Here is a 57,671-nt window from a genome sequence, read left to right on the forward strand (position 1 = left end):
CTATGGCCCTCTGAGAGAGCCCTTGTTTAAGAGAAAGCCTTCTGACTTTAAGTATAGTTTCCATGCACAGCATCCAAGGAAATCTCCGTAAAAACGGAGAGTTTATCAATAATCAGGGTGGTGCACTTTTACACCATAATTCCCCGATCCCTTGGTCTACTTTTGCACAATATTTAACAGCGCGCAAATATGCTCGAACGGCCAGTGTCGTCTGCGCCCTGAAGGCAATGATTTCAGACCTTCCAGACCCTAAAGTGTGTACCAATTAATCCAGCGTCCCAGAGATGAACGCGCGCAGCAAAGCGTCTTGCAACGTCACTTATCTTGTCTCCGGGATGAAGCATCAGCATCGCGGTGAGTCTGCGGACATGGTTTTTATCACATGTTTTATGGATGGTTTTTTGCATCAGACGCCTTTCGGCGTCGGGTATCGGTGATATGATCGGCATGGCACAGTCCGGTTAGTGATTTGGGATATTCAGCGATTGATCAGATCGCTTAAATCGGACTGAGTTCCCTTCTAGTGATCTACTATTTGGAACAGCTATTTAGCTAATGTGGCTGACATAAAAATATCTGAAACATTGAGGCCGGATATATATTCATCAGCAGAAACACTTGGCTGTTGGAATCCTGAAACTCAGTCTGTGGTAATAGCTAGAAAATGTCTTTCTTCTCTCGATATCTTTGCCGGTGTACTGATACATGAGCTTATTCATGCTAAAACAGGTTTCAGCGATGTAAGCAGGGATTTTGAAAATTCACTAACAGATTCAATCGGGGCGTTATGTGCAATAATACTTGAGAATGAAAAAAATCATTCTCAGCCCCTTATTCATCAGATGCCGAATGAAGCCGTGAAGAAAACTAAGCTAAGGTATAGGCCGTGGTATAAGTTCTGGTGAGGATATAATATCTGAGAGTAAAATCTTACCTCTGTACTAACAAATCGTGGTAATCATCCCATGCCCCGATCAAACTAGATCGGTACATGGGAATAGTCGGATTTCAAAAAGAAAGACTAATTCAATAAAACTACGCCATAGAAAGCAGCCACGGCAGCGCCACCCAGCAGATAGACCGGCAGCATCACCACATCTGCAGCTACCGCTACCGGATAAAGGGCCCTCTTAGCAGAAGAGGCATTTTTGCTATAAAAATTCACCCGTAAAGGATGCTCAAAACGGAAAATATCGGACGGTGTAGCACCTTTTCTATGAATAGTGCCAACCAGATTATCCAGGCTAATGTTGCAAACACCTGTTGTTTCAGTATTGCTTGAGCAATTCCAGTCAGTACTCTTTATCAACAACTTTATTTTATCTCTCTCTACCGCAGTCTGATAAATATACTTCAGTTCAATATTACCTATGAACCTATCTTTTTTATCATTAAGTCTAAAGCTACCATCCCTGACGACCTGAATTCTTTTTTTATCAATCTGTCCGGTAACTAATAGTGTTGAGAATTCGTCGACTCCCGATGACAACACATAATCGAAATGCGTACCAACAAACGCCCAGTTTTTATTACTACCTTGCTGAGCCAAAGACATTCCGATAATGACATCATCATTATAATGAGTATAGCCTGTTTCATGCCCCTTGATATCAGCCGAAAGCTGCTTAGTTGCGCAGGCCGAAAGAAAAAATGGTAACATAAATATTGCCACCAATTTACACGTTAATTTAAAAATATTAATCACACTGACTCCTTATTGTATTCTTATTTTTCCAGACCAATTTTTTTCCTATAAGACATATTTTATAGGTTTACTATTCCAGTATTAGAGACGTTTCTGATAAGCATTAGAGAAAAGTCTCCAATAATGATTCGGGAAGTATTCATTGAATGTGTAGGATAGATAGGACGTCAGAAATATATTTCACAGTATTTCATAAACCCTCCCTTTCCAGGCACGATAATAAATACTTACCCATTACAATAAGCTATCTGGCTCTTCATTAGATTGAATCGGTACGAATCTATAATGGATTCGTCAGTTAGATAACGTAGTTATATCCAGGCCCAACCAAGAGTACATAAAGGAAATTCTAACTGAGAGTATTCTTGCTTTTACCTGGCATATTGTGCCGTATTCTTAATCTTTCTTTCGCTTTTTCAATCGCTAATTTTGTACGATTTGGAAACAATACCGTCATCTCGGAGGGGAACAAATGAAGGTTCTTCTCCAACAAGTGCCACTCGTCATCAGTCCAGCGCTGCACAGGTGTCTCACGCACTTTGAGTTTCGTATATTTCAAACCCAGTTGGCTTGCCTTGATTTTGATCGACTCAACACTTCTGCGGTGCAGTTTTTGAACCACTTTGGTGCCCATCTTAGGGTAAAACTGCGTCAAAATAAGGACTTCATCAGGGTGCCAGTTACGCGCACTGGTTATTCCCATATCCCGCGCCTTTTCCGTAATCGAGTGTTTGGCCCGACCAGGCAGTTGCGTTTGTACATAAGCAATACCTGCCCCATCAGCATAATGAGTGCGCAGAACTGCTTTTTCCTCTTCAGTCCAAGGACCCGCCTGCACCTTACAAAGCCCTAACTCTTTGGCTGCCAATCTTATTGCTGTCACTGTACGGCCCAAGTGAGCCGCTATCTCAGCGACAGGTATCTTCCCATAGTGTGCTTCCACAAACGTCAATTCGCCCACAGTCCACGCGGTACGGTGGTTTCTGTATTCTTCATTCATCGCAGTTTCCTTACACATTGCCCTATTCAGCCTTTCCCGGCACAGGCAATAAATCCTTTTTTGACTGCATGGTATGGTCAGTCCCACATCACATCTATGGCGATGCCGTTTCGGGCAACGTGAATAACGCATACCGGTTCAGCAGTTGGGTAAACCGACTGTCTATCTGTTGGCGCAGTGCCGATGACGGAGTCTGCCCTGACGCGGACTGCTCCTGATACTGGCGCAACAACTCTTCCAGCGGTAAGGTTTTTGCCAGCGGCTGCTGTATCGCAAACACCACCGTTTTCAGCTCCGAAACCGTCATATAGCGTCCCTTCTTTTCATCCAATCCATTCAGTCGCTCTGCCAGTTGCCGCAAACGCTCTTGTGCCAATGCGTAGTGTTTCAACTCCACCAATGGCGCAGCACCGGCTTCTCGCTGTTGTTGCCATAATGCACTCAGTCGGTTGACCTCTTGACTGGCGGGCCACAGTTGCTGCGCTTGTGATAACACCCCATCCCCCCGCATTTGTGCCCATAACGGCGGTAAATGTGCCAGTTGATCCAACTGTGCCGCACTGGCTTGCAGCACCGGTTCGGCCAAGTGCGCCCACTCGGCATCTGAGGCCTGATTCTTCAGTTCATCCATTGATGTAGTGGTTAACGGCACAGGTAAAGGCGCAGCGCGAGCTAACAATACCTCTTCCAGTTGAGGGGATGACAATGACTGCCAGATAACAAAACCACCCGCCATCAACAGCGCCATCAGTGATAACCCGGCAACAAAACCGTGCCACGCTTTCAAACGTGGTGGGGGCGGCGAAGGCGGCGACAACTCTACCTCAACACGCGCCGGGGCCGGTTCGTTGACAAGATAAACCAGTGGTTCGCTGACCGCTGCCGACGAGAATGTCGGTTGTGGCTGTCGTTGTGGTTCAGAGACACCGGCATGCCGTACCGGAATACTTAATCGGTCTGGCGTATCGGTAGCCGCCTCGGCACTTTCCAGCCGCAATGCGGCGTTATGCAACATCAGGCGCACCCCATCCAATTTACTCAGATGTTTGAGCTCCAGCGTTTGCAACTGCGTGCACAACTGTTCCAACGCACGTTCTGCCCGGTACACCTGAGCCAGGTCACCATAGCATAACGTCATGGTGCGCCAAACTTGCTGCAACCGGTCACTCAACCAGGCCAATAACGCCACTCGGGCATGAGTTTGCGGTGGCCACAAGGCGCTCCATTGATGAGAGATTAATCCCGCCAACAGTTCTAGCCCCTCACACAATCCAGCCAGTCCTGCGATGTGAGTCCGCGCCAGGGTAAAATCTACCGTGGTCTGTAACTCAACCCCATTTTGACGAAACAGCGCTAAACAAAGCTGCTCAACCCGCACCCAATCAACATCCGGGCGAGCAGGATGATGTAATTTGCCGATTTCGTCACGTAACGCACTAAATTCAGCAAAATGGCGGGGGTCACCGCCGGTTTTAACCGTCCGCTCAGTATTCGATATCATGTGTTTGTCCTCCCTGAATAGGCGTTAAGATGACTCACCCGGATTGAGATAATGTTGTTGTTTAAGATGACGTATCAGCACCCGGCCTTCCGGCATAAATGCCGTGCCGTAACGCACCAGTCCCAGCCCTTTCAGCTCCGCCTCAATGGCGTACTCCAGATGGCCGGGAGCGGATTGCGGTAGCAGCACCACGTTGATACTTTTCAGCCGTGGCTCATATTTTAGCAACGTGGCTGAGAGCGTAGTCAGCAGTGAATGTGCGGTGCCGGGCATCCCTTGCAAGATTTTGCTCATGTCTGGCAGGCCGTAATCCGGCAGATGGCTGAGCGTACCGGCGCGGCAGTTAAGAATGCGCTGCATATTGTCGAGCACCGACAGGACGACCTGATTGGTTTCGCTCACCTGATGAAGGTCAAGCTCACCCGCTACGTTGCCGAACAGCATTTCATAGAGAGAAGGCTGGGGCATATTACTTATCCTTCAAGGGTAAAAGAATCATGCCATGATTATTCAGTTCAATCTGACGAGCCTTATCGGGGTCGAGGTCGTCACGGCTCAGCACCACCCGCCAAGTGTTGTTGGTGATATCGGGTGCCAGAAACATACCCGCGACTGCCACATACTGCGCTTTTTCGTCCAGCGGCATATCGATGGACACGGCACCTCCCGGACGAATACGGATATCTTTTTCAGCCAGCAGATCGGCTTTGATGGCCTGGCTGTCCTCGGCAAATAATGAGGGATAATCGGTACCGTCAAACGTTTTGCGGTCTTGTAGCTGATAGATGCGCACCACCGTGGCCAGTGGGGCACCGGTTGCGTTGTTGTTTACCGCATCCCGCGCCTGTATATCCAGATGCAGGGTTTTCACCTGCTTATAAAAAATGGATTTTGTCACCGCGACGGTGCCGTCACTCACTTTCTGAGTCAGTCCACATCCGCTCAGAGTGGATATCATGACCAGCATCAGTAATGCAAAACGTGTTTTACCAGCGGTAATCGCCATATTCATCGGTGTCCCTTCGGTGAAGATTTTCCTGAACACGCTGATAGCGGCCCAGATTAATTGTGATCATTTCAGTGTCGGTGGGTGTGGTTGACGCGACGCGCTGTGTCCGCATTACGGCGGTTCTGCCTAACAGAATACCGGTGCTTTTCGGCTGGCAGGAGAGCTGTGCGTCAGGCAGTAGCGCGCGTAACACCGTCAGTTGTAAACGCACATGCAGCCGCGACCCCAGATACACATGCAACAACGCCATCAAATCCGTGTGTAACTGCCCGCCGGGCAACCACTCGCGGGCTTCATCGGGGTTATCGGTTTTCAATTGCAGTAATACCTGACTGTTAACATCCACCGCGTGACTGCCCATCACCGGGCTGTTACTCATGCTGACGGGGTGACGTGCGCTCAGGGTCAGTGGAGTACGCAAGGGAATACGGCAGCGGTCATGGGCACTCACGCGGGCATCGGTTTCCGGTGCCAGCAACTGAACCAGCGCAATAATACCTTCACTGGTGCGCGTGGGCAGGCGCATCATGCCAGTCAGTGCCAGAAAACGAGACACCGGCGTGGCGATATTCTGTGCACATCCCTCAATACCCAGACCACAGAGACTCAGCAGATACCGAGAGGTTTTATCGGTGCCGCCGGGCGAAAAGCTGGCCGGATAAGAGTATTTACGCCAGATGCGGTAGTACTGCGTGATCAATCGGTGATTAAAGATATCCAGAAAGTCACTGACTGCCTCATGCCCTTCCCGGCGCTGAGTAATATCATCGATATACGCAGTGGGCAGCGGCGATTCCACCCCATATAGCCCCATAAAGGTGGTGCGGATGGTCGGCGGCAGGTGTGAATGCTCGGGTATTTCCACCCGCTTAAATTCACTGGCCGGAAACCCCATCCCCGGATGGGGACGAAAACGCACCGGGTCATGCCTTACCTGCCAGTGGCTGCCCAATGGGGGGGCACTCGGCTGGCTTTGCTCCAGTAACTGGCAGAAGCGATAAAACTGGGTATACGGCAGTTTATCCCACAGCTGTTCGATTAACCGGGCAGACGCTGATTGTGATTCTCTTTCCATCGGATACATTTCCCGGCAGGCTGAACGATAAGGGTGAGTTGATTGAACAGATGGATGTCAGCGTAAAGAGCAAAGAAGCGGTTGAGCATCTCGCCAAACAGATGAATGTCGCCTTCACCGGTAAAACCGTTGCCATCCAGTGTCACTTCAATGTCGATACCCCGCAGCAGAAAGCCCTTTTCAAACCGCTGAGTCTGGTGGTGCTGCACCTGTTGAATGGCATCAAGACGGCGATTATTCAGTTCATCCCCCTGCCAGTTGTAGAGTTCCAGCGTCCCACGCAGCACTTGTGCGCTGCTCATCAGGTTGAGGTAGCTTGAACCCAGATGGCTCAATACCCGCCACTGGAAGTGATCTTCCGCCGGGGGATAAGACGGCAGCGTCGGCTTGCAGAGATTGCGCACTTTCAGCGGCGTCTGTAACACTGCTTCGCAGCGGTCCAACAGCGTGCTCTGTAATGCTTTGCGCGGTAGCTGGCCATTGGTGCCGGTAATTTTCAGCGACACCGCCTCACGAGTGAATAGTCTGTCCGCTTCCCACTGCTGGCCGCCGAGGATAAGCCAGGTATCGTGCAGCCCGGTCACCCCCCGTTTCACCCGGGTATGGAAGTAGCGTTCCGGCGCATGACGTCGCTGCATCCCGCCGCGATGGCGAAAACTGGTAAAAGGAACATAGGTGGCATCGGATGTCCGTTGCGAACCGGTCACAGCGTCCACGGAGTAAATTTCGGTGTGCCCATCCTGCAAGCGGCGCGGGCGCAGCATATACTCACTTTCCAGCCCATTGATGGTTAACGGGTCAGCTTCCAGCGAGAACAGGTTAATCACCGGTACACAATGCAGGTTAAGCGCGTCATCCCTGACCGGCAGATCACTTTGCCACTGACAATCAAACACCACTTCGATATCAAACCAGGCAATACCCGCCGGCAGCGTCACGGTTTCCAGCCCGTTCAGATGCACGAACATAAACTTCTCGCGGAAAGTGAAATATTCCAGTAATAGCTGATAACCGCTGAAGGCGCTGTCGCCTTTGGGCCACAGCAAATCTTGGTCTGCAAAGCCACCGGGCGAAAACCAGCCATCCAGTTTTATCCGATCAACCTGATTGGGCAGCCGCAAATAGAGCGCGGCCTGCCGCCGGGTCAGGGCCAGATGTAACGCACTGCTGACCGCCGCCTCTCCCGCCAGATAAAAACACAAGCGACGTAAGTCCACCTGCGACCAGTCAGCTTGTGGGCTGCAGGCCAGTCGCAGGCGCAGCACCGAACGGCCGTCTGGTTCGGTCGCCATCACCACGGTTGAGACGGCGAGCGGGTTGAGTACCATATCGCGGGTAGTTCGGTACTGGCAGACGGTATTCTTCGGCCCAATCGGGCGGGAATAGATTTCCATGCCTTCGGGCACGATTTCAGCCATTTTCATCGCCGGAACATCCGGGGTCAGCGCCACCACCGACAGCGAGGGAATGGTGCGTAGATAGTGCGGCCACAACATGCTCACCAGCCCTTCGGTGAACTCCGGCAGGTCGTCATCAATTTTTTCGCGCAGCCGCCCCATGGAAAAGGCAAAACCTTCAAACAGACGTTCGACGTAAGGGTCAGGCGTACCGGGTTTATCCAGATCTAACATCGCTGCCCGGTCAGGGTGAGTTTGGGCAAACTCTTTAGCTGCATCGCGCAGATAGCGCATTTCGGCGTCGTAATAACGCAGGGTAAGGTCTTTCATGGTTTTCTTTTTATCAGGATAGGGTTATCGATTAACCACACAGCACCGCAGCCCGGGCCGGGTCGAGGGCCACTAATCCGGCGAGCAGGTTTTCCATCTCGCCATGCAAGCGTGATTTGTCCGACTCGGTTCGGCTGGCTTTCATGCGCAGCAATTTCAGGCGACGGGCTTTCACTTCAAACAGCAATTCAGGCTCCCATTGGGTCAGCGTCATCTGGGTCGCGTTCCCCTCCAGCTCACCCAGCAAATGCAATGCCATGTCGTTTTTTCCGTACTGCTCGGCGACCCGCGCCATCAGCAGGCGGATTAGCCACTGATGGCGTGGCGTGCGGGCACCCGGGCGGTTTTGCAGCCAGTTCAGTGCCGCTTCCACGCCTTCGCTGTCGGCTTGCGCCAGCGCTTCCGGTTCCAGTTGCAAAATATCGTCATCCCCGGCCGTACTGGCGGAGGCTGCCGGTTCACTGCCCCAACTTTCTGCTGCCATCACCTGCTGGGTTATCCAGTTTTGCGTCACTGCGTCGGCGAACGGGGTGCCGTCATTAAACGCCAGTGCTTCAAGCCCCGGCAGGCGGGTCAGCAGACCATTTAAATCTTGCTGAATGATGTCAGCCCAGCGCTCATGCAGCCCGCCTGTTTTGGTCAATGCCTGATGGGTATACCACTGGAGATCCAGCCACAGGTGATTAACGCCCTGTGCAAATAGGATGTCGGCTTGTTCCAACAATTCCAGCCAGCTTTGTTGCAGATAAAGACGTTTCAGCAGGGCGCGGTTCTCCGGTTTGGGTGGGGCCAGACGGGTACATCCGTCAGTTGCCAGCGGCGGCAGTTCATGCAGGGTGTCCAGACGAATGCTTTTCATCAGATGATGCCCCGACAGCCAGCCGTTCGGCTGGTCGCGCAAAAAAACCGCCAGCAGTTTTGCCTGATCGAGCAAATCACGCCCGGAGCTGACTGCTTTCAACGCAGGAGCATCAGGCGCAGAGTGACGAGGGAGACTGCTGTTTTGTGGGATAACGGCATCAGGGCCGCCGGACTGCATTAGCCGGTTTTCTAATGCCACATACAGGCTAGCGAACTGAGGGCGGATGGACGCATCCCAGCCGCCAACACTTTCCTCGGTTAACACCAACGCGCCCACAATGCGTTCAAAGTCAGCTTTTGTGACTTCCGGGTACAGTGACAGGCTATCCAGCACCCGGCTACCTGCCAACCATTCCAGTGCCAGTTTGCGGCTGTTGCCACGTTGTGGATGCAGTGCATCACCAAAACGTTGGACCAACCCGGCCAGCAGAGCCAGGCCATCCGCCAGCCCACTTTCGCCATCGATGTGCAGTCGCGCCCAGATATAATAGGTCGCGACGCGCACATCTTTGCACGCACCGGTCAGCAGCTTCTCCGCCAGTGCACAGACCAAACCAGTATCTGCGCCGGACAGTTTGTTGACCTCTTCACGCATCTGCTGGAAATCATCGTCATAACCGGGGTCATCACCCACCGGTGAATCCGGGGCAATGGGGACCAGCCATTTTTCCCAGAGCGAAATCTGCTGCTGGACCTGCTGCGAAAGTGCCTGCTGTTCGGCATGGCAGGCGCTGAGTAAGCTGTGCAACGTAGCCATCAGTATCCCTCTTCTGTTGCGGTATCCGTTTTCTGAGCGCCACCGGTGGCATCCACACTGAATATTTGCGTCGGTAAGACGAAGTTACGCAGTTTCAGTAACGCCAGTGGGCCTTCTCCAGCTTCAGTGCGTAAGGTGTAGTTCAGCGGCCTGCCATCAGGCGCTTTCCAGCTAAGATTAAAGCTGCTGTTCACTCCCTGATACGGGGTAACCTGCGCCTTATCCAGTAATCGGATCCACCCCCAGGCACCGGGGAGATCGGCAAATTGTCGAGTACCGGCTTGGGTGCTTATCCAGCTCAGACTGGCCCCCGGCGCTTCGGTGTCATGGGGCCAAGTAAAACGCTTCCAGACCGGCAACTGGTTGTAATAGCTCAGTTTCTGGCTGTCGATCACCAGATCGGTTTGCATCACGTCTTTGGCGGTACCGGGGCGCAGTTCAAAGCGTATTCCCGCTTCACCGTTGGCAAACACCACATCAGACAGATAGCTCAGTTGATCCACGGCTTTTAGGAACGCCGGATTAAACGTCAGCCCCTGAGCATTGATGCTGTCTGGCACCCAATGGCTGCCCTCTTTGTGCAGCACGCCGTTCAGCCGGGTTTGCAGGAAGCGGGCGATACGGCCGCTGTCGCTGTTGAGGTAACGCGCCAGCAGCGGGAGTGACACTTCACTGCTGGTATCTTTTAGCGGATAACGTCCACCGAAAGTACTGTTCCAGTCATCGACAATCGACGCCTGCCACTGGGCATTCAGGCTTTGGGCGGCGGGGGTTAAGACCTGCTGCCACGCCTGTTCCATCGGCTGGACAAACACCGTCTGGCCAAATCCACTCCACTCCTGACCGAGGCTGGCGGCCACCAGACTGCCATAATCACGGGTTTCGGTCAGATCGACCGCTTTGCCCTGAAATACCGTCTGAGCAAGGGTCTGGGTCATGGCCTGAGGATCGGCAGCATTCACCACCTGCTGAAGTTTAAGGCGTACTTGGGTAACACGGGTCAGGAAGGTTTGCAGACTGAGGTGGGTATTGCCCTGTCCGCCGGCCTTGCCGTCCATCAGCGCCAGTACCGGACCAAAAGTGGCATCCAGCGGCCCCTGTGCACCCGCTTGCTGATCAATAGCGGGCTGCTCATCGCGGTTTAACAGATTTTTGGCCGATTTGACCAGCGAATCAGACAACGCCTCACCGGTTTGCCCGGTTTTCCCCTGTACGCTCAGGGTGTTCATTAGCGCCACCAGCGGGGACTGACGCACGTCTGCCATCAGGGTGAGTTGGTCGATGGAGTCCGATAACGTCTGTGCTTGCTGCCAGTGCAGGCTATTGAGAAAGTCCAACCAACTGGTAGAGAAATCAGCGAAATAGCGCGCCTTCAGACGTGCCTGCAGGGCTTCGGGAGAATCCTGCTGCAATGCGGTATTTTTACTGTCACTCAGTACCCAGTCCATCTCTTCCCGACGCTCACTGGCCACTTTTTCAATCGCCGGTTTTACTGCGTCATCCCAGGCTTTACGGGTGAACATGCCCGGCACCACGGCATCGGTGGTAAAAATCCGTTCAGCATCGGTATCACCGGTCATATCAGACAGGCGCAGATCAGCATACTGATGCGCCACCTGAGCCAGCATCTTCTGATAGAGCGAAGATTCACTGTTACGGGCACCCATCTGACTGATCAACCGGGTACGTACCTGACTGACCAGATTTTCATCCAGTTTCAGACGCCAGGCCGAGTGCAGGGCAAGATTACGGGCATAAAAATCCAGTAGAGCGGGACCGCTGCCCTGCCAGAGGCTGTCCGGCACACCACTGCGCTGTGGCCAGTCATGAAGCAGCGTGGTGCTAAACCATGGCGCATCCATTTTCTCCGGACGCGCCAGCATCAGATAGAGTTTTAACTGCTCATAAGCGGGTTTTACCAGCGTGTCGCGCAACGGAGAGTCAGGGGGGAGCTGCGCCATGGTGCTGAGTTGTTCTTCAAGGTGACGGGCGGCGGCATCACGCAGCAGAGGGGTGGCGCTGGCCCAATAATGTGGCCAGAGTGCGGCCAGCAAAGCATCGTTCTGGCTCAGACCAAATCGGCTGTACCAGGGTGCGCCCTGTTGCTGGCGATACTGCAATCTGCCTAACGTGTGTTGCAGATCCAGTTGCGCTTGCAGACGCGCCGGCAGCGGTTGCTGCACGTTAGCCGCCCATTTGGCCTGAGATTCACTGGCATTAATCGTGTCTCGGTTGACCAGGAATGACATCACCATGCCCACGCCCCACAACACCATGATGCCCGCCAGCACCATCGCCAGCGTTTTACGCCAGGCAAACCCCAGCTTTTTCGCGGCTAAGCCTGCGGGCAATAATGGCAGTGAATCAATCAACACATCCCAGCGGTTATCCTTGCCCCAGTGGTGCTTCACGCTGCGTTTTGCATCGACGGACGCCGGGCTGAAGATAACCCCCGCCAACGGTGAAGGGCGATAGGGGTTCAGCAGCGTAGTCAGCGGGCCGGCGACAGAATCTGGCTGGCGCGCTAACTGATCGGCCAGTTGCAACAAAAACGGGTGCTGGGTGTTGCTACTAATCTGCTGCGTACCCTGCTCAATCAGCGACGGCAGCAACCCGGCAAGCTGTGTACTCAGTTCGCCAGCGTTACACCCCGCTGGCAGTAAACAGCCGACGGATTGGGTGATGCGATCGGCCCCGTCATCGGCATGCAGTGACCAGACATACAGCGGCAGCCGCCAGCCGAGCAGCTCAAAACGTGCCGCGAACGCCTGCGCCACGCTGTCCATCATACCAGCGGTGAGGGTTGTTTTAGACTCTTGCTGACCAAGCGTAGTACGTTGAGCCAAGGCTGAGGTCACCCAGACCACCCCATCTAGCGGGCGGCGGCGCAATTTACGTAAAGCACTCAGCCATGCGCTATCAGCCTGCGCGCCCAGATCGCCGCCCCACAACAGCACAGTGCCACTGTCTTCCTGCCAATATTGCGACGTCAGGCCAGGGGTGAGCTGTTCAACCTCCGCCGCACTGCCGGTGAGTAACAGAATGCGCACTTTGCGGGGCCAGAAGCGGCCGTAGGTATGGTGCAGGGCTTGTTGTAATTCAGTGACCGTGACATGACGGGGCGGTGTTTGGAGCAGCCGGTCTTCGCTGCCTGGCAATGCACGACTCTGCTGCGCCTTCCTACGGTGGAATTTTTCCTGAACGCTGCGAGCCATCACTGGAGAATAGCGTAGGAGAACCAGCACTATGCAAATGATAGTCAACGCCAGTATCTGCTTTCCTGGAGTATCAATCCCAGCCAGTCGGCCATAGCGTATAATCAACCACCCAATGGCGGTGATCACGGCTAGCACGATACCCACTCGTCCCAGACGACCGAACAGACTACCTGATGTGTTCATCTTCATTTCCTGATGTGACAGTACTGATAAAATGCTCTTCTCCTGAGGAGAACAGTGTTAACAATGACTCTTTCCGGAGACTGACAAGTTCTACAGCCAGCGCGGCCAAAATCCAGGGTGCCAACGGTCCCGGAACACCACACCATTTTTCCAGCATCCCTCTGTCGGCGGGTTGCCAGACGGCACCGTGCGCAGCGCCGACGGTCATCAATGGTGCGGAAAATGTTTCCCAGAACAAAGAATCGCCGAGCACACGGGCGGTGCCGCTGGCCGCAGTCTGAGTTGCCAAAAACAAGCTGATATCCTGCTCGAACGCGGCCATATCCAGAGGCATAGGTCGCAGCAGACGAGCCAAATGCGGCAGATGATATTTCTGCGCCACGTCATCACTGGTCAACAGCAATGCCCCCAGCCCATCGGAATATGTCTCACCGCCACACAACTGCATCACCAGGATCAGATCGACGGTCAATACTGACTGTTTCAACCGTTCTTCCACATGATTCAGGGACAAGGTATCCGTGACGGTGATGTCATTCGGAACCCTTCGCTCAGGAAATAACGTTGACCAGACCGTAGAAAAGGTTTCGACAAGGCAACCCGTGGGTAAATCAGTCACAATAGTGACACTTAGGGGGAGATCTTGCGGCAGATCCTGTAGCGCTTTCTGTACGCCACTCAAACAGTATTTAACTGGCGTGCTAGTGTCTGATATCCGCCGGGTCAGCGTGCCTCGGGAAGGAAGACTGTCACCCGTAGCCCCCAGAATAGCGTCTGCGGTTACGCCGTCCGGTAACAGAATGCCGCTTCCCAGAATAGCGAGATGACGCTCCGCCCAAACTTCCCATTGTTTCTGACCAAGATCGGCCTCTTTTTGCAGGAACGCATGTTCATCCACTTCTCGTCCCCACAGCCAGCCTCGCAGGCAGAACAGAAACAACCAGATACCCAGTGGGGTCAGTGAAATCCACCAGATATTGAATTCAGAAAGTGTCTTTACCGTTCCTGAGGCATGAAGGATAAACAACAGTACGCCCACGATCATCATCATGGCCCCTGCCAGCAGCCACCGTATCAGTGAAGGTGGCGGTGACAGTTCCGAGGTTAATGCTTTAGTTCGTTCCCAGCCCATTGATTATCCTATCGTGCTGTTTGACGCACTGGAGATCACCTGACAACCGCACTGGCATTTGCAGCCATCACTAACGACGGCACGGCCTCCAAAGGTTCGTTGTGGCATACCTTCAACGATCGGGTTTGTACCGTGCCCTTCAACAGGGCAGCTCACCATATCGCCTACTAATGCGGCCTTCTTGCCATACACCGTAATTGTGGAAGAGGCGGAAATAACTGAACCGCCATGTGTTGTTTTATCACCGAGTAAAACGAGTCCTCTGGACATAGTTAATTTCCAGGTAAATTAAATTTTTTAAATAGAATGGCGTTTAACTTTTATTTCATTCAGCCAGTTAAAACAAAAAAGGAATGATATTTTGTGGATACAATATTTTTAATGAAACATACCTCATAGATGATTTCAACTTTTCCCTCCGTGATATATAAGAAGCAGGCAGTCCTATGTGTGGATTTTTTAATAACTATTTCATTGAGAGCATTTTTTTCATAATCAGGTACTCTCGTGCGTTCATGTCAAATTGTTCCATCAGGATAGATTATTGTCATATTTGCAGGTTCATCTTTTTTTTGAATTTTCAAGCTTTACAACCTGTTGAATATGTAATGTAGGTTCAATAATTATATTTTTAGTATTGTAAACTCTGTAATGTCTGCTCCACTTTTCGTTTTTTACATTCCCTCCAAACATCTCAATAGAGGTTTCGTTAAATGTATGGTTGATATATATCATGGGGAAAAAATCGGTATTTATATTAAGATTACCGCGTACATCTTTCTTTAGTCCTGGCAATCCTCCTCCGCTATAAAATTCATCATCAAAAGCAAATACATAGCTTGTAGACGTTATATCTTTCCCTTTTGTCAGGGAGGTATTATTAATAAGTTGTAGATCAACTCTGACAGTACTCAGTTTCCATTCGCACTTTCCACCGCCATCTAAAGCAATACGAGCCTCCCAGATATCACCTCTTCCTTGCTGCGTCATCCTTTCGACTCGAGGGTTAAACCCCCGTTCTTTACGGATATGTGATTCAGTGGTGCTGTCATAATCCTCTCGCTGGCATTTGTCCGAGCGGTACAGAACATCCATGGGTGTGACTTCCGTTTGCGGTGGCAACTTAACGGTCACGGTCACCCACTCGGAACTGGCAGGAGGGTTAAGGGTATAATCCGGCCGACTGGTGCAACCGCTCAGAGGAAGTATTAGTGCTAACAGACTAAGGCAATTAGATAATTTCAATTTCATCCTCCGTGATATATAAGAAGCGGGCAGCCCTATGTGTATATTTTTTAATAACTATTTCATTGAGAGCAATTTTTCATAATCAGGGATAATCGTACGTTCATGTGCAATTTTTCCATTTGGATAAGTTATCGTCATTCCTGCAGGTTCGCTTTTGCTTTTGGGACTTTCAAGTACAACAACTTTATTCATATACACAACAGGTTCTATAAATATATTTTTAGTACCATAACTCCTGTAATGCCTACTCCATTTTTTATATTCCACATCGCCGCCGAATAACTTCAATGTTTGCTTATTAAGTAGGTTATTAATAAATATCATAGGAAATAATTCTGTCTTTAAGTGTAAGTCACCATGGACTTCTTTTTTTCTGCCTGAGCCTTCTCCTCCGCCATACGCCTCATCATCGAAACCAAATACATAACTCGCTGGAATAATATTTTTCCCTGATGTCAGCGGTATATTTTTTACAGGTTGAATATCAACTCTGATGGCACTGAGTTTCCATTCACACATACCACCACCATCAAGAGCAATACGGTTTTGCCAGATATCGCTTCCTCCCTGCCTTATCATGCTTATGACCTGGGGATTCTTACCTCTATCCATACTGACATGAGATTCTATTTTTTCATCGTAGACCTCTCGCTGGCATTTGTCCGAGCGGTACAGGACATACATGGGCGTGACTTCCGTTTGCGATGGCAACTTAACGGTCACGGTCACCCACTCAGAACTGGCAGGAGGGTTGAGGGTATAATCCGGCCGATTGGCACAACCGCTCAGAGGAAGTATTAGTGCGAATAGACTAAGGAAATTAGATAATTTCAATTTCATCCTCCGTGATATATAAGAAGCGGGCAGCCCTATGTGTATATTTTTTAATAACTACTTCATTGAGAGCAATTTTTCATAATCTGGATTGACATGAGGAATCTCCTCTTTACTGCCGTCAGGGTAGGTCGCAGTAATATTTCCCGGTGGAGATACGGGACTTTCAAGCACAACAATCTTATTTATATGCAGATTAGGCTCTATAAATATCTTTTTCCCATTGTAAATTCTGTAATGCCGGCTCAATTGCTCATACCTCACATCTCCTCCGAATAATTTCAAAGTGGTTTTATTGAAAGCATGATTAATAAATACCAGAGGGAATAAATCTGTTTTAAAAAGTAGATCACCATTAGTGTTTTTTACCTTTCCGGCATCGAACCCACTGCCATAACCATCGTTATCAAAATCGAAAACATAATTTGTTTCGATAATACTTTTACCCTGAGCCAAAGAATTGCTACTTGCTAACTTAATTCCAACTCTGATTGCACTGAGTTTCCATTCACACCTACCACCGCCGTCTAGAGCAATACGAGCCTCCCAGATATCACCTCTTCCTTGCTGCGTCATCCTTTCGACTCGAGGGTTAAACCCCCGTTCTTTACGGATATGTGATTCAGTGGTGCTGTCATAATCCTCTCGCTGGCATTTGTCCGAGCGGTACAGGACATCCATGGGCGTGACTTCCGTTTGCGGTGGAAGCTTAACGGTTACGGTCACCCACTCAGAACTGGCAGGAGGGTTGAGGGTATAATCCGGCCGACTGGCACAACCGCTCAGAGGAAGTATTAGTGCTAACAGACTAAGGCAATTAGATAATTTCAACTTCTTCTCCCACAACGGATTTAAAACGAATAAGTGCATTCTCACCACCAGGTGTCTTCTTAGTGATATCCAGTGCGCTACCTAACATTTTCTGTAGAGCCAGAAACATCCGGTTACGTGTCAACTCTTCCACAGGCGTACTGTCGACATACTGATTCATTTGTAGTTGAAACGCATCTCGCCTGGTCTTACGCTGCATTGCCAACTCTGGCCAAGCAGACTCCAGTAGCTGGTTATTAAGAAATGGCAGATATTCACTTGCCATCGAATGACGCATGGGGTTCGTCATATGGTCAAACTTAGGGTTAGTATTCCGCGGGAAAATTCGCTGCATATCCTCTCCGGGGTATTCACGAACAAACGCTTCCTGCGCTTCTTTGGCCTCTACATTCTCCGTTTCTGACAGAGAAGGTACCAGGAATAACTTGGCCTTACGTGGCAGACTGTAGCTAAGGCGGCGGCAGGTATTTGGGTTCATCATCACCTGGCATTCTTCAGATGAGTGGGTCTGAGTTGTGCGGAAGAACACCACCGGCTTTCCGTGGTGCCAGTAATGTTCCCCAACGTAAGCACCGACCATCTGAGTGGGCAGTTCCGCAAGCAGCGTCCAGAAAAAACCCAACGTGCTACCGAGAGGGCCAAATTTCCCATACAGCCAGTTATCCATATCCGCATCAAACGGCACGCTAGTAATGGTGTCGGTATCATTAACATGCCGGTAGTGCGTTATTTGATACAAACTCCCCACCGCATCAGCGGTAAAGGTCCGCGGCATACCGTAGGTATAAAGAAGAGGCTCTATAGCCTTCATTTCGGCAGCATAAGTCAATCCCAGCGCACCACCAAGGCTGTGACCACAGATAAATAATTTCTTTCCTTTGGCTAAAGACTCTTCAATCGCATTGAATTTAGTGTCGAATGTCTGTTTTGCCAGCTTGTAGGCCTCAAGGAAACCACCATGAATGCATCCTGCTTTTGCCAGTTCAGTAGGGCAGGATTGAGGTGAAAATGCCCCATCAGTTAACCAGTCGGGAACCTCTTGTGTACCGCGCCAGGCAACGACCAAATGTTCTGCGCACTCCACGTAAAAAAATTGAGTACTGTCAAGCAGAGGCTTGGATGACCCTGGAGTATTCACACTTTTAGAGTCCAAAAATTCGGCAGTGATATAGCGTTGGCTGAATGGCACATCTATAGCAAGTGCGTACGGATATGCAGGTGACTCTTCATGTCTTGGCGTAGTGGACAAGTCCAGACATTTTTCAAGGAAAAAAGATTCTACGATACGTTTTTCCGCATAAGCCATATTAGCCATTAAGCCAAGGTTATAGCCGTTAGCCAGGGAATAATCTTTTGTATTATGCAGTGCCAGCACCCACGCCCTAAACGGACAAATTTCAATAACGTACCGCTTCTCAAGATGTTCTCGGCCAATCTCCAGGCCTTTCAGCGACTTGTCCGGCGGAAAATGAAACCGGGGTAGTGTTTTTCCTGTCCACTCTTTAATTTCCGGCGCACGGTCACAAAGCTCTCCAATCGTGGCGTAATGGTACACATATCCTTGCTGCTCTGAGCTTATCTGCACATTTGAGCGCCAATCGGAATTGTCTTTCTTATTGACTGTTTGCCTACTACGGGGATTGCGGGTAATACCCAGCGGGCGCGTCTCCATTTCGTCCGCCAGCTTCTGGGCATCTATTGTCAGGGTCAGGTCAAGCCAGTGAAGTTGATCTATTCTGATGAGCCCATTACTGTCGCTTTGGCCTTCATTACTGCTCGAATGTTTACACCGGGTTGCATCGTTTTCAACTTTGTAAGGCATGCCAGCAACGGGTTTACCAAGCTCGTCAACGAGCTGAATTTCCACCCAATATTTTTTTTGCTTGCCGGTAAACGCATCCGGGCTCTTAGGGCATATTGAAGTAAATGCCGTTGAATTAGTCATTATAAATTCCCTTTATTGAGCATTCTCAGCCGTTCTCGTCAAAGCAAAAGAACCAAATTTCAGTAATTCAGAGATAATAAGGACAGCGATTAAAAGTAAGATGCCGTTGGCATGCAGTTGTTTTAACAGCCAGGGGGCGAATGAAAGTGAGGGAACAACTAATAATAAACGGAGTGGGATCTGTGCGAAAACCAATAAGCGAACCCTTCCCCAGCCGACAAGAAGTAATACAGCAGAAAATATGATGGAAATAGTTAATAAGAGCGATAGCGTAAACATCACAAGCGCTGACATTCCCTGTTGAGGAAGTAATTGGCTGAAACTGGCAATATCATCAATGAGTGGAATGCGGCCCTGCTCAACATTAAGCCAGATAAATCTAACAATATAAAAAACATCCAGCACACCCCAAAATAAACATACTTTCCTGAAATTCAATTTCATGTTCAGTCCTTTTTCTCATACACGTCATCAGCAACTACAGGCATCCAGTGCCACGATTTTCCACCAACAGCCCAACCATCATCTCCCTCCAGGAATGTTTGCGTAATCTTTCTTTGCGCACCATAGCGATGAATAGCCGAAGTATTCGTTATCTCTTCTGTCGCATTAGAAGGCAAAGATCGCCATTCCTGGATTTTATCCCTCTTCGTGTTCATGTAGTCTTTTCCATCAGAGCCAAACACTCGCCCTTCATCGCCCATTGATGTCAGTCGATTGATGGCCATAATTGCCGTATTTTTTAACCCATGGTAATCATGATCTAACGTGATCCAGAATCCGGGACCTTCTGCGGGCAATTCATCGGGGAAATCTATCTGAACACTAGTTGGCATTGCAGTATTGATTGGCGGGGTTTTACCTGCAGCATCAGAGACACCTTCAAACACATCACCCTCCCCTGTGATGACCTTGTATCGAGTAAAAGGTTTTATCTCGCCTGACTCTGGATCTTTCAGAGTAAAGTTCTCTTTATAACCTTTTGGGAAAATGACTGGCGGAGTTTCCAGTGTCGCGGGCCCTGTCTGGTCAACGTTTGCTGCTTTAAGCAATATATTCCCTGGGCAGCCCAGTTCGATGCTTCCGCCACTGAGTTTTATATACGCCCCACCACAACTGAGGATCAGCTCCTTACTGGCATTAACCTGCACGCTGCCTTCTGAACTACTGATAGTGACATCTTGCAACGCAGATGCATTAAGCACATCGCCCTGAGCTTGAATATCAACCTTTCCATTTCCGGCGAATAGTTGCATTCCAGCCTCCTGAGCAAACAGACTGACGGTATCACTGGCAGCCACGGTAAATGACCTGCCAGCACTGATATCCGTATTTTTGCCTGACATAAAACCAATACTTTCACCACCGGACGCTAGACGAATCGCTTTCGCGCTGACAATACCAATGCCTTCCGGTGCATGCGCCAATATTCCGGCCTCACTCAGTCCCTCTAGTGCGTTGTTCAGTTGTAACTGACTGTCTGTTTCCCCCGGAGTAGCTTGTGCCGCCTGAGCTGCTTTGTTCAGGCTTTTTGCCAGTGACAACGCCTGCTCCAACTGCCGGATAGCCTCCTGCATATCGAGCATCTGCCCCTGCGTATGAGGCTGTTTATCCGCACTGATAAATACCCCTTTGCCCCCCCGTACCGCTACCCAATCATCCGTTCGCAACTCGGCACCCTCACCACGAAGGACTCGCTGAGCATCCACGTTGTGCCCGAGGTTCAACTGGGTCTTGCCGCCGTACTCGGTACTCAGCTTGATGTGCTCTTCGCCGCGCTTGTCTTCCATACGCAGCTTGTTGAAAGCAGGCGTGCGGATCACGTTGCGGGTATTATTTTTCTCGGTGACATGGTCGGTATGACGCGAATCGTGCAGGGCATGGGCGATATACGGGCGGTCTGGATCACCGTCATGGAAGGCTATCGCTACCTCGGTGCCTTGTATCAGCGGGAAGTGGATACCGTACACATCGCCACCGTAAGGTTTGGCGAGTCGCACTGGCATACTCTCCTGCCCCTGTGCCTTATCGTCCTGGTCTGCATCAAATTTCACCCGATATAGTCCGGAGGTATCCTGCCAGGCATAAATATCGTTCGACTTCGCACTGGTCACGCGTGCCATCATGGTGCCGCTGACTTTTGGACGTGGAAGCAATGCCGGACGCCAGCACAGGGTTTCACTGTAGGGGACGGCTGCGATAGTGACTTTCAGTGCATCTTTACGGCTGGCGCTGAACCCAGTGCGTACCACGACCATCGGTTGTGTCAACAGCTCCGGCAGCGAGGACGGGATTGATGTGTCGGTTACCGTCAGCACCTGAGCAGGACGCAATGTGGGATCGGTACTGAAGCCGGTGATCAGCGTTTGTGCTGATAAAAAACGTTCATGGTCAAGGCGGGCAAGGAAGTTACCGGTTTCCGCTGTAGGGTCGATTTTATCGCCGGTATCCAGATGGCGCGGTTTGTAGTGATACACGTCGCCATAGGTCGTTCCTTCACCGTCGCCGCGCGTCATGTCTGCTCGGGTGGACTGCAACACTTTCTGCGCTTCACGGTAGTTGTAATCTTTGGCAGTAACGCTGGCTTGCACCACACTGTGCCGCACACTCAGCCCCCAGACCGAATCCATTCCACTGCCACTCATCCCTGACGGGCTATTCAGCGGCAAGGATTTACCAAACTCATAGGCACTCTGCTTATCGACAAAATGCACCACTTCGGTCTGGGTGTCCGGCTGCAGGGTAAAGAAGTAAAATATCCCCATCTCGGAGAGCAACCGCTCAATAAATTTAAGGTCTGTCTCTTGATACTGGTTTATTTGCTCACGTTTTGGGTAGGTCTGTTTCAGGACAAACTCATATTCCCAGTCCTTGAAACCATGTTCCTGAAGTATCTGCCCGACAACTTCAGGTACCGATTTATTGACAAAAAAACGGTGCGTACGGAATTGTTTATTTAGCCGAGCGAGGAAAGGCTCTACAATAATTTCGTACTTAACCTGATCACGTGAACCTGATATTCGTCTAAAATGTGTAATTACACCGTGTACCACTTTTCCCGTCATCGGGTTGAGCAAATCCCCCATACCCATGTTTAATGTAGCTGGTTTATTCAAAAATAATTCAGCGGTGAGATCGGGGTGAAGAGAGGTAAATTTAATTGTGTAATGATACAAAACACTTATTTGCTCAAGGCCATTAAAGTCCTCAACATCCAGCGGGTAAGAGCAGGACGGAATATTTAGGCTGTAGCGATTAAGCGTTGCTCCAGTCAGTTCGGATAAAAGATTCATTTTCGGTTTCCTGCCCCTATATTTTCACTATGCTGTAGAACTAATAAAGATTAGGTGATTGAGCGTTATTAGTAGTAATCATCCCATTTCCTTTGAATGTTAGGGTAAGTAATGCGGAAAATTAAATATCCTAAGATGGCCAATAAACATGCTCCTCCCCCCCAGTAAAATCTATCATCACTGCTTGATAGAAAAAAAAACCAAAGAGAAGAGAGTACGCCAACCATTGTTATGGTAGAACCAACTGCACAAACAATATTTGACATCAAAATTATTACTATTCTTTTTATATTCATGAGTAGTTTATACTTTCAAGTGGTTAGTGATTATCAAACTCATTTTGGATTTTATTTAATCCAAATCTAAAGGCTAAGAACCCAATATAAGCTTGGAGTAAGCAATATAAGCCCCAAAGTATTCGATAATTATCATCAGAAAAAATAAAAAACCACACGCCCCAACCTATACCTGTTGAACCTAAACCTAATCCTAGCCAACGCACAGTCATGGATAGTGCGATAAGGGCCTTTTTCTTCAAGTTATTAGACCACCAAAAAAGTATTCACAAATTTTATTAAACTCTTCCGGAGAGCGGTCATCGACTTCGCATGCTTTTTCGAATGGCTTTACCGTATCTTCAACAAGAAAATAAAGAAGGTCCAAATCACCCAACCCTCTCAATTTATAGTACATCATAGGGCTCCTTTCCCTTAGATATCTGGATGTGTAGATTGCTCTGGAGGTTTCTGCACCGACAGAGATCAATGCACCGATTGCAGTTCCTGATAAAAGTGCAGCCACAGCACGAGTTGCAATTACGTTACCAAGATTGACTCCCGTCAATTGGGAAAATAAAATCTTTCCTATTGAACTCCCAGCAATATTTTTTACGAGGTTAGTTATATCGATGCGTGAGGAGAAGTCATTCATAAAGATGCCAATAATTTTCTCAATTACTTCTCTATTAATCGCCCCTGATTTTATTAGTTTTGCTATTCTCATCTTGTCATCAAAATTATCGCTTCGATGATCAGTATCCATAAAATCATAGCCAAGATAGTAAAAACTAACGGGGAATGAAATAAATCCTTTCGCCACGGCACCGAAAAATCCTGAACCATCAACATTAATAGCATCCAGCATATCTCGGGCAATTTCTTTAGCACTGTCCATAATCGTTATCCTTCGCCTCCGTCAAACTCCAAGGTGATCCCTTCGGCTTCATCCCAGCCCAAGGTCAGCGAGGTGGTGCGCTGTTGCTCGCTCATGCGGCTCAGCAGTTGCTGGCTCAGCACCGGTAAAATCTGCTGATTCAGCAAGCTGTCGATGTTGCGCGCCCCGGTGTCCGGCAGCAGGCAGGCGGTGACCAGCTGGTCGTACAGGCTTTCCTCAATCGTGCAGTGCAGGCCGTAATGTTTGTTCAGACGCTTGGCGACTTGTGCCAGTTTCATCTCGACGATGGTACGCAACGCGGTGGCATCCAGTGGCCGGTAGATCAAGGTCTGGAAGCGGGCCAATAGCGCGGGCTGGAAATGGTCGCGCAGGATCGGGCGCAGCAGCTCGTGTAAATCACTGTGCGTCGCTTCCGGTTGTTCATCGAGCAATTGCATCAGATGATCACTGCCTAAATTGGCAGTCATTAGGATCACGCTGTTACGAAAATCAATTTCGCGCCCTTCGCCGTCGCGCATAAAGCCACGGTCAAATACCTGATAGAACAGGTTAATGACATCGGCGTGCGCTTTCTCAACTTCATCGAGCAGCACCACGCTGTACGGGCGCTTGCGCACCGCCTCGGTGAGAATACCGCCCTGACCGTAACCGACATAACCCGGTGGCGAGCCTTTGAGTTGGGAAACAGTGTGCGCTTCCTGATATTCGGACATGTTGATGGTGATCAGCGATTTCTCACCACCGAATAGTGTGTCGGCCAGTGCCAGCGCAGTCTCGGTTTTGCCCACCCCACTGGGGCCAACCAGCAGGAACACCCCCAGCGGGCCATTTTCGGAGGTCAGGCCGGTTTTGGCGGCGCGCAGCCGTTGGGCCATCTCAACCAGCGCCACATCCTGACCGACCACCCGGGTGGCGAGGTGGTTTTCCAGTTGCAACAAATCAGTTTGTTCGTCTTTCAGCAGACTGCTCAGCGGGACGCCGGTCCAGTCAGCGATAACTGTCGCCACCGTGCGCACATCAACATCCAGCGACAGCAGCGGCGCACTGCCCTGAATCTGGCTGAGTTCTTCCTGCAACGCGGCCAGATGTACCGCGTTGGCGATATCCTGACGCGCGTCAATAATCAAGGTGGTCAGCCGCTTCTCTGCTGCATATTGCTGTTCGAGCTGCTGTTGCCCAACCGCCAGCTCGGCGCGGCGTTGGTCAATCTCAGATAAGCGCGTTGAACCGATACTCGGCAGCAGGAGTAAGTCCTGTTCGATGGCCTGTTGCTCCATCGCCAATGCAGCCAGTTCGGCGTTAATTTCCATCAGCGCGACCGGTAGCGTGTCGATGCTCATGCGCACCCGGGCACCGGCGGTATCGAGCAGATCCACCGCTTTATCCGGTAGTTGGCGGCCGGTCAGGAAGCGCCGCGACAAGGTAACCGCCGCAGTGATAGCAGAATCCAGAATATGCACGCCGTGGTGCTGGGCGTAGCGGCCCTTTAAGCCGCGCAGCATCAGGCTGGCTTTGGCGTCGTCCGGCTCGTCAACTTTCACCATCTGGAAGCGGCGCTCCAGTGCGGCATCGCGCTCAAAATACTGCTTGTACTCCGACCAGGTGGTGGCAGCGATGGTGCGCAACTCACCACGCGCCAGTGCCGGTTTGAGCAGGTTGGCCGCATCTGCGCCACCCGCCTGATTACCGGCTCCGATAATGGTATGGGCTTCGTCGATAAACAGCAGCACCGGTGTTGGCGATTGTTGTACCGCCTCGATAACATTTTTCAGCCGCTGCTCGAACTCACCTTTGACCCCCGCCCCGGCTTGCAACAGGCCCAAGTCCAGAGTGCGCAGGCTGACGGTTTTCAGGCTATCCGGCACGTTACCTTCGGCAATGCGCAGCGCCAGCCCTTCAACCAGCGCGGTTTTACCCACACCCGGTTCACCCACCAGAATCGGGTTATTTTTACGGCGGCGCGACAGGATATCCACCATCTGGCGGATCTCGGTGTCGCGACCAAAAATCGGGTCAATCTGCCCGGTTTTCGCTTTAGCAGTCACATCGAGGGTAAATTTATCCAGCGCCGCTTGCAGGGCGTCATTGAGTTGGGGCTGACCGCTGGCAGAGGGGGTGGTCGCTGCCTCATCGATCAGATTGACCGGGCTGTCTGCCAGTGCCGCTGCCTGCTGAACTTCAGGGCGCTCGTCTGATTGGCTGTCCAGCAGCGGTAACAGACGGTGTAACTGGGTGGTACTCAGGCTGAGCAACGGCCAGGCGGCATCGGCGGCCAGTAATGATGGCGAATTTATCAGAGCAGATAACAGATGAACGGAACGCACCGCATCGGCATCTTCCTGTAGCGACGCATCCAGCCAGGCACTTTTGATCAGTTGCTGTAACGCAGCTGACAACTGGGGTTTGCCCTGCACCGTGCGCGGCAAAGTCTCCAGATGGGCCAGTAATCCCTGCCACAGGCTGTCCATGTCCCACTCATAACGCCGGGCAATCACCGTGATATCGCCTTCACCCTGTTCCAGCAGTTTCAACAACCAATGTTCAACGGTGATCTCGGCATGGGCACGGGTCTGACACAGGGTTGCAGCACCGGCCAGTGCCTGCGCGCAATAGGGATTTAACCGACGTAATAAGTGTGCTGAATGCGTTGTCATAAATTCTTCCTTGTATGCGAAACCTTTACAAAACCGGATAAGTAAGCCGGTTTCAGCTGGCGTTATTAATAGCCTGATAAGACTGGCGTCAGGCACGCTACCGCCCATAGCCATAAACCGAGGCCCATAAGGTCATCTGATAAAATGTGTATGCGTTTAGCTGAATACTGATGCGCCGATACTTAGCTAAAAGCACAAAAAGCAGGCGGCGAACCGCCTACTTGCGGGGTTACCCTAAATAATTCGTGTTGCAGGCAGGCGGCAAGTGAACGAATCCCTGGGAGCATAGATAACTATGTGACCAGAGTGAGCGAACGTAGCCAACGCACCTGCGGCGCGAAGAATGACGGGTAATTACGCGGTAGCGCGTTCGTTCCATGAATCGGAATGAATGATGTTGCCGTCTTTGAAGGTCCAGGTGATTTTTTCGTAGCGCAATTCCACCAGTTCCAGGTGATTGTGCTTCTCTTTAGCCGGATCTTTGACGTCGTGCATTTTCGGCGCGACTTTGACCACTTTGACGTTTTCCAGTTTGGTGTTGAAATATTCAACTTCCTGACCAGCGTCATCAATGCGGTACCATTTAAACTCGGCGGTTTTCAGGGTCTGACCGGTGGTCACCGCTTTATACAAATAAGGGGTAGACGCATCGATCTCTTTGGTGAAAACAAATGGGGTATGGATACGGGTACCGGTCAGCTTGCCGGTATTGTTATCCGTTGGGATGTACAGGTTATGGTCCTGTGCCACAATCTCAATGCTGCCTTCACGGCTTTGTACATCAACAGAACCCTTGATGTCCGCACCGCCATCGTCTTTCAGCCACAGATAGACTGGAATTGCCATGTAAAACTCCTTGTTACTTATTGAGTGAGGCCGCGTGTTCCTGCGACCGGTTTACTGTTTCTGGCACCTGACAGGCATCAGCCTGCGGTACCAGACTGATTTCGACACGGCGGTTGAGCGCACGGCCCGCTTCCGTATCGTTAGATTTCAGAGGACGACTCTGGCCATAACCCTGTACGGCAAAGCAGCTTTCCGGAATATCCCCGGTATCGCGCATCCAGTTGCGTACCGATTCCGCCCGCTTAAGCGACAGAGTCTGGTTGGACTTATCATCACCCGTGATATCGGTGTGACCCGCCACCACGATCAGCCAACCCGGTTTGGCTTTAATCCCGACCAGCGCATTGATAAGCACTTTGGTGGAGCCAGGCTTGAGCATTGATTGCCCCACGTCAAACAGTGACAGGCTATCCAGACGGAGGGTTTTGGGCCCCTGAATAATTTGATTAATCACCGGTGGTGGTGGTGGTGGAGACGCCCAGCTATTGATAGCAATGTAAAGCGGAGCCCGCAGTCGCAGCCCCTGATACAATCCCAGCGACAAACGCATGGGTGCACCGCGACGTAACCAGTCATCCAGCAGATGTGCATCCGCCCGTAGTTGCTGTTGGGCCAGAGTTTTAGGCGCTGGAGGCGTGCCAGTGAGCCGGTTATACTGCGACAGATGATCATCAACGCTCTGGACCAGCCGCTGGTTATTGATAAAAGAGGCCAGCAGGGCAAACAGTAAAAATACCCCGCACAGCACGCCAGCCATCTGCCAAACCTGCATCAGGCGGGAGACGCCGCGACGACGTGGCAGATAAGGCAGCAGCACGTCTGGCAACGGCAGACACTCTGGCTCTGGGGTCGCCACCGGGGTCAGCGTGGTTATCCCGCGAATGTGGGTCTGCCACAGATTCTCCTGATCCGCCGCAACCGGGGTAAAGCAGTAGCACCAGGCGCACGGGGTCAGCGCAGGGACATCCCCTTGCCGCTGTGTCAGGATGCTCAGAACCTGTTCATCAAGCCAGGACAGAAGACTCTCCATCCAGAATACCGCGCTCAACCTTTCCTGAACGTTGCGGTCTTGATGCTGGCTCCATTCAACCAGCGGCATGATCCCTGCCCCCGGTTCCTGAACCTGAATACCCTTTTGCCCCGGAGTGACCGTGTACCAGCGCTCTACCTGCTCTGATGAAACCGCTGGCGGTGAAAGCCAAGTGCTTATCCAGACGGGAGGGATCCCCGCAAGCCACCCTTTGCACTGCACGATGGCTCGTTGCCAGGCCCGCACAGATTGTGAAAAATCATCCCGGTCCTGATGCCGCTCCGGCACGATGGCCAGTAACACCGAGATCTGGGCAATCAGTGCCGGGCGTTCCGCCGCCAGATGTTGCGCGAGGATCGGCAGTTGTTCTGGCAGTTGCACGGCCAGATACCAGCCTTGACGGGTTTCTCGAAAAGATGCAGAAGTAGAAAACAGGGCATTGCTATCACCACAAACCAGTACCACCGCGCCCTGAAAACCTTCCGGTGGCAGCGTTGAGTCTGCAATGGACTGGTGAGCCACTTTATTGCGGTTGTGTTTACGCCACTGCAAATAACCGACACCCCCGCTGAGGGTGACAGCCAGCATACTCAATGCTACACGGCTTCCGGTTCCCAACGGCCAGAACCCCAGAATAAGCCACAGCGCCAGGCAGGTACCCAGCAGCAACAGGAGTAACGGTGTTAATCCGCGCATCCGCTAGTGCATCCCGGTCAGTTGAGACACCATGCGCGTCAGTTGGCTGGACAGCGTGAACCACAGAGCGGCCAGTATTACGACGCCCGCGACCCACGAAAACCAATAGGTTTTGCGCCCGGAGCGCAGACGCAGTGAGCGCGAGACCAGCGGAGTTTCCTGCGAAGAAGTAAACGGCGGCACCAGCAGACTCAGCTTACGCACCACATCTTCTCTGCGCTCGTCGCCCTGTTCACGATAGCGACCGGCAAACCCGAGGGTCAATGCACGGTAAAAACAGGTCAGCACTGCCGTGTCTGGGGCGGGTTCCTGCAACACCGTGCGGATCCGCTCCCACAGCTCTTCACCTGCGTTCAGGGTATTGAAGTAGCGCGCCTGAAGTGGGTCTTTCAGCCATTTGCTATAGCCGCTGTCCTGTTTCTGGCGGTTCAGCACGCTTTCATCCAGTAACGCACACTGGGTGTACAGCATATGGTCACAGCTGATGTCGCTGAAACCGGCACGCGACAGCGTCTCGCGTGCGCCATCAATCCACTCACAGGCACGACGATACAAGGCTTCGCCATCTTCAACTTCCTGCCCATTACGCAACTGACTGACCATCAGCCAGCAGGGATAAAAGGCCGCATCAACGACAGAGGTAGTTATTTTGCTCATGAGCGCAGCACCGCAAACAGTTCGAGTTTGATATCACCCAGCGATCCTGGGGTGTAGAAAGCACAGTTACCCGCATCCAGCATGGCCTGCGCCGCTGGCCCCGTGAGATCGAGGGCAAAATACTGATTCTCCAGACGCAGCGGGATAGCCGCCGGAACATGGGACAGCGGTTTCATCGCCACACCGTTCAGCGCCACGTTGACCACATCGGACACATCCTCAACACTGCCCGCTTTACACAACAGCGGGAACTGGGTTTGCAGCAGATGATTGAGGATTGAAGAGCGCACGGAGAGATAGAAATCAGCCCCTTCACGCAGGCGGCTATCGTGCAATGAACCGGTCCAGAATTGGCCCTCGTGAGTCAGTTCAATCGCCACCATACGGGACGGCAGGCTGGCTTCGAGCAAGGCATCAAGTAAGGTGAACAGCGGCGGGAAAACCTGCTCCGGCGCGTCATGTTGATACAGCGGAATGTCTTCGGCTTTATGCTCAAGGGAAAAGGTCAGCAAGCTACCGGCGAGACGGACCAGTTCGCGATAGAACAGTTCGGGATGGCGGGAAGGCGTTTGGTACAGCTCCATCAGTACCGGCTCGGCACTGTTTAACGCATTCAGCAACCAAAACAACGACACATCGGCCACCGCAAAATCGGCCATCCGTTCGTTACTTTCACGCCGCATAGCCATCAGACGACGCCGACGCGCCTGTAGACGGTGGACTAAATCCCCCAGTTCAGTCAGCACCACCTGACTTGCCGCCAGCGACAACATCGGCGGGATAAAACTCTCATCCTGCATCCACTGCCCCTGGGCATTGCGCATCAAGCGCACCACCGGACAGGTCAGATAAGCACTGTTTTCCTGATGAGCAAAACGCAGCGTGACCCCATGGCGCATTATCGCCAGTTCAGTGCGCTCATGACCGGCCAGCTCCTGTACCGTGACCCATTCCTGCTGCCAGCGGCGAGGGCGCGCGCTGTCCTGACCATCATCCAGATTGCCACCATTGGCCGACAGCAACGGTAATGCCAGTACCACATCGACCACATCACGGTCTGACACCGCAGACAAATCACAGGCGGGAGGCAGGTTATCCGCCCGTTCAGAATCAATCAGCGTGCCATCAGGGAAGCGAACCACTAGTCGCAGCGCATTCAGGCGGGAAAGCGCCAACGACCCACGGTCAAATGCCGCATCAATGACCCCCCATGGGGATGCCAATGTCATATGTGCCACGCTGTCTGCCACATAGGCGTCCCAGCGGGCCTGTTGCTGGAATTGTTGTGGGGCCAAAAAGGCCCCGTCGTTCCATAACGGACGATAAATCTTCATGGGTACTTCCTTGCGTACAATCATGCCCAACGTCATTGGTGTTGCAGCTAGACGGCAACTGAACGAATCCCCCAGTCATTGACTAACGTCAATGACTGGGGGAGAGAAGGCAGCCAACACGCTGCAACTTCAAGGACAAAGGGCAATCAGGCTTTCGCCTTCGGCATCTGGGAAACCAATGACAGATTCACGTCCATACCTTCAACCTGGAAGTGCGGCACCGCATACAGCTTCACGCGGAAGAAACCGGGGTTGTCTTCGATATCTTCCACCGTGACTTTTGCATCACGCAGCGGATGGGAAGCCTGCAAGTCATCACCCGGATCAGTCATTTCCGTCACCAGCGTGCGGATCCAGTTATTCAGCTCCAGCTCCAACAGACGGCGGTCTTTGGTGGTGCCGATGTTCTCGCGCTGAATAAGCTTCAGGTAATGGGCAATGCGTGACAGCAAGAAGATGTATGGCAAGCGGGCATTAATACGGCTGTTGGCAGTGGCATCAACGGTGTCATACAGCGCCGGTTTCTGGGCAGAGTTGGCCGAGAAGAAGCACGAGTAATCACGGTTTTTGTAGTACGACAGCGGGATAAAGCCCAGGTTGGCAAACTCAAACTCGCGGGTTTCCGGGATCATCACTTCTGACGGGATTTTCACCTGATTACCGGTACCCAAATCGTACAGGTGAATAGGCAGGTTGGTCACCGCGCCACCGGCCTGCGGGCCACGGATCTGCACACACCAGCCATTTTTGATGAAGCTTTTCACCATGTTGGCAGCAAAGGCAAACGAGGCGTTGGTCCACAGATAACGGTCATGGTCCGGCCCTTTCACCTGCTCTACGTAGTTAAAGCTGCGTACCGGCACCGTGTCCGGGCCGTAAGGCAAGCGCCCCAGCACGCGCGGCATGGTCAGGCCGATATAGCGGGAATCATCTGAGTCGCGGAAGGCTTTCCACTTGATGTATTCGGCACGGTCAAAGTAGTTACCGATATCTTTGATGGCTGCCACTTCTTCCATGTTCTCTTTACCAAAGAACTCTGGACCCACTGAGCCAATAAACGGCATATGGGCTGCTGCCGCGACCTTGGAGATATTGCGCAATAACGCGATATCTTGCGGGCTACGGTCAAACTCGTAGTTGGAGATAGCGGCGGCAATCGGCTCGCCACCGGGGGTGTCGTATTCCTGAATGTAAGTCTGGGTGTAGAGACCGCTTTGCACGATTTCAGGGGCGTCTTCAAAATCCTGCACCAGATGATCTTTACTGATATCCAGCAGTTCGATACGCACATTTTGACGGAAATCGGTTTGATCAATAAGGGATTTCACGCCACGCCACGTGGACTCGACACGTTGAAAATCAGCGTGATGCATCACCGCATCCAACTGGCGACTGATTTGGTCATCCAGTGCCGCAATGTGGCCATCCAGCAAGGTTTTATCCAGCTTTTCCACTTTTTTGGACGATTGCTTCAGCAAATCTAAAAAGACACTGACGGCGGCAGTAACACGCTCATCAGTGGTGGCATCGGCCATGGTATCGTTGTTCTGGAAAGCATCCAGCCCCGTCAATGAGGAGACCGGGCTCAGGTTGATTTTTTCAAATAAAGAGGCATAAACCCCCTGGGCTACGGGACGGTTTTTCTCTAATACGGTCGTCGCAGTACCCTGCGCAGCATTTTCCTGTACAGACATCAGCATATTCCTTTTCTTCTTTCTACAAGCAGCCAATCCGGCGATTAACAGTCTTTGGGGGCCAATGCCGCCAGTTCAGCACGCAGCTCATCGCTCAGTGCTTCGTCTTTAAGGATATTTTCCAGCTCACGGCGGAAAGTGGCGTTGTCCAGCAGATTGGATTTGAGGTCACGCAGCAGATTGCGCATTGCCAGCAAGGCGCGCAGTTGCGGGATTTGACGGGCGACGTTTTCCGGTTCGAAATCTTTCATGTCACGGAAGGTCAAAGCGACAGCAGTATCAGTGTTATCCCCTGCCAGCGTGTCAGGGACTGAGAGTTTCAGGCTCGGTTGGAACTCAGCCAGAACACTGTTAAAATTGTTTTTGTTGATATTGAGTTTTTCACGTTCCGACAGCGGGCGCTGTTCCTGGCCGTTGCTGTAATCACCCATCACCAATAACTTTAAAGGCAACTCCATTTTCTTTTGAGCGCCACCTGTATGCAGGTCAAGCTTAATATTAATGCGTGCTTTAGGTATCTCATTTTGGAAGCTTGAAGAGGACATCGATTTTCCTTATTAGGGGAAGGAAACTTAAGAAATCCACCGCTGAGAAAATGAATAAAAATAATCTACATTACCCTGCACAACATTCACCGCCCACTGATTGACTCAGCGTGCATTAAAGTAAAAGTACTCTTTGTAGATATCCCTATCCATTCATCGGATGGCATGAAACAGTATCAGACAGGTATTTTTCACACGCATTAGCATATCAATTAAATACCGATGCGCGCAGTGTAGAAACATTAGTCATTTAACACCAATTAGTTAAATGTAACAAAAAGTAAAATTTAAAGTTTCAAAAATATCAGAACATCACACTGATGTATAAGACATTTCTTACTATGAAAATGTAACACCTTACGATTAAAGAGATTAATAAACATCATAGAAATTGAACTGAAAGTTTCTGAAACCAATTGTAGGAATATGCCTACAAATATTCCCTTCAATAATGTGATGTTTATTCGGAGATATTTTATAACCAGATAGGATCACAATAAGCTTATCTATTATTACCGTGAATCAGTTAACCTCTAATAACCTAAAAATGACTTATCGATAGACAACGTAATTGTGTATTACAGTGAGTCCACAAAGAGATGTGAGTGACAACTTATGCAAATGAGCCACCCATTAACGTTGGGAAATACATTCGCCAACATTCAATGAGTTGAGGCAGAATATTCTGTTTGAGTATAAATGTACCTAAGAAACAGCTGATAGGGCAGTCAGGTCAAACGGGGCAGCTTTAGGCCAGATGAATAACATTCATGAAAACGTTTAAGTAAGCTGGCGAAATCAGACTCTAAATTGGCAAGGCGCTTGAATGTCAGGCAGCCATTAAGTTAGCTGAGAGTATCGGGTCCGGCAAACCATCTCGATGGCTGCCAATAGTACATTCTGCTAATTGATCCTGTGGGTGAAGCAAAAGACTCACATCATCAAATGAGGGTCCTGCTGACAAAAGTCGGCCAGATGATCAATTAGAGCCCGGACTCTGGCCGGAACATACCGTTGCTGCGACCATACCGCATAAATTTCCCGGGGGGCACCCTGCCATTCCGGTAATACTCTGACCAGTTCGCCGCGCTGGAGTGGGTTATGGCACAAACTCAATGGGCAAAACAGAATCCCTAATCCCGCCAGCGCCGCCTGTAGCGCCAGATAAATGCCATTAACACAAAATTTCCCCTGCGGCTGCCAGCGCACGGTTTCTCCATTCTGGCGGTGTTGCATCACCCAGGTTGATAATGGCGCACTAATTACCAAGTCGCGTAGCCTCAGCTCATCCATAGATTCAGGAATGCCGTTCTTCGCCAGATAATCAGGCGAGGCGACCAACAATATCTCCTTGCTTTGCCCCAGTTTTCGCATATTGAGTAATGAATCCGGCTGAGCACCCACGCGGATCGCCACATCAGCGCCGCTACCAATCAGATCCTGAGTGTAATTGTTCAATTCTAGCTCAAGCCGAACTTCAGGGTACCGCGTCAAAAACGACACCCAGGCGGGAGCCAGATTATCATTGGCTAAATCCGCTGGAGCCAGTATCCGGATCAGGCCACTGATCTGATGCAATGTAACGTCCAGCTTCGCCGTGGCTTGCTGTAAAGAATGCACCAGCGGGCGACACTGTTCGTAATATTGCCAGCCTTCACTCGTCGGTGTCATGCGCCTGGCGCTGCGGTGCAGCAAGCGGCAACCTAAATGCTGCTCTAGCTTCTGTAAGCGGCGCGTCAGCGTAGATGCCGGAATCGCGGCTTTTTCCGCAGCAGCCCGCAAACTTCCCATTTCTACAATGCTCACAAATAGGGCTAATTCATCCAGCATAATTTCATATTCGGAATTTAAGATTGAATTTATCAACCTAGTTTCATTAATCAACCTTGTCTAGAATTTATCACTGGTTGTTCTGAACACATTCTTCCAAGGTCATGTATCTGATCGAGATGTAAAGCTCGCCTGATTATCAATCATCACGTTTATCTCAATAGGAAATACCCATATGCAAAGTTATCGTTTCAAACAGTTTGGCAATATTGAGCACTTAGAACTTCACCAGGAAGATATGCCGATACCTGAGGCCAGAGAAGTGCTCATTCGGGTGCGCGCCACGTCGCTGAATTATCGCGATCTGGCCATTATGAATGGTGAATACACCTTACCGTCTCGCCCGGGGCATATTCCGCTCTCCGATGCCGCCGGTGAAGTGATTCAAATTGGCAAGCGGGTTGAACGTTTTAAGGTCGGCGATCGGGTGGTGAATACCTTTATGCCGCGCTGGTTTGGCGGTACTTTTCAAGCTTCAGCACGCGCTGAACTTTATGGTAGTGACCGCGATGGCTGGCTGACTGAATATAAAGTGGTTAGTGAGGAATCACTATTATCATTACCCGACTACCTTAGCTTCGAACAGGGAGCAACTCTTCCCTGCGCGGCAGTGACCGCGTGGGCGGCACTCAACGGCGATAGACCGGTTAAAGCCGGTGAGACGGTTTTAACCTTAGGCTCGGGCGGGGTTTCACTGTTTGCTATCCAGCTAGCAAAAGCAATGGGTGCAAGGGTTATCGCCACCACCTCGAGTGAAGCCAAGAGCGCACAGTTGAAAGCACTGGGTGCCGATGAAGTCATCAATTATGTTCAACACCCTGAATGGAGTGAAGAAGTTCTGCACTTAACTTCTGGGCAAGGGGTTAATCGGGTAGTCGAGGTTGGTGGCCCTGGCACGTTGAATCAGTCCATTCGCTCCATCTGCATTGGTGGTGAACTGGCGCTGATTGGATTTGTCGCTCGGGATGCGGTGGCAATAGATTTCTTCAGCCTGTTTAAAAGTTCAGCACGCTTTCGGACGATCAATGTGGGCTCACGTGAAGATTTCGAACAAATGAACCGGGTATTAGTGCAACATAAAATAATTCCCGTCATTGATAGCGTTTTTCCTTTTGTCGAAGCTAAACAGGCATGGCAGCGTTTTGATTCACGCCAGCATGTGGGAAAAATCGTTATCAGTCATTAGCTGTTATCACCTTTGGTAGACTGGATCTGCGGTATATAAGGATTTTACATCCATATCAAAACCAGTAACTCTCAACTCTTCAAAGTAATGTGTCAAATCTGGTCGCGACTAATAGACATTATATAGTGCAGTATAATTTTTCATTCGAGGCACTGCACTATATCGCGAACTCCATTATAAAAATGATATTTACATGCGTAATTAATATTTTTTCAAACAGGCTAATTAATATTAAAACTTAACACTGCACTTCCTGAGTAAACACCCGGCTCTACCTTATTACCCTGAGTCGTTAATTCAGAAGTCACTTCGATAGGTTCTGAAATAGGTGTGGAAGATGCCACAGGTATGCCTTGCGATGCATTCTTTCCATTAATTTTGACGACAGCGTCAATATTTTTACCTAGCTTTACTGGTGTTCCATCAGCTGAACTCCAATTACTCCCCGATGATGATATGAGTTTTAATGTTCCCGATTTTACACTTGAATTGCAGGTTAGTAGTGTCGATACTGCTTTCTTGCTTCCCTGAATCTCCTTTTCATGTAGAGAACCATAGTCAATAACTAAATTGCTTGCAGAGAACTTACATGTATCCCTGACTGTAATACGAAGCTCTCCTTGATAATCAAACCAATAGCGGCCATCATCATGTCGCATGGAGCATGAGGCAGTCCCACAGTATTGATGGTTAAAGGAGGCAATGACACCTCGGTAAATATAAGTTCCGGCGGGCGTATTCTCTGGCGCGGTTATTTTTATTGGTGCAATATAGGTCTCATTATGCCAAACGTATGGCTTGTCCAGCGGCACCTGAAATGAACCAATCCAAGGGCTATAGTGATATGCGACCCCATCAGTAAACGCGATATTCTTTGATGTTTTTTTGATATAATTACGACCTCTAGATTGCTGCCCTTCAATATTAAAGCTAACACCATTATTAGTTGTAATGGTTGATGGTGCTGTTATGCCAACCCCTAGCATCCACTGATCTAGCTCTATATATGGATGAGAGTAACGTGTACCATTCTGGCAACCTGCAACACAAGATACATCCTCACCTTTCGAATTAAAGTCACCAAAAATAGACAATGATATATTAATCGTTTCCGCACTCCCACCTGGCGTCAAAATAACATCATTCGAGGGTAGTGACCAGGTGTGCTGTATTCTTGATGATTCCTGCACATAGCTATAAGCAAGAGAAAACTGAGCATAAAAAAACAGTGCTGTTATTATTGCCAGCTTCGCTATTTTCATAAGAATATAACTATTTTTAATTGGCATTCTAAAATAGAGCATAATAAGTTCCTGATAGGTTTATCGAAAGGGATTGAGCCTCATTCAAAAGTTCACTTTTCCTTGTGTGTTTCAGCGCTGATATTTATCACCGCGGTTTTAAAGGTTACTGGTAATTTATCATCAGGCTTGCCGTCGCTTGAAAAGTACCGGCGTGCAATTGTCCTGCCGATGGTGTCACTAACTGTGCTTTCAGTTGCAGTTGCCCATCAACTGCACCTTCACCCGTTCCCATACCCTCGACTGGCACCCAGGTATTCAGGTTAACCGGTGTTGTCCCCGCTTTACCCGATGTGAGTGCTATTCCTAACCCATTCAGTGAAGTGGAGAGTACGTTCGCCCCCATTTCACTCATTACCCCGTAGCTCGTCGGACTCAGATACATTTTAAGTGTCTTGCCCGTCGGTGCTGAATTGTCGCAACTCATCTTCAGGTTAACCGACTGTTCGGCCGCCGCTGTTCCAACTTGTTCCAAAGTTAGTTCGCCGAATGGCACCTCTACCGCCGATTCACCATTATTACCCGTCACCGTGCATACGGGTTCCAGAATGGTCGCTTTGATCGTAATAGGGAGAGTGGCCGCTTGCCCATGAACACTCCACAGCAACGTACACAACAACATCCCGTGCATTAATCGCTTCATCGCCTGTTTCCTCAATTTAGAGCCAGCTTGCCGTTACTGAATCCTTACCCCTGAACTCTCTGGCCTATTTCTACTGATAGGAGACCTCAAATGTTGCCGTCGCGGTATAAGGCCCCTCTTTCACCGCTGCCCTATCCGGTGCCAAGGCATACGCACCAAAACGGAATCGGTTTACCTGCCCACTGCCTGTCACCGTTATTTGCCCCGCAGTGACGGGTTTACCCAACGAGATTAAGCTACCGGCTCCATCCTCTAGCCCGATAACCAGACCGGTTCCGCCCTCTGCCGTCAACATCGTTATCCCGCCAATAGTCTGGGTTTTGGCTCCGCTGAACATCATCGTGACCAGTTTCCCCTGCATAGCCGCCGTGCAATCTTTCAGCCCTATATCAAATGGCTCGCTCGGTGTGCGCCCATTTTGACTAAAATCTTGTACCGAACGGGAGGGTAGCGTCACTAGTAGCGGGGCATCCTCCAGTTCAAATCTACACTGTGCGTCCAACAGTGTGCCGCTAAACGTGAGATCGACGCCTGCCCCCGCAGCAGATCCCCCATTGGGGATAACTACCAGCAGCGCCAACACACACCATAAATTGTCTCTACTCATCGTCCTCTCCACACAATGCCAGCCCTGAAACAGGAAGCGCCTGGCTAAACCTTTTTCACAACACAGTTCCCGCCACTGCAACTGAACTTCAACACCGGACGACCACCATAATCGTTGATGTAGGTCAGATAGGGGGTTGTGTAGTGCCCGACTTTCACCTGAGTGCTACTTTTGGGCGACACCATCACTACATCAAATGCCTCATCCTCAGACTGTCGCTGGCTGCCCGCCAGGCCAATGACCGTGATGTAATAAGGTGTCGGGTTTTCTATCCGATAGCCATTCCCCTCCTCATGCAAGATAAGTTGGTCTTGCCAGACAGCGCCGGGAGTAGTGACTATCCCTTTCGGACGATAAAATAATTTGATTTTGGTCTGTAATGCTATTTGCAGCACATTGGGCTGATCGCTGCGTGGTGGAATTTCCCGCAGATTAAAATAGAACAGTGATTCTCTGTCCTGAGGAAGCTGATTGGCATCTGGGGTTGACGACACCCGTATCATGCTTTTCATTCCCGGCTCCAAACGCTGTACCGGGGGGGTTACTACTAAAGGTCCCTGCACCAGTTTCTGTTGGTGCTCCCCTTCCAACCAGACTTGCGCCAAATAGGGTAGTTGTTTGTTTTCATTGCTAATATTTAAAGTGAGCGATTTGCTGTCTGCATTAAATATGGCTCGAGTGCGATCTAACCCCACGGCAGCCTGTACCGCTGGGTGTATCGCAAACAGCACTGTCATCGAAACCAGACTTAATACCTTATGAATGCTTCTCATGATGTCTTATCCTATCTATATAAGGCTGTGTGCCCATTAATGCTTAGCTGCCGTAGTGGGTCCACAGGGCAACAGCAACTGCTTCCTATCTAGGTTCGACGGGATCGTAACCTCACAACGGGTCTGCCCATCCCAAGCCACATCGAGCACCGTATTGGGGGTCACCCCACTCAGCCAGGCCAGGCCACTGTCGCCGACGATACCCAGCTCCCGGCCTTTTAGATCACGCACGCTGGCAGCAAATGGCGGGTATGTCCCATCTTTCAGCCGCAGAACCGCAAACAACCGCTCCCCTTTCAATACACCAAAATGCTGATAACCAATGGCACCATCGGTAAGTGCGGTTTCCACTACCCCTTGTGTTGCCTCTATGTCATCGGCCATATTGTTGATATCGACTCGCGCCGTGGTGCGGTAATAGCTGTTAACATCAGTCAATACCCCAATGCCCCGCGAATTAGTCACCACCCGGCCATCATCTATCGGTACGCCACTGACTCCGTCGGTATCGACCATTAAGCGGGTACTGCCGTTATAGCCACCAGAGTGCAGTGCCGCACCTTTGCTTGTTGCCGTCACTCCTCCTGTGGCGCTTATCCCCAAAGAGCTGTAGCTGTTCTCCGCCATTGCCACATTACCGGTAAGGTTTGCCAAAGGACTGTTGTGGGTGTACATGCCACTAAACTGACTGCGCGCAGCCTGTCCATTGCCCTGATCCCGCCCGGCGCTCAGGTTGTAGCTGTCAAGCTGCCCGACAGGAGCGTAATACCCCACGCGCTGCCCGATCCGTTTCCCGCTGTAATCGCTACTGTAGCTGGCCGTACCTTTTCCTATCGGAACCGACAACGTCAAATTAATGGCGTCATCATAACGTTCCATATCACGCTCCAGATACCGACTGCGGCTGCCAGTCACGTTCAAAGAGAGCCCCTTCAAGCCGAGTGACGGCAGATCAAACCAGGTGTTAAGGCTAACGCCATACTGGTCAGCACCACCGCGATCCCAATAGTTCTGGTGTTCATAATTGAGGCTAAGGGATAGCGGCAGAGCCAACTCATCAAACTGCTTGCTGACATTGACCTGATAACGCTCTCTCTGACCGGCATTATCATTGGCTCGATACCAGGTATTATTATTGCCTTGATACCAGGTATTATCATTGGTTCGAAACCGGGTATCTAAATACTGCTGCATGGACATATAGTCATGCTCGGAGAAGCGATATCCGGCAAAGGTCACATCAGTATTGGCATCATCAAAATGCTTGGAGTAACTGATATGCCATGATTTACCTTCCCGCCGCCCTTGTACGGGTAAGTCGGCAAATGATTGGGTGACATCTAGTGCCGCAGTACCAAACTGAAAGAGATCACGACCGGCACCTATCGCCAAGGCCTGATAACCATCCGACACCGTTGTACCACCGAACACCGACCAACTATTAGATATCCCCCACGATGCCTCTCCCATGGTAAAGAGCGGCCCTTCTGTATGACGGTTCCAGCTTCTGGGCTTCCCGATGGCGACCTTATAGCGAACCTGACCCGGTCGAGTCAGATAGGGCACCGATGCCGTCGTCATGCTAAAGGTCTGCACTTCACCATTTTGCTCTAGCACCCTCACATCCAATTGACCACGGATGCCACTGTCCAGATTCTGGATACGAAATGGTCCGGCCGGGACCATACTGTCGTATACCATACGTCCCTGCTGAGTTACCGTAACTCTGGCGTTAGTTCTCGCCACCCCGATGATTTCAGGTGCAAAACCACGCAAGCGCGGTGGTAGCATGCGCTCTTCGCTGGCAAGGCTAACGCCAGAGTAACGCCATGAGTCGAACAGGTTAGAATTGACATAGTCTTCACCCATAGTCAGCAGCGCTTCAATCATCGGTAGTGGGCGGTACAGATAAACCCGAGTCAGATCAAAATTATGCTGTGAAGCTTCTCGGCCACTAGCCCGGAAGTAGCTGCCCTGGTAGTCTCCCCGCAGACGCCATGCCCCCAAATTCCCACCCAGCGTCCCACTGAGGCTTGCATTTTGCTGCTGCCCATTACCCTGAGTTTTTATCATCGTGCTATTGATGTTGTAGTCCAACATCACCCCAGGAATGCCATTATCCCAACGGGAGGGGGGTAACCAAGTCGCATCTGAATATTCCAGCCACGCCTTAGGCATATTGATATTCAGGGTGCCATTGCTGATATCACCTTTCAAAGTGGTGCCCTTCAGCGGTGTGAAATCGATACACTGCCCCTGATGCCAAATACCTACCCGCTTGATGGACTTTTCTGTCAAACCCAGATGGCTAAGCAACTCTGGCGATAGGCAAGCCTCCGGCATACTCGGAGAAGATGAAGTCTCTGCGGCTACCGGGTTAATATAGAAAGGAATAGCAATATCATTTCCTAACCTTTCACCATTCAATTTCACTTGCATCTGGTATGTGCCGGGCAGAATATACCCCTCCCTTGAGAATCGGGAGAAGTCTATATTCTTCTTATCATCCGTATCGAGAAGGTCAGTATTAAACTCCACTGAAAATGCTTTGATAGAAAATAGCGCCATAATGACTAAGGCGGATACTCTATTTATCTTCAGTACACGACTTATGTTCAATACACGATTTATGTTCAATACACGCTGATTCATAATTTATCACCGGAATAATTATCTGAATTCCGTATCATTAATTCCTGCTATTGACACGAGCGTATCCTTCCACACAGAGAAATGACCCATAAGTCATCTGTACGGATATAAATTTCATTTTCAGATGAGGTTATTATTTTTAAGTTAATTTGGCGTATTAATCTCACTGAGATGTAATACGCCATCATTATTCCCTGGTTCTGGAAGAAAACCTTCCAGAAAGGCACAGTACAACATCACCTAAAACAACCTAACCGCATCAGTTCAATCCCCTCCTCCTACTATGGAAGAGGGGCTGAAAATTACTTATAGGCGATGACAAAGTTAGTTGTAGCTTCAAAATCACCCACAGTGACATCAGTTTTTGTATCTGCTTTTTTGGCTTCTGCGGTATAAGTCAGAATATTGTCACCCGTCGGATTCAAACCAAGAATGGGCTTGGCTGCACCAAAAGTGATGCCAGAAATAGCGATCCCCAACCCGGTAGCCGAGCCATGAGTAGTCAGTAGATTTTTACCACTGATCAGATCGGTACTGGCAAAGGTAATCTCAGCCGTTTTTCCCGTTAAGTTGCAGTTTTCCAGATGGATCTGAAACTTCTTGGCGGTGACCACATTGGCATTCAATTGAGACGATGAAAGCTGACCAAATGGTACTTTGACATCCGTACCATCCTGGCCCGGGGCTAAATTACATGGTGAATCTACCACCTCACCATTAAAGGTTATTTTTCCGTTATTACCTGCTGCTGTTGCGCCATAAGAGATAACACCCAGCACTGCAATAATGGCTAATTTAGATACTTTCATAAAAATATTTCCTTATTTGTTTGTAAATATAGATATCAAGCGTCATCTGATATGTCGATGTAACTCAACATGAAAAAGATAACGTCACCACGAATGAATAATGGTGTGATTTATCTATCCATCACTCACCACACCATCATTCAAAACATATTTTATAAAATAAGAGTTCCCTCTGGAGAGTTTACGTCCCAGATTAAATTAATTTTTAAAAAATATTACCCTAAAGATAAAAATTATCTATTGCCATTGAGTTCACATATCATGGCATTTAAAGAGTCTATTCCGGTGCGCCGAAGCCCTCGTTGCTTATAACGACTGACCGAGTTATATGACAGACCGAAATTATCGGCGATATAGTGCAAATTCTTGCCACGTAGCAATTCACATAACACGGCTCGTTCTTTCGCCAGGTAAATGCTTGCCTTTTTACATTGCTGCTTATATTGCTGCGGCGTGCGACGCCACATAAGTCGTAAACGCTCCGCCAATGATGCCAGTGGTTCACGAGCTGACAGCACCATATCAAACCCGGCAGCATCAAACATTCTTTTCAGCACTGGTGTATCATGCAGTGTTACGCTTCCTCGATGGCAATGCTTTGGGACAGACATCTCAAGCAAGCCGGCCATCTCTTCTGTTGTTCCTTTCGCCACACAAAGCAATAAAGTGACAATTGGCTGAATCAGTGCTTGATGTAAAGCATCCAGTGTCATAACCACCTGACAGTCTGATTTGCCTGGCAAATTTTGGCATAAACTCGCCAAACCCAATGCCGCATGTGGGCATTCGGAATAAATTACGATACGTTTATCCATGTTATCTAATCTCCTTTAGACTTTATAACCTATCCTTTCAGGGCTATTTTTATTAACTATTCTCCCCATAGACGACATATATGCTTTAATGCCAAACTCTCTACCACAGTGCCAGCTAAGATAAATTCTTAGTGATAATCAGACTCTGTTCACAACAATTATCCGCGACTCATGAGTTAAGTCAGTCACTCGACAGTCCCCACATAAATTTCGATGCAATTGACTCAAAAAACCAGCAGCTAACCATATTATTTTTAATAAAAAACACAAACCTGGCTAGCGCGAAAAATTAAGCATGAAAAGTCTTAAAGCAAAGAAATAAAATCTCCTTGATTGAATAAAACATCAAGTAATAGAAATCAAAAACAACTTACTTTAATTAGGCTATACAAAAATTGACAATTTGTATAATCGTTTTGTCGCTTATGTTTTATTTATTTTGATAGCTATAGCCTATCAAAAACATAAAAACGATCGCCAATACATATCAAAATACAGAATCTTACCTGTGTAATTAGGATAATTATTAGCATTTAATCTGTATATCTTAAAAATTAGCAGTTAAATAAACCACAAACTTAAAATAAAATAGAATATACATCCATTATTGATAGATTATTTGGATTTATTCATTAATACCTTAATTATCAAAAAGATATAAATATATTTAAATATTATTACATATCATTTATTTGTGGATAATAATAAGCAGACTAATAAAAATTGGTTATTTTTTTCTAAAAAAAACACCTCACACACAATTCTCAAGTGAGATTTAAGCACGCCACTAAAATTAACACAGCAGATATGTGATCCAATTATTTAAGAATCTAATACGTACTTTAAACATGGTCATAGTTAATATTTAAATTAACCACTAAAAAAACACCTATTACCATCCATGAAGCAGTTGCTCATAACATTTTCAACTCATTTTGGTAATGGTAACGTTTTTGTATGCCCCATATTTATAGACTTAAATACGGACCACGTTGCTCCAGCGGAAGTATTGCTGGAGGCAACGTGATCCCAGCGAAAGTGCTGCTGTCGATCGTTCGAGTTTGTGTGATTTAGTTTTCTTTGCATAAAGACAGCAATAGTGGCTCTGTCATCCATTGTTTCGAGTATCTACGCACCATGGTTTGGCGTTTAGGGATTACCATTAAATTGTCTTATCCTACGTTGAACAAGAGAGTCTACGCGGTCACGTAGTACCGGTACAATATCGTCAAGGCCGCCAGGTTGATCCGCCACAACAGCACCAGGCATTATGACGAGGGCGGGATTTGCAGCTATACGGGCAATAACTTGATCCCACAGAGCTTCTGTTTCTACATAAAAAGACTCTCCCGCAGTTCCATTGACAGCATTTAAACAAAAAATAGGCTTGCGCCCCTGCCAATTTTCCTCAATTGGCATCTTGTAACATTCGGCTGAGTTTGCATTGTCGAAAATTGTATTAATTAATACAATTAAATGTCGAGACTCTGCATTTTGTACGAATTCACCATTAAGGAGTCCAAGTAAAGCATCTCTTTTATTACTGTGTTTTTCTTTTATATCTTCCAGATATTTAATTCCAGACAACCTTAGATTCATTATTTTCTTAATAAGTTTAATGACCCTGTCATTATAATTAACCCTTCTGTCAACAAAACCCACAATAACAGCAATAATAACGAGTAATGTCGCAACCCACTTTGCGACTTTGTCTGTCATTTCCAATGTTGTTTGTAACCAACCTGTAGCTACAGAGTTTACTCCTGCCACAATTATAGCGGTGAAAGTAGTTAGACTAACCCCTACCCCCATCGCATAACCAAGAACATTATAATTTCCTAATGAAGCAGACATCTCATAACTTACTTTGTGATGTAATACTTCGAAAATTGCTTTCGCATCAGCGTTGCCAGATAAAGCCAACATGTTTAATTTTAGATATGCAGGATAGGTGCTATCGGCTAACCATAAAAAATGTTCAACTTCTGCCTTATTCAAAGAATTTGCAAATGCAATAATTCTGTTATAAGTAGTTATATTAAGCCCTTCTCTCGCAGCTTCATCATAAAGCCGTTTATATAATATCGAAGGGGGAAATATTTCATCTGCCATTATGTTATCCTTTCATTATGACTGTTATATAGGGCTATTTTTTCCAAAAAACCCTAAGACCCTATTTTTTGCATAGTGATAGTGCAAAATCACAGCGTGTGAATTACCGGAACGGGAGCTAATGGAAATCAATCCTCAGAACTATGTTGAATTGTTACAAGTGATTAAAGCTATGTACAAGAAAACATTAAAGAATGGGGGGTTATTGGCTATTTTACTTAGCACTGATAGTGATGTTTAGGGATTGGTATGTTCTAACCCGGTATGATTAATGAAAGGCATGTCAGATGAGAGGAGACAATAGGCTAATGGACACTGGCATCAACAAATATATATAGCCCTATTCACTATATGACTATTGACAATGCCAGTCTCTCGTTTTTAGTATTTTATTTATACAAGGCAGAGCTGTTTATTGGCCTCCATATCTACGCCATCGCCGAATAACATATTTTGCTAATTTTAAGTTAAGAGGTGATTAGTACTCAAAACGGCTTATATCAATGGTAGTATTCAGTAATGGAACAAAGATCAACTCCATGTAGAATTGATGTTGCTGTATGCTGAATACTGCCGCCATGATGAATAACAATCGACTTTGGAACCTCTTGTTAGGAGTATGTTTTATTTCTATATACACTCCACCTAAAGCTGGTTTTTTTTATCATCCCAGACACCATAAAACCGTTGCGCGTTACTGGCCGTATACCATACCGTATGTCGAATATTACGGTGCCCCAAATAATCTTGTATCAACCGCGTGTCAACCCCACGATCTGCCAAAGCAAACCCACAGGCATGTCGTAGCATATGAGGATGTGCTTGTACCGCTATTCCTGCGATAGCGCCTAATTGAGCTATCAATTGATAGATTCGCTGACGAGAGAGTGGATTTCCCTGGCGGGATAGAAAGAGCCATTCAGTATGTGAGTTAAGAAAATCCCCTCTCATACCCAGCCATACTGTCAGAGCTCTCACCTCCTCATCCAACAAAGGATGGATAGTGGAGAACCCCTTTTTAAGTCGATAAATACAGATCCGTTTCCCTGTTAAATCAATATCAGATAGTCTTAATTGCCTTAGTTCGCTGGCCCTAAATCCATGTAAAAAACATAGCGTGATAAGACAATAATCTCGTTCTGGATGAGAGCCAGCTTTGGCGGCCTGCAATAATGCTGTTACTTCATCCTGAGTTAAATGTTTACGTTTATGCGTTGCCATACTTTCCTCGGGGAGTGTTATTGCGTAGTTTTAGCTATCGATATCACACGCAATTGCGTGCCTCCTGTTTACCAATAATAGGACACCACAAGGATACGAATAAGAAACAGGGCGCAATAGCCAAGTGTGTACTATAGAAGGAATGCAAGATACGACAGCCATCGGCCGGCTATAAATGATAGCGATCCAAACGTTCGCATAAGAAACGGCGGAAAACCATACTAATGATCGTACCTTGTCACAAACATCACACAACATAAAAATAATAGTCCTTATCCCAGAAAAATATAATTTCTGTATTAAACTGCATAATAAAAATCACCTAACTAAAATCAAAAAAAACCAACGCAGCTTCCGTGAAGCAACGATAATCATTTTATAAAGTTTAAATAACGAAGATAATACATCCTAAACCAGGGTCTTCCTTAACCCATCATGCCGCAATCCATTTACTCATCCTTTAATTCATTCGAAGATGAAGTAGAAGTGTTAGACAACAATACTCGGTATAAGACACCACCCAACAGACCCCCAATCAGTGGTGCTAACCAAAATAACCACAGTTGTTGTAGCGCCCAGTTCCCTTGATAAATCGCCACACCAGTACTGCGGGCAGGATTGACCGAGGTGTTAGTGACAGGGATAGTGATCAGGTGAATCAGTGTTAGCGCCAAACCAATGGCCAGTGGTGCAAAACCGACCAATGACCGGCTATCAGTTGCACCAAGGATGATTAGCAGAAAGAACACTGTCATTATTATTTCCGTTAAGAGAGCAGATTGTAGATTATATCCGCCCGGGGAGTGCTCTCCATAGCCGTTAGTCGCAAACCCACTACTGACAATATCAAGCCCACCACTCTTACCGGTAACAATAAGGTACAGTGTACCGCCTGCCAAAATAGCGCCAACTACTTGGACCATCATATAAGGTAAAATATCGCGAAAAGGAAAACGCCCGGCAGCCCATGCTCCTAACGTTACCGCCGGATTGAAATGGCCGCCTGAAATAGACCCTACAGCATAAACCATGGTAATGACCGTAAGACCGAAAGCCAGTGATACACCCAGAAAACCAATTCCCAGATCAGGGAAGCTTGCCGATAGAACTGCACTGCCACATCCTCCAAGCACCAACCAGAACGAGCCTATTAATTCAGCTAAAAGTCGCTTAATCATGTTCACTCCTTTCAAACTATTAACAGTCTGATCATATGTCAGCCGGCTTTAACTATAAGGCACAGCGCTGTAATGAGAAGACCTCCCGTTCGGCTTATCCGTAATTAATTTATTTATTCTGGTTAATATTAATAACAATTAAACTCACCATTAATAATGGTGTTAATTTCGTTTATTACAGCTGGATGAAAAACAATCCGTTTTAGTTTAAAAATAACACTCTATTTATCTGTGATACCAATAATTATCAATTGAGTCCTTTTTTTCATTATCCCAATCAGGCAAACCAACCTACATTCGTTCTCTGAGAGTGCAGAACTTTGCTAACTCGTTATCAACGATACTCTGCTTCTTTCACATTGATGACCTTTAACTGTTCGTAGGTCTGATATTGCCCTCTTAAAAGATAATAAAGGTATCTCCATGATGAAATCACTTTCGACACCATCAGCACCTTACCCCTCATTCTTGGTTACCCCACTCACGTTATTGGTCTCTTTGATGTTTGGTTCACTATTCCCAGTCATCGCTACCGCCGCCGATCCCGCGCCAGTCATCAGTAAATTGTTCTTAAGAGGTGACTTAGATGTAGGAGAGTCCCTTAAAGGTGATTACCGTTTTAGTGCCAACGGTGGCAATACCGTGGACAAATCCACCTTTAGCTGGGGTTATAAAGGCGAAACCGCACAGCGGGTTGCCAACGGAACCATGATCGGTAGTACTGGTTACGTGACACCTCGCCTACTGGTGTCGGCCGATATCGGGCATGTGATGGAGCTATCGGTACAGGCGAAAAATGGCCTCAACATCATTGGCAACACATTAACACTGGCCAGCGACAGCGAGGATACTCGCAATTCCACCGAGGAGGGTGATGGCGAAGGACGAGTGGGAGATCCGTTCTCGCCATTGGTCAGTAATCTGGCACTCACTGGCGTATTGGATGTCAATCAAATTTTGCAAGCGAGCTACAACTTCTCAGCAGGTCAGGGTGGATCCGGGGACAAATCCACCTTTGCCTGGGGCCAAAAAGGCAGTACGGCAACTCAGGCCCCTCAGGGCCAAACGGTGACAACCTCTGGTAAGCCCACCGGTTACACCATCGTTAAGGCTGATGCAGGAAAAGTACTGGAAATATCGGTACGGGCTAAAAATAGTCAGAATAAGATCGGTAATATACAAACTCTGGCAACTGATGCCAGCGCAGAAGAAGGTAACAAGACGACCGGTGGAAATGGACAAGGTGGTGTGACGAACCCGGATGGCGGCCCAGTGATCAGTAAGTTGACGCTCGCTGGCAAACTGGAAGTTGGGCAATCACTGACAGCCGGTTACACCTTTGAGAATATAGGCGGCAATACCACTGACAGCTCCAATTATGCATGGGGTATCAAAGGCAGTACTGCCGCAGCAGTTCCTTCCGGTCAACATGTGACCACTTCCGGCCAAGTACCCGCCCGCCCTCTGGTAACAGCGGATGTGGGGACGGTAATGGAAGTGTCAGTGCAAGCACGGGACGGGTTGGATAAAACCGGTAACACCCTGACACTAGCGGCCGATGCCAGTGCGGCAGAAGGTAATAATAGTACTGGTGGTAACAATGGTGCCGTCACTAACGGAAGTGGGAGTGGAACTGTTGCCACGCTGGTGCCGAGTGTCAGTAGAACCACAGCTAAGGTAACAGAGACTATTACGCTGACGGTCACAGCCAAAGATGCGAGCGGGAATACAGCAGTTGGGGCATCAATAAGTCTGACCAGTGTCTCAGCAACTAACCGTAAAGGTGCGGCACAGACCCCCACATTGCTCATTAACGGGCAAAGCAGTTTCACTGGCACCACTAATCCACTGACGGTTACCCTGACCGACCCTAATGGCAAGGGAGTAGCAACCACACTCAACATCGTCAGTGATAGAGCAACCAGTTCGCAAAAGGTCACCTTTACCGTTCCAACCAGCCCAGATACCTCAGGGGCTAATTTCTGGGGGCACATGTTAGATAGCGTGACCTACAGTCGTGCTATTTTCTACCGCCCACAACTTTATACTGAAAATAATAGATATAACTCAATAACTGCCGACAATGAGCAATGGTCGGCAGTTAGCAATACAACTGATGGCAACGCGAGCTGCAATGCACGATCTGGTGGGGGTACAAACTTTCGTCTGGTTCTACCTCAGGGCACAAGGTCAGCGGGTTTGGTCACATTACAGGACTTCGCAGGTACCAGCGTCCTGAGAAGCTCAGGATTCCCAACCAGCAAAAGCTATCTAGGCTGGGATATCACAAGCGTAGATCTTTCAAGTGGCAGTATATCTCCTGCTTCAGGCACGACTATTTATCTTTGCCAAGATGATGCTTATCTAAAGGGATGATAGCGATATAAATAACGGCTTAATTCAGCCAGTAGCAGATGGGGCGTTTGGAAAAACAGCCCCATTTTTTCTGCCCACGACCACAAGCCCCAAATCCCCCTCACTATCAACGCCAAACGGACTTAACTCCACAGCCCTCCCCTTCTGCGGTGCCATAAATTTTTAGGTTTTCTTATCTTCATAAATAGCGACAAACACTTTAAGTGAACAGCTGTTATCAGCGGGGGGGAGAGACGAGAAATAGCAACTAGCGGAGGATAGATTGAGTCAGCATAATCACTGATGTCATTTATTTCATAAATATAATTTTTATATTAATGAAAACAAAACAATTCAAGAGAAAAACATAACGCATTGATTTTAATTGATTTTTTAATATAAAACTCAAAAAAATACGAGTCACTTGGGGTCAAAATGACTACTTAACTATGACATAACTCAATAATTGTGCAAGTAAGATACGTATTTTTTTATTATTTTGTTAAGAATTAATTCAACGATTTGACTTATATGAAAATTATCCCGATGGCTAGCTTATTGAGCCGCTATTGTCGTTGCCAGGCCGCATAGATTCCCACAGCGCACATCTTACCTTCCCTCACATAATCTCGAAATAAAATCGCAATAAAAACCAAAATCTCAAAATAAAAACCCGTTAAAAATCAAAAAATAAAAGTATAAAACCAGAAATGTGCTGGGTAGTCATTTTGACCCCAAAAGACCATGCGCCCTTCTCAATAACGGCATCTGCGCCTGGGTTATTTGGTTTTTATCGCAACAGCTAACCGCCAGCAGAAAAGGAGTGTCCAGTGAATAAGCAGAACAACAATCAAATAAAAGGTCGTCAAAGCAATCACGGTGATTACTACCTGCCGGCCTGCCTTACCCACCTCGGTAGACCCCCGTTATATATGGCCGTGGCCTATTGGGGATTGCTCAAAAAGTCCCCGTTTACGCGCGATGACCTCAGTGCGGCCTTCCATATTACGGTGCGACGAGCAGCTGATGTGATGACCTATATCTATATCGAACGCCAAAATTGCATTACCAGTAAAAAGTCGTTGGTCAACATCGGTAGTGGCCACTCTTGCCTCTATTTACAGGTGCTGGCAGTTGCTGAACCTGCCCCACCCCGTCAGACATTTCGCCCCCCGGAGCGCCGGACATCCAACGCCTATAACAAAGAAGGACAGCAAGAGCTATGGCACTGGCTCCTGACACGTCCAGCGGGAGGTGATCCTGAATGATCTCATCTACCGCCACCATTAGCGTCACCCTGCACAACACTTGCCCATTCGCACTTGAGGTTCGTGCCAGTGGCAAGTTGTGCCATCAACTCCCCCAAGGTGAGTGTTTTTCGCTACAGATCGCACCAGACCAGCCATTTTGCTTACGTATCAGTGGGGTAGGGGAAAGAATGCCTCACCACTGGCCAGAGAGACTGCAACAGATACGTGATAACTGGCGATATAAGCTCACAACAGAACAAGCTGAGCCGTCCCTTATGGGCGATAGCCTCTTGCGATTAACACCGGAGGAGCGTGACATGCTCACCGGTGCGCAGGATAACGTCTGGCAAGATAGTGATGACCGCGCCATCTTTGGTACCGAGTTATGGGACATCACAGCAACAGACCGTCACTGGACTGTGCAGGCGCGACCAGATGTGTTGCACCGTTTGCCATTATCCCAGCCAGTCGAGATCTGGCAACTAACCCTATTACCCGGCGAACCAGCACCAGATATTGAGCCACAAGACGCCATCTGGCACGTCAGACCATCACAGCAACAGGGGCAGATAGTGCGCTTGCATGCCGGGCAACGGGTACTCAGCGCCTGTCAACATCTTAAAGACATCACCCTGCAACCCAGTACTGACAGTAACCTACAGCCCCCCTACTCACTTAAGGAGGCATTCAGCTTCTGGGTGAGGGTTCCCGGCGGTATTCCCACCGCCAGTGGACGCCCAAGCTGGCGGCTCTGGAATACATTTAGTCGCAGTTGGTTGGTCAGCAGTGACCTACAACTGCAGATCATACCGAACATCGGGCCGGAAGTGCCCGGCGCACACTGGGATTGCATCTGGTCGGAAAAAGGTTTTATTCGACTGATCAAAGCTGATGGTTCTGGCGCGCTCACCCTACAGGCGGACAGTGTCGGCCTAAGTCAAGGTGAGGGCACCTTATGGCGAGAAGAGACCTTCTATCCCACATTCAATCTGCTCTATACCGGCCAGCAGTTTAGCCTGATACAGGTCGCAAACGGACGCTATTTAATCGCCACGGACCAGGGTGCGACCACCAGCCCCTACCCCACAACCAAACCCTTACTGCCGTTGCAGTGGCAACCCATATCCAGAGATGCCGGTCGCCTTAGCGTTCAACACCCTACATTAGGGACACGGTGGTTAGCCGCTGGTTCGCGCAGTTTAGTCAATAGTGCTGGACGCGCAGTGGTATTAGAGAAAAAGCCGGTTTCAGGATCACTTTGGCAGCTTTGTTGTATCACCGGACACCAGGGATTCTTATTACGCAGCCAGCATGCTGGCGGGCATTTGGCGGACATGAATGGGCAACTATCAGTCGTTGCTGGCATACCACGGGATGCTTTCTGGGCCGGCATTGCGCCCGAAATAATATCGGCAGGAGTTCTATGATGAGCACTTTATCTTATGCATCGAAGGTTGTCTCAGACACAGACATCAATGAAGGCGAGATGATCAAGCAGCATCGTATTGTCGTGATTGGCAGTAATCATTTTCGTTCTACAGGGCTTCGAGCGCTATTGTCACAACTGCCTGAGAAATCGGAGGTTTTGTGCGAGGTAGCCTCAGTCATGGCTTTCCACTCCCTTCCTTTTGCCTTACGTGTCCGCACAAATTTATTAATTATTCATCCAGATAGTTTTGAAGAGCAAGATCTCAGCGGTATCGCTTTCCTCACCCTATTTTTACGCATCCACCCACATTGCCGGATATTTATGATGGCCGATGTGCCCAATATCGCGTTGCTGGCTATCTACCATGCCCTTGGGGTAACCACGATGTTACCTGCCCGAGGCCCTCTGGACATATTACAAGCCGCCCTACGGGCCGGGTTATTGCAGACCCAAAAGCCAACAACAGAGTTACCGAAACTGACACCTCGGGAATTAACCGCGCTTCAGAGCCTATTAGCAGGAATGTCCGTTGCCAAGCTCGCCCGTCAGTTAGGGATTTCTTGCAAAACAATTTACACCCAGCGCAGTAATGCCTTGCAAAAACTTGGTCTGCGCCGACCTCAACATATGTTCGATCGCAATGCTCTGCCTTTGAAGCAATTTATTTATCAATACCGCTAGCACCACAGGAAGCACAGAAACGACAAAACAATAAGTTTCACAGCCACACCTTATACATATTTTATGTAAAAAACCCATTAAATCAGGACTATATATGAGTACATCAACTAAACCATATCAGGTAAAGGTTATCACATGGGGCACTATTGCCGCCCATCTGACCCTTCCCCTAACCCTGGCTTTCACTCCGGTTAATGCGAACATGTTACCTCGCACCAGCCAGCAAGGAGATGAACGCCTGGCGGCTCTTCCTACCATGCCCTATGTACTAAAACCGGGCGAAACAGTGGATATGGTTGCCAAACAGCATAATTTAACTTTAGCGCAACTGAAGAAAATCAATCAGTTACGCACTTTTAGTAAACCCTTCGCCAAACTGCAAGCGGGTGATGAGCTAGAGATCCCTCAGACCCGGCCAAATCTCGGATTAGCCCCTGAGAATACAGCGCTGGCTGATACGCAAACCACTGAACGTAATTTGGCCAAAGCAGCCACAACAAGCGCTCAGATGCTAAATAGTGGTGATAAAGCGGCAGCTCGCCAATTACGTGGATTGGCGGTTGGCAATGCCAATCAGGCTGCCAATAGCTGGCTTAACAATTTCGGCACCGCTCGCCTACAGGCGAATATCGATGACCGTGGGGATCTCGACGGCAGTCAATTCGATATGCTGATGCCTTTCTATGATACGCCATCACAAATGGCTTTCACGCAGTTTGGCATACGTCGGATCGACAAACGCACCACCGCTAATCTGGGGATTGGGATCCGCCATTTTATTGACGACTGGATGGTCGGTTACAACCTCTTCCTCGACCGCGATATCACTCGCGATCATACCCGCGTCGGTGCTGGTGCCGAATATGCCCGTGACTACCTGAAACTGGCGGCAAACGGCTACCTGCGTTTGAGCGATTGGCGTGACTCCCCAGATTTCAGCAGCTATAGCGAACGTCCGGCAACCGGATTTGATCTGCGGGCAGAAGCCTACTTACCCTCACTACCACAGTTGGGGGGGAAACTGATGTATGAACAGTACTTTGGTAATGATGTTGGGTTGTTTGGCAAAGATAACCGGCAACAAAACCCGGCTGCCATCACTGCGGGTATCAACTATACCCCGATCCCACTGGTCACGGTCGGTGTCGACCGCAAGCAAGGAAGCGCCGGTAACGGTGAAACGCTGTTCAACCTTGGCTTCAACTATGAGGTCGGCACACCATGGGCCAAACAGATAAGCCCTGATGCGGTCAATGCGCGTCGTACTCTGCAAGGTAGCCGCAATGATTTGGTCGAACGTAATAACCAAATTGTACTGGAATACAAAAAACAGGATGTCATCAACCTATATGTATCCAACAATGTTAGCGGCCGTGCCGCTGAGACCAAACAGCTTGTCGTGAGTGTGACCTCAAAATATGGCCTGAGAAACATCCAGTTTGATCAGGGCGCACTGGCTGCCGCCGGTGGGAAAATTATTCCTCAAGGCCCTAGCCAGTTTGCCTTACAGTTACCGCCGCAACCTTCAGGTGGCAATAACTGGACCATCAGTGCTATTGCCAGCGACGTCAAGGGGAACACATCTAACCGCGCCGTGACACTGGTGCAATTGCAAGACACCCCTGCTACTATCAGCGGCACTTTGACCCCAGCGGCAAGTACCAAGCCCGCGGATGGTAATAGCGCCGTCCTTTTGACTCTGACCTTAAAAGACGCGGCAGGCAACCCACTGACGGGTCAGGCGAATAACATCACCCTGAAGAAAAATACTCTGGGTGGCTCCGGCAGCGAACCCACACTCAGTGCCCTGACTGAAACCGGCCCTGGGATATATCAAACGACAGCAACTGCAGGCACCAATTTCGGCGTATTGACGTTAACACCGGAGATCCAGGGCACGCAGTTAGCACCAGCCACCATCACCTATACTGACCCATCATCCACAAAACCATCAGTGTCTAACCTGATCCTGCTGGGTGAATTGGCGGAAGATAGCAAACTGTCGGCAACCTATACCTTTACCCAACCGGCGGGCGGGCCTGCCGCAACGGATGCCTCAACCTATCAATGGGGTGAAAAAGGAGCAACAGCGGCCAACGTCGCTAACGGTTCAGCCGTGACAACCTCTGGGCAAGTACCGGAATACCTATTGAAATCGACTGATGTGGGTAAAGTGATGGAAATTTCGGTACAGGCGAAAAATAGCCTTGCGGTTACCGGCAATACGCTTACGGTAGATTCGGCCTCGGCAGACACCAATACCAACAAAACCACGGGCGGCGAGCAGGGCAAAGTCACCGGGTCAACGGTGGTGACAACACTTGATATATCCCCATTCACTGATAAGGTAAAAGTTGGCGAGACAATTAGTTTCACCGTCACCGCACTCAATAAAAACAACCTGCCGGTTCCTGGTGCTCAAATAAAGCTCGAGGCAACATCGGCCGCCTCGCGCAGCGGTCAGGCTGAAACAGCCACGCTACAGGTTAATGGGAAACCACTGACCGATGACGTTACCACGGACGGCGATGGAAAAGTACAGGTAGCCCTGACTGATCCAACCGGTAAGGGACTGAAAACAACCCTAACCAGCAGTAACGGTGCCCTTAGTAAAACTAACGACGTTATCTTTACTGTGATCACCAGCCCGGATAGTACTTTAGCCAAGTACTGGGGACATATGGATAATACAATAACGGCAGCGGGTGTGACCTTTAAGCGGCCATTATTGGCAGCGGAGACATCTGCAAGCGGAGCACAAGATACACTGAATAATGAGATATGGAAGACCCCTGACATTGCTGTTGCCACGCAAATGTGTGCAGATCAACTACCTGATGATACGCAACTTCAGGCATTGTTTGATGCAGGGGGGATTATCAGTCATGGGTGGCCAACCGCTCCCGGTTTTTATTATTGGTCAGAAACAGAAGAGGCGGGCGGCTCATCTCGAGGTTTTGACATGAGCCTTGGAAAAGCAGGTACCCTAGCCGCAGACGGAGAACAATTGGTAAGCTGCCTCTAAATTTTTCTAAATTGAATCAAGGCTACCAGGAGTGGTAGCCTTGAATATACTGATTAAATATTAGGAGGAAGAGTGCACTCACTTGCGGTAGCACTCTTCATATCACTATCTTCTACGAGTTCTGCTGAAGTGAAAGTTTCGCCTGCGGCACCTCGCTGAACCGTATAAGTGACGTGCACCACGCCTTGACAAAGCCTGTAAAATGGGGCTGGCGGCACAAGAAAATTATGATCGTCCTGTCCAATATTGGCTGCTGTTATTGCATAGGGCGGAGAAGTATAGTCAGCCGCGGGTACGGGTGCACCATTGACCGGGAAAAATCCTTCTGTTCCTGTTAATTTCAATGTAATCAAGTCCCCTATGCTAATATTGTCATATTTAGCCACAGTAAAATTACACCCATGATAATCATCCATAGTTTCAAAATTAATTGTTTCATCATAATTCCTGGATAACCAATACGGTTTTAGTAACCCATCCTTACCACCAGGGTTAGTATTGGTCGTGTTGACTAAAATATCTTTTTTGGGTGAAATAGAAGTTCCAGTATGAACATTGTCACTTAGCTTACGCGCAACAGTATAATGTGCAGGAATAATCCCCCCACCAGAGGCAGGAATGTCAGCAGCAAGCAATGTCATCGATAGATTTGCCGCGGGTACTGTAGCGACTATTAAAGGGGGGGCTAACGTTTTCGTCCCCCATACAACAGTAATAACATCACCAACCGTCAAATAACTGACGCCAGCCCCCCCCCCCACTACCTCAAAAGGAATGGTTATGTTTGCATTTTTACTAACCGCCGTCCCTGTGATTGTATCAGTCTCACCACTAGCGCTGGTAATAGTTAAAGGCT

Annotated in this window: 45 protein-coding genes and 1 pseudogene (1 of these 46 running past the window's edge); 7 read left to right on the forward strand and 39 right to left on the reverse strand. The window is 49.1% G+C overall.

Annotated elements, in window-relative coordinates; genetic code table 11:
• Positions 1-174: 174 nt before the first annotated feature.
• Positions 175-449: pseudogene (locus AACW11_RS05155) on the reverse strand (helix-turn-helix domain-containing protein); the annotation flags it as partial.
• 108 nt (positions 450-557) lie between these two features.
• Here AACW11_RS05155 and AACW11_RS05160 point away from each other — a divergent pair.
• Complete coding sequence (locus AACW11_RS05160) at positions 558-905, forward strand: hypothetical protein (protein ID WP_050115976.1); 348 nt, start codon at positions 558-560, stop codon at positions 903-905.
• 116 nt (positions 906-1,021) lie between these two features.
• Here the strand turns inward: AACW11_RS05160 and AACW11_RS05165 are convergent, their stop codons facing one another.
• The 27 genes from AACW11_RS05165 to AACW11_RS05295 form a co-directional block, all read right to left on the reverse strand.
• Positions 1,022-1,705 (reverse strand): YidX family protein, encoded by a 684-nt coding sequence (locus AACW11_RS05165; protein ID WP_212583911.1) that lies wholly within the window; start codon positions 1,703-1,705, stop codon positions 1,022-1,024.
• A 349-nt stretch (positions 1,706-2,054) separates the two neighbouring features.
• Entirely contained in the window at positions 2,055-2,705 is a 651-nt protein-coding gene (locus tag AACW11_RS05170) for a hypothetical protein (protein ID WP_212583912.1), read from the reverse strand.
• 94 nt (positions 2,706-2,799) lie between these two features.
• Complete coding sequence (locus tag AACW11_RS05175; protein ID WP_212583913.1) at positions 2,800-4,206, reverse strand: VasL domain-containing protein; 1,407 nt, start codon at positions 4,204-4,206, stop codon at positions 2,800-2,802.
• Between the two features lie 24 nt (positions 4,207-4,230).
• A complete protein-coding gene (gene tssE, locus AACW11_RS05180) occupies positions 4,231-4,674 on the reverse strand; it encodes a type VI secretion system baseplate subunit TssE (protein ID WP_049601768.1) in 444 nt (147 codons plus the stop codon).
• Between the two features lies 1 nt (position 4,675).
• A complete protein-coding gene (gene tssJ / locus AACW11_RS05185) occupies positions 4,676-5,212 on the reverse strand; it encodes a type VI secretion system lipoprotein TssJ (protein ID WP_283047574.1) in 537 nt (178 codons plus the stop codon).
• Entirely contained in the window at positions 5,193-6,290 is a 1,098-nt protein-coding gene (gene tssG / locus AACW11_RS05190; RefSeq protein ID WP_212583914.1) for a type VI secretion system baseplate subunit TssG, read from the reverse strand. The genes tssJ and tssG overlap by 20 nt, the downstream gene beginning before the upstream one ends.
• Positions 6,254-8,017, reverse strand: coding sequence for a type VI secretion system baseplate subunit TssF (tssF, locus tag AACW11_RS05195; RefSeq protein WP_212583915.1), 1,764 nt, complete (start codon positions 8,015-8,017; stop codon positions 6,254-6,256). The genes tssG and tssF overlap by 37 nt, the downstream gene beginning before the upstream one ends.
• A gap of 31 nt (positions 8,018-8,048) precedes the next feature.
• Positions 8,049-9,635: a type VI secretion system protein TssA gene (gene tssA, locus AACW11_RS05200; protein ID WP_212583916.1), complete on the reverse strand. Its 1,587-nt coding sequence runs from the start codon at positions 9,633-9,635 to the stop codon at positions 8,049-8,051.
• Positions 9,635-13,036, reverse strand: coding sequence for an ImcF-related family protein (locus AACW11_RS05205; RefSeq protein ID WP_212583917.1), 3,402 nt, complete (start codon positions 13,034-13,036; stop codon positions 9,635-9,637). Before AACW11_RS05205 ends, tssA begins: the two co-directional genes overlap by 1 nt.
• Complete coding sequence (locus AACW11_RS05210) at positions 13,020-14,168, reverse strand: type VI secretion protein (protein WP_212583918.1); 1,149 nt, start codon at positions 14,166-14,168, stop codon at positions 13,020-13,022. Before AACW11_RS05210 ends, AACW11_RS05205 begins: the two co-directional genes overlap by 17 nt.
• Before the next feature lie 3 nt (positions 14,169-14,171).
• Positions 14,172-14,438, reverse strand: coding sequence for a PAAR domain-containing protein (locus AACW11_RS05215; protein WP_212583919.1), 267 nt, complete (start codon positions 14,436-14,438; stop codon positions 14,172-14,174).
• Between the two features lie 291 nt (positions 14,439-14,729).
• Complete coding sequence (locus tag AACW11_RS05220; protein WP_212583920.1) at positions 14,730-15,263, reverse strand: hypothetical protein; 534 nt, start codon at positions 15,261-15,263, stop codon at positions 14,730-14,732.
• 207 nt (positions 15,264-15,470) lie between these two features.
• Entirely contained in the window at positions 15,471-16,250 is a 780-nt protein-coding gene (locus AACW11_RS05225) for a hypothetical protein (protein ID WP_249192675.1), read from the reverse strand.
• 57 nt (positions 16,251-16,307) lie between these two features.
• Positions 16,308-16,931 carry a hypothetical protein gene (locus AACW11_RS05230; RefSeq protein ID WP_249192676.1) on the reverse strand — a complete coding sequence of 208 codons (624 nt, stop codon included), beginning with the start codon at positions 16,929-16,931 and terminating at the stop codon, positions 16,308-16,310.
• Positions 16,932-17,067: 136 nt separating this feature from the next.
• On the reverse strand, positions 17,068-19,026 hold the full coding sequence (locus AACW11_RS05235; protein ID WP_212583921.1) for a lipase family protein: 1,959 nt from the start codon (positions 19,024-19,026) through the stop codon (positions 17,068-17,070).
• A 12-nt stretch (positions 19,027-19,038) separates the two neighbouring features.
• A complete protein-coding gene (locus tag AACW11_RS05240; protein WP_212583922.1) occupies positions 19,039-19,470 on the reverse strand; it encodes a hypothetical protein in 432 nt (143 codons plus the stop codon).
• Between the two features lie 2 nt (positions 19,471-19,472).
• On the reverse strand, positions 19,473-22,319 hold the full coding sequence (locus AACW11_RS05245) for a DUF2345 domain-containing protein (RefSeq protein WP_249192677.1): 2,847 nt from the start codon (positions 22,317-22,319) through the stop codon (positions 19,473-19,475).
• Between the two features lie 319 nt (positions 22,320-22,638).
• Positions 22,639-22,857 carry a hypothetical protein gene (locus AACW11_RS05250; RefSeq protein ID WP_143707649.1) on the reverse strand — a complete coding sequence of 73 codons (219 nt, stop codon included), beginning with the start codon at positions 22,855-22,857 and terminating at the stop codon, positions 22,639-22,641.
• Positions 22,854-23,492 (reverse strand): hypothetical protein, encoded by a 639-nt coding sequence (locus AACW11_RS05255; RefSeq protein ID WP_005272261.1) that lies wholly within the window; start codon positions 23,490-23,492, stop codon positions 22,854-22,856. Before AACW11_RS05255 ends, AACW11_RS05250 begins: the two co-directional genes overlap by 4 nt.
• Positions 23,493-23,497: 5 nt before the next feature.
• Positions 23,498-26,146, reverse strand: a complete 2,649-nt coding sequence (tssH, locus tag AACW11_RS05260) for a type VI secretion system ATPase TssH (RefSeq protein ID WP_212583923.1) — start codon at positions 26,144-26,146, stop codon at positions 23,498-23,500.
• Between the two features lie 354 nt (positions 26,147-26,500).
• Positions 26,501-26,992 carry an Hcp family type VI secretion system effector gene (locus tag AACW11_RS05265; RefSeq protein ID WP_002210014.1) on the reverse strand — a complete coding sequence of 164 codons (492 nt, stop codon included), beginning with the start codon at positions 26,990-26,992 and terminating at the stop codon, positions 26,501-26,503.
• A 13-nt stretch (positions 26,993-27,005) separates the two neighbouring features.
• A complete protein-coding gene (locus AACW11_RS05270; protein WP_212583924.1) occupies positions 27,006-28,718 on the reverse strand; it encodes an OmpA family protein in 1,713 nt (570 codons plus the stop codon).
• A 3-nt stretch (positions 28,719-28,721) separates the two neighbouring features.
• On the reverse strand, positions 28,722-29,375 hold the full coding sequence (tssL, locus tag AACW11_RS05275) for a type VI secretion system protein TssL, short form (protein WP_212583925.1): 654 nt from the start codon (positions 29,373-29,375) through the stop codon (positions 28,722-28,724).
• Positions 29,372-30,709, reverse strand: a complete 1,338-nt coding sequence (tssK, locus tag AACW11_RS05280; RefSeq protein WP_212583926.1) for a type VI secretion system baseplate subunit TssK — start codon at positions 30,707-30,709, stop codon at positions 29,372-29,374. The genes tssL and tssK overlap by 4 nt, the downstream gene beginning before the upstream one ends.
• 146 nt (positions 30,710-30,855) lie before the next feature.
• On the reverse strand, positions 30,856-32,409 hold the full coding sequence (tssC, locus tag AACW11_RS05285) for a type VI secretion system contractile sheath large subunit (protein WP_212583927.1): 1,554 nt from the start codon (positions 32,407-32,409) through the stop codon (positions 30,856-30,858).
• Positions 32,410-32,447: 38 nt separating this feature from the next.
• Positions 32,448-32,948: a type VI secretion system contractile sheath small subunit gene (tssB, locus tag AACW11_RS05290; protein ID WP_042819838.1), complete on the reverse strand. Its 501-nt coding sequence runs from the start codon at positions 32,946-32,948 to the stop codon at positions 32,448-32,450.
• Between the two features lie 933 nt (positions 32,949-33,881).
• Positions 33,882-34,778 carry a LysR family transcriptional regulator gene (locus AACW11_RS05295; protein WP_212583928.1) on the reverse strand — a complete coding sequence of 299 codons (897 nt, stop codon included), beginning with the start codon at positions 34,776-34,778 and terminating at the stop codon, positions 33,882-33,884.
• A 175-nt stretch (positions 34,779-34,953) separates the two neighbouring features.
• Here AACW11_RS05295 and AACW11_RS05300 point away from each other — a divergent pair, with 175 nt between their 5' ends.
• Positions 34,954-35,964, forward strand: coding sequence for a zinc-dependent alcohol dehydrogenase family protein (locus AACW11_RS05300; RefSeq protein ID WP_212583929.1), 1,011 nt, complete (start codon positions 34,954-34,956; stop codon positions 35,962-35,964).
• Positions 35,965-36,185: 221 nt separating this feature from the next.
• Here AACW11_RS05300 and AACW11_RS05305 read toward each other — a convergent pair whose 3' ends face one another.
• The 10 genes from AACW11_RS05305 to aqpZ form a co-directional block, all read right to left on the reverse strand.
• Positions 36,186-37,268: an MrpH family fimbial adhesin gene (locus AACW11_RS05305; protein ID WP_212583930.1), complete on the reverse strand. Its 1,083-nt coding sequence runs from the start codon at positions 37,266-37,268 to the stop codon at positions 36,186-36,188.
• 103 nt (positions 37,269-37,371) lie between these two features.
• On the reverse strand, positions 37,372-37,908 hold the full coding sequence (locus AACW11_RS05310) for a fimbrial protein (protein ID WP_212583931.1): 537 nt from the start codon (positions 37,906-37,908) through the stop codon (positions 37,372-37,374).
• 70 nt (positions 37,909-37,978) lie between these two features.
• The gene (locus tag AACW11_RS05315) at positions 37,979-38,515 is read right to left on the reverse strand and encodes a fimbrial protein (protein WP_249192678.1); all 537 of its coding nucleotides are present in this window, start codon (positions 38,513-38,515) and stop codon (positions 37,979-37,981) included.
• Between the two features lie 44 nt (positions 38,516-38,559).
• Entirely contained in the window at positions 38,560-39,288 is a 729-nt protein-coding gene (locus tag AACW11_RS05320; RefSeq protein ID WP_212583932.1) for a fimbrial biogenesis chaperone, read from the reverse strand.
• A 36-nt stretch (positions 39,289-39,324) separates the two neighbouring features.
• The gene (locus AACW11_RS05325; protein WP_212583933.1) at positions 39,325-41,940 is read right to left on the reverse strand and encodes a fimbria/pilus outer membrane usher protein; all 2,616 of its coding nucleotides are present in this window, start codon (positions 41,938-41,940) and stop codon (positions 39,325-39,327) included.
• Positions 41,941-42,242: 302 nt separating this feature from the next.
• The gene (locus AACW11_RS05330) at positions 42,243-42,749 is read right to left on the reverse strand and encodes a fimbrial protein (protein WP_212583934.1); all 507 of its coding nucleotides are present in this window, start codon (positions 42,747-42,749) and stop codon (positions 42,243-42,245) included.
• 233 nt (positions 42,750-42,982) lie between these two features.
• Positions 42,983-43,564, reverse strand: a complete 582-nt coding sequence (locus AACW11_RS05335; RefSeq protein ID WP_212583935.1) for a hypothetical protein — start codon at positions 43,562-43,564, stop codon at positions 42,983-42,985.
• Positions 43,565-44,713: 1,149 nt separating this feature from the next.
• The gene (locus tag AACW11_RS05340) at positions 44,714-45,676 is read right to left on the reverse strand and encodes a hypothetical protein (RefSeq protein WP_212583936.1); all 963 of its coding nucleotides are present in this window, start codon (positions 45,674-45,676) and stop codon (positions 44,714-44,716) included.
• A 645-nt stretch (positions 45,677-46,321) separates the two neighbouring features.
• Positions 46,322-46,897, reverse strand: a complete 576-nt coding sequence (locus AACW11_RS05345; protein WP_212583937.1) for a tyrosine-type DNA invertase — start codon at positions 46,895-46,897, stop codon at positions 46,322-46,324.
• A 449-nt stretch (positions 46,898-47,346) separates the two neighbouring features.
• Positions 47,347-48,075, reverse strand: a complete 729-nt coding sequence (gene aqpZ, locus AACW11_RS05350; protein WP_212583938.1) for an aquaporin Z — start codon at positions 48,073-48,075, stop codon at positions 47,347-47,349.
• Between the two features lie 423 nt (positions 48,076-48,498).
• Between aqpZ and AACW11_RS05355 the strand changes: the two genes are divergently transcribed.
• From AACW11_RS05355 to AACW11_RS05375, 5 genes are all read left to right on the forward strand, one after another.
• On the forward strand, positions 48,499-50,451 hold the full coding sequence (locus AACW11_RS05355; RefSeq protein WP_212583939.1) for an adhesion domain-containing protein: 1,953 nt from the start codon (positions 48,499-48,501) through the stop codon (positions 50,449-50,451).
• A gap of 809 nt (positions 50,452-51,260) precedes the next feature.
• Positions 51,261-51,698: a CaiF/GrlA family transcriptional regulator gene (locus tag AACW11_RS05360; RefSeq protein ID WP_212583940.1), complete on the forward strand. Its 438-nt coding sequence runs from the start codon at positions 51,261-51,263 to the stop codon at positions 51,696-51,698.
• Entirely contained in the window at positions 51,695-53,107 is a 1,413-nt protein-coding gene (locus AACW11_RS05365) for a hypothetical protein (RefSeq protein WP_212583941.1), read from the forward strand. Before AACW11_RS05360 ends, AACW11_RS05365 begins: the two co-directional genes overlap by 4 nt.
• Positions 53,104-53,790 carry a helix-turn-helix transcriptional regulator gene (locus AACW11_RS05370; protein ID WP_212583942.1) on the forward strand — a complete coding sequence of 229 codons (687 nt, stop codon included), beginning with the start codon at positions 53,104-53,106 and terminating at the stop codon, positions 53,788-53,790. The genes AACW11_RS05365 and AACW11_RS05370 overlap by 4 nt, the downstream gene beginning before the upstream one ends.
• Positions 53,791-53,884: 94 nt before the next feature.
• Positions 53,885-56,815 carry an inverse autotransporter beta domain-containing protein gene (locus tag AACW11_RS05375; protein ID WP_212583943.1) on the forward strand — a complete coding sequence of 977 codons (2,931 nt, stop codon included), beginning with the start codon at positions 53,885-53,887 and terminating at the stop codon, positions 56,813-56,815.
• Positions 56,816-56,868: 53 nt separating this feature from the next.
• On the opposite strand, the gene AACW11_RS05380 is transcribed toward AACW11_RS05375, so the two are convergent.
• A protein-coding gene (locus tag AACW11_RS05380; protein ID WP_212583944.1) for a hypothetical protein crosses the window boundary here: on the reverse strand, positions 56,869-57,671 show its 3' end. Its footprint extends 1,261 nt past the window's final position; only the last 803 of its 2,064 coding nucleotides appear in the window; the start codon falls outside the window, past its right edge — the gene reads right to left on this strand; the stop codon is at positions 56,869-56,871.

The sequence above is a fragment of the Yersinia sp. Marseille-Q3913 genome, from assembly GCF_963892745.1.
GTDB lineage: Bacteria > Pseudomonadota > Gammaproteobacteria > Enterobacterales > Enterobacteriaceae > Yersinia > Yersinia bercovieri.

Coding starts and splice junctions, on each gene's coding strand:
- tssF (WP_212583915.1), bottom strand. CDS start 8,017: ATGAAAGACCTTACCCTGCGTTATTACGACGCCGAAATGCGCTATCTG.
- AACW11_RS05330 (WP_212583934.1), bottom strand. CDS start 42,749: ATGAAAGTATCTAAATTAGCCATTATTGCAGTGCTGGGTGTTATCTCT.
- AACW11_RS05175 (WP_212583913.1), bottom strand. CDS start 4,206: ATGATATCGAATACTGAGCGGACGGTTAAAACCGGCGGTGACCCCCGC.
- tssG (WP_212583914.1), bottom strand. CDS start 6,290: ATGGAAAGAGAATCACAATCAGCGTCTGCCCGGTTAATCGAACAGCTG.
- AACW11_RS05235 (WP_212583921.1), bottom strand. CDS start 19,026: ATGACTAATTCAACGGCATTTACTTCAATATGCCCTAAGAGCCCGGAT.
- tssE (WP_049601768.1), bottom strand. CDS start 4,674: ATGCCCCAGCCTTCTCTCTATGAAATGCTGTTCGGCAACGTAGCGGGT.
- AACW11_RS05370 (WP_212583942.1), top strand. CDS start 53,104: ATGATGAGCACTTTATCTTATGCATCGAAGGTTGTCTCAGACACAGAC.
- AACW11_RS05305 (WP_212583930.1), bottom strand. CDS start 37,268: ATGCTCTATTTTAGAATGCCAATTAAAAATAGTTATATTCTTATGAAA.
- AACW11_RS05295 (WP_212583928.1), bottom strand. CDS start 34,778: ATGCTGGATGAATTAGCCCTATTTGTGAGCATTGTAGAAATGGGAAGT.
- AACW11_RS05300 (WP_212583929.1), top strand. CDS start 34,954: ATGCAAAGTTATCGTTTCAAACAGTTTGGCAATATTGAGCACTTAGAA.
- AACW11_RS05215 (WP_212583919.1), bottom strand. CDS start 14,438: ATGTCCAGAGGACTCGTTTTACTCGGTGATAAAACAACACATGGCGGT.
- aqpZ (WP_212583938.1), bottom strand. CDS start 48,075: ATGATTAAGCGACTTTTAGCTGAATTAATAGGCTCGTTCTGGTTGGTG.
- AACW11_RS05310 (WP_212583931.1), bottom strand. CDS start 37,908: ATGAAGCGATTAATGCACGGGATGTTGTTGTGTACGTTGCTGTGGAGT.
- AACW11_RS05365 (WP_212583941.1), top strand. CDS start 51,695: ATGATCTCATCTACCGCCACCATTAGCGTCACCCTGCACAACACTTGC.
- AACW11_RS05335 (WP_212583935.1), bottom strand. CDS start 43,564: ATGGATAAACGTATCGTAATTTATTCCGAATGCCCACATGCGGCATTG.
- AACW11_RS05255 (WP_005272261.1), bottom strand. CDS start 23,492: ATGGACAGTGCTAAAGAAATTGCCCGAGATATGCTGGATGCTATTAAT.
- AACW11_RS05240 (WP_212583922.1), bottom strand. CDS start 19,470: ATGAAATTGAATTTCAGGAAAGTATGTTTATTTTGGGGTGTGCTGGAT.
- tssH (WP_212583923.1), bottom strand. CDS start 26,146: ATGACAACGCATTCAGCACACTTATTACGTCGGTTAAATCCCTATTGC.
- AACW11_RS05245 (WP_249192677.1), bottom strand. CDS start 22,319: ATGAATCTTTTATCCGAACTGACTGGAGCAACGCTTAATCGCTACAGC.
- AACW11_RS05355 (WP_212583939.1), top strand. CDS start 48,499: ATGATGAAATCACTTTCGACACCATCAGCACCTTACCCCTCATTCTTG.
- AACW11_RS05220 (WP_212583920.1), bottom strand. CDS start 15,263: ATGGATGTTCTGTACCGCTCGGACAAATGCCAGCGAGAGGATTATGAC.
- tssA (WP_212583916.1), bottom strand. CDS start 9,635: ATGGCTACGTTGCACAGCTTACTCAGCGCCTGCCATGCCGAACAGCAG.
- AACW11_RS05325 (WP_212583933.1), bottom strand. CDS start 41,940: ATGAATCAGCGTGTATTGAACATAAATCGTGTATTGAACATAAGTCGT.
- AACW11_RS05270 (WP_212583924.1), bottom strand. CDS start 28,718: ATGCGCGGATTAACACCGTTACTCCTGTTGCTGCTGGGTACCTGCCTG.
- tssL (WP_212583925.1), bottom strand. CDS start 29,375: ATGAGCAAAATAACTACCTCTGTCGTTGATGCGGCCTTTTATCCCTGC.
- tssC (WP_212583927.1), bottom strand. CDS start 32,409: ATGCTGATGTCTGTACAGGAAAATGCTGCGCAGGGTACTGCGACGACC.
- AACW11_RS05320 (WP_212583932.1), bottom strand. CDS start 39,288: ATGAGAAGCATTCATAAGGTATTAAGTCTGGTTTCGATGACAGTGCTG.
- AACW11_RS05230 (WP_249192676.1), bottom strand. CDS start 16,931: ATGGATGTCCTGTACCGCTCGGACAAATGCCAGCGAGAGGATTATGAC.
- AACW11_RS05315 (WP_249192678.1), bottom strand. CDS start 38,515: ATGAGTAGAGACAATTTATGGTGTGTGTTGGCGCTGCTGGTAGTTATC.
- AACW11_RS05205 (WP_212583917.1), bottom strand. CDS start 13,036: ATGAACACATCAGGTAGTCTGTTCGGTCGTCTGGGACGAGTGGGTATC.
- tssB (WP_042819838.1), bottom strand. CDS start 32,948: ATGTCCTCTTCAAGCTTCCAAAATGAGATACCTAAAGCACGCATTAAT.
- tssK (WP_212583926.1), bottom strand. CDS start 30,709: ATGAAGATTTATCGTCCGTTATGGAACGACGGGGCCTTTTTGGCCCCA.
- AACW11_RS05210 (WP_212583918.1), bottom strand. CDS start 14,168: ATGGGCTGGGAACGAACTAAAGCATTAACCTCGGAACTGTCACCGCCA.
- AACW11_RS05170 (WP_212583912.1), bottom strand. CDS start 2,705: ATGAATGAAGAATACAGAAACCACCGTACCGCGTGGACTGTGGGCGAA.
- AACW11_RS05345 (WP_212583937.1), bottom strand. CDS start 46,897: ATGGCAACGCATAAACGTAAACATTTAACTCAGGATGAAGTAACAGCA.
- tssJ (WP_283047574.1), bottom strand. CDS start 5,212: ATGGCGATTACCGCTGGTAAAACACGTTTTGCATTACTGATGCTGGTC.
- AACW11_RS05340 (WP_212583936.1), bottom strand. CDS start 45,676: ATGGCAGATGAAATATTTCCCCCTTCGATATTATATAAACGGCTTTAT.
- AACW11_RS05265 (WP_002210014.1), bottom strand. CDS start 26,992: ATGGCAATTCCAGTCTATCTGTGGCTGAAAGACGATGGCGGTGCGGAC.
- AACW11_RS05375 (WP_212583943.1), top strand. CDS start 53,885: ATGAGTACATCAACTAAACCATATCAGGTAAAGGTTATCACATGGGGC.